A 50,178-nucleotide genomic window follows, 5' to 3' on the forward strand; every position below is an offset into this window, starting at 1 on the left:
GGTGTCTTGTTGTCGACGTTGTAAAGTTCCGTCACGGACTGGTTGCCGCGCCGGCTGGTGTCGAGCGCCCAGAACAGGGCAGCGGCAATGGCGATGCCCGCCACGCCGCCGGCTCCGATCAGAACTTTCCGCGAAAGACGGGTGACGCGCGGCGGCTCCGGGCGCAGGCGCAATTGCGCGGCAATGTCCGTTTGCGGTGATGGTGCCTGTCCGCTCATCGGTCGCCCCCAGAGGAAAACAGCGCCGTGCGCTTGGCCGCCGCCGGCCGCCCATCGGTGCGGACGATGCGGACACGCTTCTGCGTGTCCTTATCGCCAAGCCGAAGTTCCGCGGCTGCGAACAGGCGATCCACGACATAATAGTTCTGGCGGGCGCGGTAGTTGACCAGTTCGGAATTGCCCGATCCGCCGATGACGAAGAGCGGCGGCATTTCTCCCTGTCCGATGCCGGACGGAAACTCGATATAGACCTTGCTTCCATCGTCGAAGGCGCGCAGCGGCCGCCAGGGCGCTGCATCGCCCTCGATGCGGTAGCGGAAGTTGATCTTCGATATGTCCACGCCGGACGCGACCGCCTGCGTTTCCGCTGCTCTGGCATTCTGACGGCGCAGCGCAATGAGCTGGTCGGCCGGATATTGCCACGAGACGGACGCCATGTAGGTCTTTTCCGTGGATCGCAGTTCCAGGTGATAGGTGCGCAGGTTGGTGTTGATGACAAGGTTGGTCTGAAGATCCGGCCGTGTCGGCTTCACGAGGATATGGACCTGTTTCGTCGCGCCTGCGCCGCTCTCCGTGTCGCCGATGATCCAGCGCGCCGTGTCGCCGGCGGCGACCGGGCCGGAGCCGACAAGGGTTTCTCCGGGCTGAAGCGCGATATCCGTCACCTGACCGGGAGCGGCATAGACCTGATAGAGCGCGCCGAGCGAGAAGGGATAAACCTGCACGGCGTTGATGAAGCCGTCGCGAACCGGCTGCATTCTGGCCGCTTCATTCGCGGCGCTGATCCGCTGCTTTGGGTCCGTCGATTCCACCTTCGCTTTACCGCCATCGACCGGCTTCAACTGTCCAGGCAGCGGCAAGGTCTTCGGCACCTCGACCACCTTTACCGGCGCGACCGGATCGGCCCTGAGCATGGCGGGAGCCGCATCGTCATAGTCGATTTCCGGGGGAATGTATTTCTTGGCGCACCCTGCCAGCACGGTTGCCGATACCAGAGCAAGAACCATTCCGGATGCGTACCGCGACTTCATGCGTGATTCATTCGTCTTCATTGCCCCATTTCCTTCGACCAGTTGATTGCGTTGACATAGACACCGAGCGGATTGGCCCGGAGTTTTTCGGCGGTGCGCGCCTGCTGGATCACGACGGTCAGGATCGCCGTCCAGCGTTCGGTGCCGGAAAGCTGGCCGTTCTCGTAGGACCGCTCCACCCATGCGATGCGGAACGAATCCGGCGAGGCGCGAATGACGCTGGAAATCTCCACCGAGATTTGCGACTTGCCGACTTTCGTGAAGGGATCATTCGCCCGCGCATAATCGTTGAGCGCGATCGCGCCGCGGTCCGTGGCGAACTCATAGGCGCGAAGCCAGTTCTGCCGCACGATCACGGCGTCAGCCGGAATGCTGCGCACCTGCTCGATGAAACGGGCGAGATGCCATGCGATCTGCGGATCGGTCGGCCGATAATCGGCCACGGCAGGAGCCACGGCCTGCGCCTCGCCGAAACGGTCGATCTGTACCACCCACGGAACCACCGTGCCGCGTGTCGACTGCCAGACAAGGGCGGATGCGAAGCCACCGGCAAGAAAGAGAGAACCAAAGGCCATGAGCCGCCAGTTGCGCGCCTGCACGCGGGCGGAACCGATCCGCTCGTCCCATGCCTGTCCGGCGCACTGATAGGGCGTTTCGGGTTCGGGCGTGCGGGCATAGCGCACGGAAGGACGCTTGAAGAGTGTCATCATTTGTCATCCTGATTGAGAGAAACGGACATGGAGCCGCCGCCGTGATCGCCGGAGCGAACCGCATGGGCGGCGGTACTGACGCCGTGGTGAATGGTGCTGTTGCGCTGCATCCGCTGCGCCCAATCGGGCGCGGACGCAGATGCGGATTGCGGGGAAATGTCGGAACCGGAAACGGCCTTGGAAGATTGCGCACCGGCATAGAGCGGATCGTTGGCGGCCTTGCCGCCACCAGCACCGCCCGGATTGACGTCGTTCTTGCCGCCCGTCGCCCTCCATGCGGCGGCCTGTCCGGAACGGTAGCTGGAGCGCATGGACTCCCCGGCGCGAGAGGCAGCCTCTTTGCCGCGATTGACGATCATGCCGGCACTAGCCTTGGCGACACCCATCATGCCAGCCGCACCGCCGCCGGTTCCGGTCGATCCCACGGAAGCGTCACCCAGCCCGTAGGCGGTTTTGGCACCACCGGCCAAAGCAGCGCCGCCACGCGCCGCGCCACCGGCCGCACTGACGGCCATACCGGCCCCGGCTTTCGCCGCCATGAAGCCACCGGCAGCGATACCGGCGGCGGCAAGGCCGGTTCCGACCGCGGCACCCGCGCCAAGCTGCGGCGCACCGGAGACAAGGCCGGTGGCGATGCCCGTGCCGAAGATCGACAGGCCCATCAGCGCGAGCGCGCCGAGAACCAGCGAGAGGGCTTCGCTGATGGTGGGCTGTTCGGAGAAACCGGCGGTGAACTCGCTGAACAGACCGGAGCCGATCCCGACGATGACGGCGAGTACGAGGATCTTGACGCCCGACGCGACGATATTGCCGAGCACCTTTTCGGCAAGGAAGGCCGTCTTGTTGAACAGCGCGAACGGGATCAAGACGAAGCCCGCCAGTGTGGTGAGCTTGAATTCGATGAGCGTCACGAAAATCTGGATCGCCAGGATGAAAAAGGCGATCAGCACCACGACCCATGCCACCAGCAGTACGAAGATCTGAATGAAATTTTCGAAGAAGGAGATATAGCCGGTCAACTCTCCCACGGCGGTCAGGATCGGATCGCCGGCGTCGAGGCCGACCTGTGCAACCCGACCGGGCTGAAGAAGCTCGGAGCCGGACAGGCTGGAGCCGCCAGCTTTCAGGCCAAGCCCGGAAAAGCTCTCGAAAACGATCTTGGCGAGGTTGTTGAAATTGCCGATGATGAACGAGAAGAAGCCAATATAGAGGGTCTTCTTCACCAGCCGCTGGATAATGTCCTCATCGGCGCCCCATGCCCAGAACAGGCCGGCCAGAACAATATCGATGACGATCAGCGTGGACGTCAGAAACGCGATTTCCCCACTGAGAAGGCCGAAACCGCTATCGATATAAGATGTGAAAGTTTCAAGGAAACGATCGATGACGCCGACATTATTCATGCGCGGTCTCCCCGCTCGCCTTGGGCGGCGTCGGCCGATCCGGCTTGTCCATGCGGAAAAAGCGGCGGCGGCTCTCCGCCCATGCCTTGCGGCAAGCGACGTCTTCGAGCGCCGCCGTGCCAAGGTCGCGGCAACGGGCAAGCTGGCTTTTTGCGGCCGATAGAGGGGAAGGGTCGCCGCCCGGACGCTCGATGCCGGGGACGGCGGCATCGGGCCGGTCTTCATCGTCATGCAGAGCCGTGATTGCGGCGGTCAGCCCTGCACCGATTGCGAAGACGGCGATCATCCGGGCGGCGATCTTCAGGTCCATCGTTGCAAGCTCCTCAATCGTGGAACATGCGAACGCTGGACGAACTGTAGGCAGTCCCGGTCATGAAGCGGGAGAACTGCTCGCGCGCCTGTTCCTGCGCAGATGCCTGCCTTGCCTGTTCGAGCGCATCGGCGCGACCCTGCGCCGCCAGCATGGCGGTGAGGTCGGAAATCTGCTTGGCCTGCACGGCGAGAAGCTGGTTGCCGGCCTGCGTCGCCTGAAGCACACCGACAGACGATTGGCTGGCGGTAACAAGCTCGCTCGTCTGCTCCTGCGTGCCATCGATGTTTTCGACCGCGACGGCTCCGGCCTTCAGCGAGTGCTCGAAGGCCGATAACGATTGCTGCCAGCGCTGTTGCGCCGAAGACACCAGTTGCGAGGCGGTGCGGTCGCCTGAGGCAAAATCACGATAGGTCGCGTTGAACTGCGTTTCGATGTTCTGGACATTGTAGGCGAGCTGGTCCGCCTCGTTCAAAAGCGACTTCATCTCGGCGAAGTTGCCCTCGATCTTCGAGAGCAGGGACGTCGGCAAAGACGTGAGGTTCTTCGCCTGATTGATGAGCATCTGCGCCTCATTGGCGAGAGACGTCACCTGATTGTTGATCTGCTCCAGTGCGCGGGCGGCGGAAAGCAGGTTCTGACTGTAGTTCGTCGGGTCATAGACGATGCGCCATGCCAGCGCCAGAGACGGCGTGAACGGGATCAAGGCAAGCGGCAGGGTGACAGGAAGCAGGATGGCGGAAGCGTTGACGGCGCATGCAAGAACCCGGCTGCGCGGGGAACGGGCGATATTCCTCATGGAGCAATCTCCTCTTCGGATGACGGGGAAAGGGAGACCGGCCCGCCGTCCTTCGCGGTGGGCTGGTCAATGACATTGGTGAGATCGGGAATAAGATCGGCGGCCCAGCGAAGACTCCTGGCCTCCAGCCATGCTCCGAGAAAATACGGTTTCGCTCCGTCCTTCATGAGTTTGTCGATCAGCGCATGAGCCGGCTTGTCGGAGGACGCGCAAAGTGCGAGAGCGATATGGCCAAGGCCAAGCTCGAACAGCCGGTTTCCTCTGCGCGACTGGCAGTAATAGTCCCGCTTCGGCGTGGCCCTCGCGACAATCTCTATCTGTCTGTCATTGAGGCCGAATTGCCGATAGACAGCGGCGATCTGCGGTTCGATGGCCCGCTCGTTGGCGAGGAAGATGCGCGTCGGGCAGCTTTCGACAATAACCGGCGCTATCGGTGACGCCTCGATGTCGGCGAGCGACTGCGAGGAAAAGACCACCGAGACATTCTTCTTGCGAAGCGTCTTCAGCCATTCCTTGATTTTTTGCGCGAAACCACCGTCGTCCAGCGCCCGCCAGCCCTCGTCAATGATGAGAAGTGAAGGGCGGCCATCGAAACGGGATTCGATGCGGTGGAAGAGATAGGACAGTACGGCGGGAGCCGCCCCGGTTCCGATCAGCCCTTCAGTCTCGAAAGCCTGTACGGAAGCCTCGCCCAGCCATTCCATCTCCGCGTCGAGCAACCGGCCATAGGGACCGCCGATGCAGTACGGGCGAAGCGCCTGCTTCAAGGCATTGGCTTGCAGCAACGCGGCAAGCCCGGAAATCGTCCGTTCCACGACCGGCGCAGATGCGAGCGAGGTCAAGGCCGTCCAGAGATGTTCCTTGACGTCCGGCGTGATTTCCACGCCTTCGCGGACCAGAATATCCACCAGCCAGTCAGCGGCCCATGCCCGTTCCGGCGTGTCGTGAATGCCGGCGAGCGGCTGGAGCGACACGGTGTTCATCAGCGATGTGTCGTCGGAGAGCGAGCCGCCCAAATCCTGCCAGTCGCCGCCCAGGGCAAGCGTGGCGGCCCTTATGCTGCCGCCGAAGTCGAAGGCGAATACCTGGCTGCGCTCGTAACGGCGGAACTGCAGGGCCATCAGCGCCAACAGGACCGACTTGCCAGCACCTGTCGGTCCGACAACCATGGTATGGCCGACATCACCGACATGGAGCGAGAAGCGGAACGGCGTTGCGCCTTCCGTCTTGGCATAGAACAGCGGGGGCGCATCAAGATGCTCGTCTTTTTCCGGTCCTGCCCAGACGGCGGAGAGCGGCATCATGTGCGCGAGGTTCAAGGTCGAGATCGGCGGTTGCCGGACATTGGCATAGACATGGCCGGGAATGCCGCCCATCCATGCCTCGATCGCATTCACCGTCTCCACGATAGCCGTGAAGTCGTGGGATTGGATGACCTTTTCGGCCAGCCGGAGCTTTTCGTCGGCAATGCGCGGGTCTGCATCCCATACAGTGACGGTTGCGGTCACATAGGCTTCGCCCACCTGATCCGAACCGAGATCCTGCAAGGCCGCATCGGCGTCGGCCGCCTTATTGGCCGCGTCCGAATCCAGAAGAACGGATTGTTCGTTGGTCAGGACTTCCTTGAGGATGGCGGCGACGGACTTCCGCTTGGCGAACCATTGCCGACGGATTTTCGTCACCAGCCGCGTGGCGTCGGTCTTGTCGAGCATGATCGCCCGCGTGGACCAGCGATAGGGAAAGGCGATCCTGTTGAGATCGTCCAGTATCCCCGGAAAGGTCACGGTCGGAAAGCCGATCACAGTCAGGGTGCGAAGATGGAAATCGCCCAGCCTTGGCTCCAGCCCGCCGGCAAGCGGCTGATCGGCCAGCAGCGCATCGAGATACATCGGCGTTTCGGGAACGCGGACGCGATGGCGCTTGGTCGATATGGTGGAATGCAGATAGGTGAGCGTATCGGCATCATCGAGCCACGCCACTTCCGGCACGAAACCTTCGACCAGGTGCAACACCCTGTCGGTGCGGTCGATAAAACCTTTGAGCAATTCCCGCGGATCAACGCCGGAGCGTTCGCGGCCCTCGTAAAGCCAGCCTTCCATGCGCGAGGCTTCTTCGGCGGGCGGCAACCAGACGAAGGTGAGATAGTAGCTGCTCTCGTAGAGCAACCCGGATTCTTCAAACTGCTCCCGGCGCTCCACGTCCATGAGGGCCGATGCACTGTCGGCAAACATGCTTTCGGGATATTCAGTGGCCGGGTTGCGTTGCGCTTCGACAAAGATCGCCCAGCCGGAGCCGAGACGACGAAGCACGCCATTCAGCCTTGCCGTGGTGCCGACCAGTTCGGACGGCGTGGCGCTGTCGAGATCGGGACCACGGAACCGGGCGGTGCGCTGGAACGATCCGTCCTTGTTAAGAACGACGCCCGGTGCGATCAGCGCCGCCCAGGGCAGGAAGTCGGCAAGGTGTGAGGAACGCTTGCGATATTCGGAGAGATTGAGCATCGGCCGTCTCCTCACACACTGAGATGCGCCGGATAGCGCAGGTGACGGCGGCCGACGTCCACGAATTGCGCGTCACGCCGTGCCGCCCATACGGCGGCGAAATGGCCGATGGCCCAAATGACCAGTCCGGCGATCCAGAGGCGAAGGCCCAAGCCGACCGCCCCGGCCAATGTGCCGTTGACGATGGCGACGGCGCGGGGAGCGCCGCCGAGCAATATCTGCTCGGTCAGCGCCCGGTGAACAGGCGCAAAGAAGCCGTGAACATCTTCTTCCATTAAACGAGCGCTCCGCCGCCAAACGAGAAGAACGACAGGAAGAAGCTCGACGCCGCGAAGGCAATTGACAGGCCAAAGACGATCTGGATCAACTTGCGGAACCCACCGCCGGTATCGCCGAAGGCGAGCGCGAGGCCGGTGGCGATAATGATGATGACGGCGACGATCTTGGCAACCGGGCCTTCGATACTTTCCAGAATCTGTTGCAGCGGTTCCTCCCACGGCATCGAGGAGCCGGAGGCCCGGGCAGCAGGTGCCGCCGCCATCACCATGATCGTGGCAAGAGCCGTCGAGCTGGAAAGGCGTTTGCGCGTTTCGTGCAGAACCCCCGACCTGGGCGCGGCGGGCTGCACCGTATCGGCAAGCGGAACGGTATTAACCGGCGACGTCGGTTCGTCGGGCGCGGACGGCTCGGCGGGAACCTCGGACAGGATGAACGGAACGGACTTGGCGGGCATGACAGGCGAAACATGCGCATTCATTGGTCTTCTCCTTTCGGGAGTGGCTGACGGTCAGTGGAAAGTTGAGCGGACAAGGTGCGGTAATCGCCGGTGACGGGATCGATCCCGTCCACGAGGGCGATTTCGGAAAGGCGGCGGGCGGAGCCGCGGCCGGAGAGAACCGCGATGAGATCGATCGTGTCGGCGATCAGCGCACGCGGGACCGTGATAACGACCTCCTGCACGAGCTGTTCGAGTCGCCGAAGCGCGCCGATGGCCGTATTGGCGTGGATCGTACCGATCCCGCCGGGATGGCCGGTTCCCCATGCTTTCAGGAGATCGAGGGCTTCAGCGCCGCGCACCTCGCCAACCGGGATACGGTCGGGACGCAGGCGCAGCGACGACTTCACAAGATCGGAGAGCGAAGCCACTCCGTCCTTGGTCCGCATGGCGACCAGATTGGGCGCGGCGCATTGCAGTTCGCGGGTGTCTTCGATCAGCACCACGCGGTCGGCGGTCTTGGCGACTTCAGCCAGAAGCGCATTCGCCAACGTGGTCTTTCCGGTGCTGGTGCCACCCGCGACAAGGATGTTCTTGCGCTTTTCGACGGCGATGCGCAGCACGTCGGCTTGCGCCTGCGTCATGATCCCGGCAGCGATGTAATCCGACAGGGTGAACACGGCGACGGCGGGCTTGCGGATGGCGAAGGCGGCCGCCGTGACGACGGGCGGCAAAAGTCCCTCGAACCGCTCGCCCGTTTCCGGCAGTTCGGCAGATACGCGGGGATTGCTGGCATGGACTTCCGCGCCGACATGATGGGCGACCAGCCGAACGATGCGCTCGCCGTCTTCCGGCGACAGAACCTCGCCGGCATCGGCAAGACCTTCCTTCAGCCGGTCCACCCACAAGCGGCCATCCGGGTTCAGCATCACCTCGACGACGGCGGGATCTTCAAGATAGCGGACGATCGACGCCCCAAGCGCCGTGCGCAGCATCCGCACGCTGCGAGAGATCACGTCCCGGTCATGATGGTGATGATGTGCCACGATGGTCCCCGTTTCTCGCGGCGAGGTTTCTCGTGCCGCTGACGGGGATGATTAGAAGAGACAGGAAACTGCCTTTTGCAACAAGGGAAAGGTGCTAATCGCGCTCCGACCTACAAAGACAGGCGATTTTCGCTTTTGAACGATAGGCGTGACAATCGCACTCCAGCAAGGCTGCTTCGATCAGCAATCCACCTCCATGTTCCTCGACAAACGTAGAGAGCAAAGAAGTCGCATAGCGTAACTTACCTGTTACTCTGGACTTTTCTCGATTGCTTCGCCCCGATCTTCCGACACCTCTCGCAAGAAGGAGCTGCCCTTGGCTACACGCCGACCGAGCGCCTCGACAAAACCCTCGTAACGCTCCAGACCCTTGGCTCGGGCGGCGGCCTGTGAGGCTTCGGGAAGCGCCGGTGTCGAGATCAGCCAGAAGCGGACGAATAGCGCCATCGTCTCGACCGAAATACCAATGTCGCGCTCGCAGCGCTGTAGCTGGCGGGTCAACCGATCGAGGCGGCGGGTGATGGCCGCCTCCTGTCGCTCTGCCGTGTCGGGAGACAGGAAAGACGCGATGGCCGCTTCAGCGACGACCGATTTCGAGACCTTGTGCCGATCGGCATAGGCAATCACGGCGCGGAGGAGATCGGGTTCCAGGTATATGGAAAGCTGCTCTTTCACGGCGTTTTACAACTCCAGTCCATCGTTCGGATCGAGAGAAACCTGACGCGCCACGCCAAGCATCTGACGACGCAACGCGCGGGAGCGTATCCCCTCGTCGTCGGGATCGTCCTCCAGCAGTTCAAATTCATTGGCCGGCTCCTTGGACGGAGCGGTGTCGACGTCCTCATGCTCGGGCAATTCCGGCTCCTTGCGAATGCCGGAATTGGTCGTGTCGCTCTCATCCAGGGAAGCCAACAGCGCCGCACCCTCGGACGGCCCAGGCGGTTCGGGTGGCGCAGCGGCCACACGCCCGACCCAATCGTCGGAACCGCTACTGGCTCGCTGAGCCGGAGAAATCGCGGGCGGCGGAAGGATTCGCTCCGACATCCTCTTGTCCTCGAAATACCGCGCTTTCTTCGCCCTGATCGGAAACAGGCCGGACACGAGCACGATTTCGTCGGTCGGCGGAAGCTGCATGACTTCTCCGGGCGTCAGAAGCGCGCGGGCCGTCTCCTGCCGTGACACCATCAGATGCCCCAGCCAGGGCGAAAGCCGGTGGCCGGCATAGTTCTTCATCGCCCGCATTTCCGTGGCGGTGCCAAGAGCGTCGCTCAGCCGTTTGGCTGTCCGCTCGTCATTCGTGGAGAAGGCGACACGGATGTGGCAATTGTCGAGAATGCTGTTGTTCGCCCCATATGCCTTTTCCACTTGATTGAGGCTCTGGGTGATGAGGAATGCGCGGATTCCATAGCCTGCCATGAAGGCGAGAGCAGATTCGAAGAAGTCCAATCTTCCCAAGGCGGGAAACTCGTCGAGCATCATCAGCATGCGGTGGCGACGGTCCTTCGCGTGCAAATCCTCCGTCAATCTGCGCCCGATCTGGTTGAGCACCAAACGGATGAGCGGCTTGGTACGGCTGATATCGGATGGCGGCACGACGAGGTAGAGCGTGACCGGTTTGTCGGATGAGACAAGATCGGCAATGCGCCAGTCGCAGCAGGACGTGACCTTCGCTGCGACTGGATCGCGGTAAAGTCCGAGAAACGACATGGCCGTGCTCAAAACGCCTGACCGTTCGTTCTCGCTTTTGTTCAGCAGTTCCCGCGCCGCCGATGAGACGACGGGATGCGGGCCGGCCTCGCCAAGATGATTGGTCAGCATCATTGCGCGCAAGGTGGATTCGATCGGCCGCTTCGGATCGGAGAGGAACGAAGCGACGCCGGCCAGGGTCTTGTCCTGTTCCGCATAGAGAACATGCAGGATCGCACCAACCAGCAGCGAATGAGAAGTCTTCTCCCAATGCGAGCGACGCTCAAGCATCCCTTCGGGATCAACGAGAATATCGGCAATGTTCTGCACATCACGAACCTCCACGTCTCCCCGGCGCACTTCCAGCAGGGGATTGTAGGCTGCGGAAGCCGGATTGGTGGGATCGAACAGCAGGACACGACCGAAGCGGGAACGCCAGCCGGCTGTCAGTTCCCAATTCTCTCCCTTGATGTCGTGGACGATACAGCTTCCCGGCCATGTCAGCAGTGTCGGCACGACAAGGCCGACACCCTTGCCGGATCGCGTCGGAGCGAAACAAAGTATGTGTTCGACACCGCCGTGACGGAGATATTCGCCGCCATAGCGACCGAGAATCACGCCATCCGGACCAAACAACTCAGCGGAGCGGATTTCCTGTTCGTCCGCCCATCTGGCCGAACCGTAGGTGGCGAGATTCTTGGCCTCCCGCGCCCGCCATACGGACATGCCGATGGCAACGACAATGGCGATGAAACCGCCGGACGCCGCGATGATCCCGCCCGTCATGAAGACGTCCGGCGCATAGGCGTCGTAAAAGAACCACCACCAGATAATCGCCGGTGGTGGATAGACCGGCATATCGCCGAACTCGAACCACGGCTCGCCCAGTTGGGGTTGAAAGCCAAGTTGCCACGCGGTCCATTGCGTCGCGCTCCAGATGGAGGCGAACACAATGAACAGGACGGTCAGGATTGGACCCCAAAGGATCTTGGTAGCAGACAAGGTTTCTCCCGCGAACATTGGCGGGAGAAATAGAGGATGCCTGAGGGACACCCTTTCAAGGAGCTTTTATTGCACTTCGCGCTCCGACCTACAAAGACAGGCGATTTTCGCTTGTGACCTTACAGGTCGAGCCAATCCAGATGGCGGGCGCCGTGCAAGATTCGTTCGATCACCACAACGCCTGCTTGGCGTCCGGCGTAGAAAATCAGGTAGCGTCCATGAACAGCGAGACTCACGCCGCCGCAACCAGTTCCAACATAATTTGCTCAGCGTTAAACTGTAGCAAGCGAATACGGCGCGGATGTCACGAAGGGCGTTGCTATCGAAGACCTTCTTGCACGGCTGTAATTTCGCTGTGCAATTTCCAGAAATCCTCCCTTAGGCCATCAAAATCCTGGCGTGATATATGACCGTTGTCCCATAAGGTCCCGAGTTTGTAGCCTATGTATCGGCGGATAGTCTCCGCTTCACCTTGGTGAGCAGCCAGCCACTCCTCAATCCGCCGCGCGATCAGTTCCTGATCCTGCTTTATTTCCTCGGGACCGATGTAGGTTTTGACGACGAATTCCAATGATGCCTGAAGATTGACAGGTCGTCTGCCCCATCCACCTCGCCCGATCATCCGGCTCTCTCCATCGATTTTTTCGGTCGAGCGGCGGATAAAGCGGCCGAGGAGAAGTCCATTCATGAAGGGGATCGGAAATTCGGTGTCCGCCAGAGATTGCGGTGCTTCATGCAGCGCAAGCGTAGGGATGATGATGGTTTCAACGAGACGCTGGCCAATGGCACGGACCGCCGCTTCCCTGCTGCCGCAACGCTGCAGCAACCGCTGCGCGGCGTGTTCATAAAAACTGGTGAGCGTATCGTGCGCCCGCAACGCGATCTGTTTACGCGTGCCCCATGCCGAAAACATCGCGATCATCATCAGCCGGCTCGAGTTACCGTCAACCGGCTTCGGATTGATCCAGTAATGCAGCATTTCATAGGAGCCCGATTGCGGCCGTCCCCGTGTCGGCGGCAAAAGCTCCGTATCGCACCATAACGGACTGAAGGCGGCCCTTGCTTTTTTGTCCAAATCATCGGCTATCGCCTGCATTCCCAAGAGAGTCAGGCGGTTGTGCTTTTCAAAATGCGGAATGACACCATCATAGAAGGTTTTGAGAACATCCCCGGCATGTCGATTGAGCGCGTCGGTCAGCCCACGCGTTTCCGCACGGACAAGACCCCTGGACAAGCGTTCATCAACGACAACCAAAATCTTCCCTTTCCGTCACACGAGAGGCTCGGAAAGTTTAGCTTCTGTCGTCAGGAATACCAACAGGATAGAATTTTCACTTAGTTGCGCTGCTGTTCAAGTTGCAGGCTTCTGGCAACAGCATCGGAAAATCCGTTTAAATCAATGGAGAACACTTTAGGTGTTCCGTCGTGGCCTGATCCCGCCACCTGAAGCTGCTTGCCATTGCGAAGCTTTTCAAAGGCTGGTCCCGCAAACGTCACGGTGACAGCGCACCCTTTGTCGTTGCAGTCCCTGATTGGCAGGTTGATCGTCGCTGCTCCCCCATCAAGCGCGAGGCGGACACCTGTTTCAGGGCGAAGAGTGTTCGGCAGCATGTTGCCGCCCTTGCCGGCTCCTTGCGCCGAAGGGCGCAGCTCGATCAAAAGGACAGGCTTACCACTTTCCCGGCCAGCCTGAATTTGCCTCACCGCGCAGACCCTTTCGCCGTCACGCGGCAGGCAGGTGACAGACCACTTCCCATGTACCTCATCAATCCTGCCCGCAACTTTGGCCTGCGATCCGTCCGCCGGAGTCTGGGGCAGCGCCAGATCGGGAACGGACATGATGAAGAACAGCAGGATCAGCGGCAGTTTCTTGCATGCTCCGGACGTCATGATGATGGCTCCATCGATGGTTATTCAGCGCTGGCGTCGCCGGGACCGTGGTCTCCCTCGCGCGTCCCCGATAAGGGATCGCGAACCTGTCGTCGGCCAGGTCGCGGAGGGTATAACGGTCAAGGCTGGCGAGACGTGACTGCTCGGCCTGACAGAGAAGCAGATCAATTGGCCGTGAGGGGGGGCGATCCCTGCGCGCCGGCTGAAGTGTATCGACGATGTGTGCAAGCGAGAGCTTTTCCGCATCCATAGCCAGCGTCAAGCCGCCACCGCGACCGCGATGGCTTTTAAACCAGCCAAGTCGAGTCAGACGCCTGGTGACCTGAGCGACACTCGCCGTGCTGATGCCGCAGTTTTTCGCGATGGCATCGATGCAAAAGAGCCGTCCTTCGCCTGCATTCCATAGACAAGCGCAGCGATTGCGATATCGGTCTGACGGTTGAGCTTCATGGCTGTTCCTTTTTTAGTAAAACCACGTTCGCCATCGGTGCGGGTTGCGTGAGGATGAAGACAGCAGATCCGACGATGAGGATGCCCATTGGAATGGCGAGTCGTGGACCGGGAAAGGCAGTCACGCAAAAGATGATGAAACCACCCACCATTCCAATGACAGCGACTGCTTTGATCCTGGCAGATACCGCGCCTTCGTCTCGCCAGTTCCGCAATGTCTGGCCGAAGCGTGGATGATTGAGCAGCCGTGCCTCAAGCCGGGGCGACCACCGGCCGAAAAACCATGCCGCGAGGATCAGGAGAATCGTCGTCGGCATGATCGGAAGGATCGGAAGGAGCATGCCGACGAAACCGAGGATCAGCATGGTGATGCCGAGGGTGAGATAAATGGCGCGGATAGAATGCCGACGGGACGTCTCTATAAGGGTTCGTCTGGAAGCTCGCAGTTCAGCCATGGAGAGCCCTCCGTCGTCCGTCCATTTGCTCGCTCATCTCCCGATCAAGTGCAGCCCTCACCAGTTGCATCGTCCGTTCTGCGGAAGCCGCCATGACAAGCATATCCCCGGCAGATAAAGTCATGCTATTGATCGTCATGACAAGGCCCGCCCAGCGCTGCCGAATGAGGGGTGCCTCGCAAGAGAGGTGCTGCGCCCCAAAGGAACCGTCGAACCCGAGATGTTCAGCCTGTTTGCGGAAATAGGGAAACATCAGCCGTAAACCTTCTGCGACAAAGAGCGCACCGCACAAACCGAGCGGACTCAGGTCATCGCTCACAGAGACGCGCAGAATGTCCGGAGGCCTCAGGCCAAGGTCGCGCACGTCGTTCTCGACCTTGCGAATATGTCCAGTCGGTTCCAGGAACGGGAAAAGCGAAGACCGCAGCGGACTAAAGTATAACTCCTTCAGCTCGCAACCGATAGCGTATTGCGCTCCCAGAAAGCGTTCATAGCGCCGCCGGTTTGCGAAGGGTCTGGTTTCGAGGAAGCGGGTTCTCAATTCATTTTGCGCACTGTCACCGAGCATGGAAAGTCGGCGAAGGTGGTTTGCATGTATGCCTGCGGCGGAGTTGAACGATTGTAGCGTACTCATGACATTGCTCAGGTTAGCGTGCTTTCGCTCATCTTGATCAGTGCCCTAGTCGAGGCTCGCCGCAAGCCACACTGACATCTAATGACTGAAAACCTCGAAGGGATCGCCCTCATTCCGCTCCGAACAACCGGAGCGGTGGACACCGCTCCCGAGACTTTGCGACGAGCAGACTCATAAGGAATCCTTTGCCTCGATGGATAAATGGTAAAGAGGTCAGGTGACGGACTGCTGACCTCTTCCATTCGTTTAAATCATTCTCGCCCGGTCGATTTGCCTCAACCGCTCGATAGCATCGGCGAAACCATGCAATGGTATGGGAAAAACCAGCTTTTTGGCATTTGAAGCCATCTGCGCATACACGTTCAACCTTTCAGCCTGGCACAACAGCGCGATCATTTCGGCATCGATGCCGAGTTTCACAACGCAGCCGGTAGATCCCGCCGAAACGAATGTCATTTTGGCTGATATTTCGCCCGCATCGACCTGCAGCCGTACGCCTGTCTTCTGTTTAAGGCCCAGAGGCAAGGTGAGGGCTCCAAGCATACTTTCGTTACCGGAAAAACCGAGATCGATACCCACGCGGTTGGTCAGGGCACCAGTACGCTGGTATCGGGCCACATGTATCTTTCGGCCCTCGCGACCTACATAGGCCACCTTCCATTCGCCGAAAGCTTCGTCCGCACCATCAGAAATTGTCACCGGGAGAACGGCCGCCGTCTTTGCAAGAGGCGCTATTCCACCTATGCCGGGTAGCACGGGCTTTACAGCCGTGCTGGATAACAATGAGGATGTTTGCACTGTTTCTCGTGTCATCTGCGTTTCCTCGTGTGTTGCTGCATTTTTTCGCTTTGTCGATGGGCGGCAGCTCGCAACTATCCGGCAAGCGAGTTTGTGTCGCAAAGGGTCGAAGCCTTTCGACAGCTTTCTCCGCATAGGTATTCCGATGATGAATGGAGGCTCATGAAAACATCTCGCGGGCGATCGTGTGGACGTGCTCAAAAGCTGTCTCGGCCTCAACGATGGCCTTGCGCTCTTGCTCATCCGTAAGGGCAATGCTGTCGAGAGCGGCCGTAAACGTTCGCCAATGCAGGCCACGGCCTTCAGTTGCGCCGGCAAGGTGACGCGCTCCGAAGTTCTCGTTGAGTCCAAGCTGAGCGGCATATTTCAACAGGAAGGCTGCCCCTAGGTTGGAGCCCTCGATGACATAGAGCCAGCCAAGGGCTTCCGGCAGGTCGACCGTTTCGCCCTTTCGGAAGCGTGTCGCGTGACGTGCCGAGGGCAGCTCCAGACCGAGATCTGCGAAATCCTGCCCGATCATTTCGATTCTACGCCTGCCGCCCAGGTCAGGAAGGAGCAGATCAAGATCAGGATCGAAAAACAGACCGTCGAGATCATGGTGGAAGTGGAACTGCATCGCCAGGAAGCGGCCATAATGCTCGCGATCGGCAAATGGATTTGCCTTCATAATAAACTGGTCGAGGCGCTCATGCGCGTCATATGTCGCCGCCTTGAGGCGCTTAGTCCGGCTTGCCTCCCGTGTCAGGGTGTTCTCCATCGTATCGAATGTACTCATTCCGTTCTCAATTCCTGATCATTCTGGTCATGTTATTCATTCCTCGCGGAACGCGCGGTTGATCTGGTCCGAAAGCGGCTTCACGAGATAGGAGAGCGCAGTCCGCTCGCCGGTCTGGATCATTGCTTCGGCCGGCATCCCCGGCATCAGCCGCAAATCCTTCAGCTTCGCCAGTTCTTCGGGCGATACCGCCAGGCGCGCCAGATAATAGGAGAGGCCTGTCTTCTCGTCCGTGGTCAGGTCGGCGGCAATTCGATTGACGTAGCCGTTGAGTTCCGGTGTGGTGCGCAGATTGAAAGCCGACATGCGCAGCACGGCCCTGTGGCCGAGCTGGATCTGATCGATGTCCTTTGGTGCGATCTGCACCTCCAGCGCCAGATCATCTCCCTCCGGAACGATCAGCATGATCGGATCGGCGGGAGTCACTACGCCGCCTACGGTATGGACCGCGAGCTGATGGACGATGCCGGCCTGCGGGGCGATGATATCGATCCGCCGCAACTCGTCCTCGGCCGCTACCTTGCGCTCAACGTATTCCCCGAACTGCCCTTGAACTTCACGCAGTTCCCGACCGACTTCCGTCTTGAGGTCCTGGTCGACCTGAAGGATCTGCAAGCGGGTCTCGGTGATTCGGCCGGCCGCCTGTGCCTGATAGGCAATCTTCTCACCGCGCTCGCCGCCATAGGTGGCAAGCTGCGTTTTCAGGCTGTTCAATCGCTGATCCGAGACGATCCCCTGCTCCCGAAGGCCGCTAAGTGCCCCGATTTCCTTCTCAAGCACCTCGATGCCTTGCTGGTAGGCATCCTCCTGCGCCTTCAGTCCCTCGATCTCATGACGGTATTGGCTGATACGCTCGGTGAGCTGAGCCTTCTTCCCTTCGCGGGACTCCTTGCGAAACTCGAACAGCCGCGTTTCACTGTGGATCGCAGAAATCACATCGGAATTGTCGCGGCGCGCAAGCAACCAGTCGGGAAAGGAGATTGCCGGCAGATCGTCACGTTCCGCTTCCAACCGTGCGAGGCGCGCGGCAAGTTCATCTAGGCGTTTGGTAACGATCGCAAGGTTGGCGCGCGTCTGGGTCGCGTCGAGGCGCATGACGATATCGCCGGCCTTAACCTCCGCGCCTTCCCGGATCAGAATTTCACCAACCACGCCGCCGGTGGGGTGCTGGACTTTCTTCACGTAGGAATCGACCACGAAATGTCCGGAGGCGACGACTGCGCCGGAAAGGTTGGTGACTGCCGCCCAGGCTCCCGCGCCACCTACGAGGACAACACTTGCCAGCAGGCCCGCTATCAGGTGAAGGCGGATCGAGCGTGAAACATCGCTATTCTGGTCAATGCCGGACATTCGGATCATCCTCCGTACTGGCCTTGTCTTCGACATCGGTTTGGGTTCTTCCGGGCGTATTGGCCGATGGGTTGGCGATCACCCGGAGGGGAGTCATACCGAAGCCGGTTGCAGAAAAACCATTCTGCCGGGGTGTATTCGGGGTTGCCTTGAGAACTTTCGAAAGCACTTCATCGCGCGGACCGAAGGCTTTTTGCCGCCCGCCTTCCATCATCAATACGTGATCAACGACCCCGATGGCGCTTGGCCGATGAGCGACAACCACGGCGATGCCTTTTCGCTCTCGCACCGACGCAATCGCTTTCACAACCGCCGCTTCGCCTTCCGCATCAAGGTTGGCATTCGGCTCGTCGAGGACAACAAGAAACGGATCGCGGTAAAGGGCGCGCGCCAGCCCGATGCGCTGGCGCTGGCCCGCCGACAGAGCCGAGCCGGCCTCGCCGATCGGCGTTTCGTAGCCCTGCTCAAAGCGCAGGATTAATTCATGGGCACCTGCCGTCTTAGCTGCCGCGACGATCGCCTCCGGATCAGCATCGTCCTCAAAGCGAGCGATGTTTTCCGCGATCGTGCCGTCGAACAGTTCAACCCCTTGGGGCAGATAGCCGATGTGCTTGCCAAGCGTTTCCCTGTCCCACTGGTCAAGACTAGCGCCATCAATGCGGATTTTGCCGGAGGCAGGCGTCCACGCGCCGACAAGCACGCGCGAAAGCGTAGATTTACCCGACCCGGAAGGCCCGATGACACCAAGCGCGCTACCCGCCTGTATGGCGAAGGAAACGCCGGCGACGGTCGGTTTCTTCTCTCCCGGAGGTAAGATCGTCACGGCTTCGACGCGGAGTTCGCCTTGAGGCGCGGGCAATGTCATGACAGGAGCGGCTTCGGGGATTTTCGCCAGCAAATCGTTCAGACGCGTCCAGCTTTGGCGAGCCATGAGGAATGGCTTCCAGCTTGCAATAGCAATTTCGACGGGCGCGAGAGCGCGGCCCATCATGATCGAACTGGCGATCATGACGCCGGATGTCACCTCTTGCTGGATGACCAGATAAGCGCCGACGCCGAGGATGGCGGACTGCAACATCATCCGCAGCGACTTCGAGATACCACCAAGGCCGCCGGTGACATCCCCGGTCTTCCGGTTGGCGGCAAGATAATCGGCGTTGGCGCGGCGCCAGCGTTTCTCCAGCCGTTTGCCCAGTCCGAGCGCTTGCACGATTTCCGCGTTCCGGCGAGCTGATTCCAGCATGCCGTTGCGGGCCATATTGTGGGCAATCGTTTCCCTGATGGATTTTTGGGAAAGTGCGTTGGTCAAGAGCGTCAGCGAAACCAGCACAACCGCCCCCACAAGCGCCGTGATGCCGATCCAGAAATGAAACAGAAAGCAGATACCGAGATAAAGCGGCATCCAGGGCAGGTCAAAAAACGCCGTCGGGCCATTGCCAGACAGGAAGCCGCGAACGTTGTCGAGGTCGCGAAGCGGCTGCAACCCATCACCGGGCATCCGCGTTACAAGCGGCAGGCGCACGACAGCATCATGCACCCGACCGGAAAACTGGCCATCCAACCGCTCACCTATCCGTAGCAACACTCGACCGCGAATGATATCGAGCAGCGATTGGAATGCGTACAGTCCGACCGCAAGTACGGCAAGACCGACCAGCGTCGGAACGCTGCCGCTTGAGAGAACGCGATCATAGACCTGCAGCATGAAAAGCGGTGAGGTCAGCGCCAGTACATTGACCACGCCACTGATCAGCGCAATGCCCGCCACACTTCGCGTCAGGGGGAAGACAACCGCCGCAGCTTGACGCTGCGACGATGCCTGTCTGGAAGATCCAAACATCATTCTTCCCGAGTTACACAAACGCGAAATTATCAGCGCTCAAGGACGACGCGCTGACCCCGGTCAGCGTGATCGAACCATAAGAACCGAGATCGATAACAGCATTCGTCGTGCCCGTGATGCTGAGATCGGAATAGTCATCGTAACCGGTCACGCCGATGTAAATCGTCTCGTTCGCGGCATTGAAATCAGTGATCGTGTCATCGCCGATCGTCGTGAACGCCGTGTCAAGCAGTCCGAACCCGGCAAGATCGAAGACGAACTCATCGATTCCACCATTGCCGGTGAGAACGTCGTTTCCTTCGAACGAGTAGAGTGCATCGGCTCCGCTCGTGCCGATCTGCTCTGTTCCCACCTGCGCAAAGTAGTCGTAGAACCCAGGAAGCGACTGGCCGAAGAACGTTCCACCTTCGAGAAGGCCACCATGCGAAAGGGTGTAGATCGCATAGTTGAAGGTGGTGGTCGGCGCGACGCCGCCCAGATCGATCGAAAGGTCGACTGTTGTGAGGGCCGATCCGTTCGTTTCATCGTAGCTGTAGCCAGTCCCGAACTGAAGCAGGTCGATGTCACTTGTCGTGGTGTTGAGACCGCCCTGCGCGTAGTCGAGCGGGCTGCCTTCCAGAACGACACCATAACCGCTGGTGGTGCCGGCGCCCCAATTGGCGTGGGTGGTGTTGTTCGGGTCGTCAAACGCACCGTTGCCGTTATAGGAGAAACCGGCGCTCCATACCTCTTCGAGGTAGTAGAGAAGGTCGCTGCTGGTGGATGTCAAATTGAATACTGCAGTCATTTTTCATCTCCTTGGTTGCTTCACGTTGTCCGCAAGAGCGCGAACGTCTTTTCCTCTGGGATCTGCCCGTCGGAATCTCAGAATTTCACATTCAAAGACACAGTTGCCGTGCGTCCGGGACCGGGAAACTCCCGGTAGCCGAGTGCCGGGATGTAGGCGACGTCGGTTAGGTTATTGACGGCAACGCGCAATGTTGCGGTGTCATTGAATTTGTAGGAACCGTACACGTCGAAGAGGGTGTATTTTTCGGTCTTGTAGTTGCCGGCAAGGGAACCGTAGGCCGGACTACCCGCGCCAACATGTGTAATGCGTCCTCCGACAGTCAGTTTCTCATCGAAGAAGCGAACACCGCCGTCCACGCTAAGCTTCGTCTTCGGCGGCACGAAGAGTGCTGCCGGGCTCGCGTTATAGGTATCGCCATTGTAGGTGTAGGCTCTTGGGAATTCCGCATCCAGCCACGTGTATGAGCCACCTAAGTAGAACTCGCCGCGATCATAATTCGCTTCAAGTTCAACACCCTTCATGCGGGTAGTGCCGTCCAGGTTCACAAACGACGCGTATTCGCGATCTGTCTCGGGGCGATAAATGTTCTCGCCATAAGAAATATAATCCTCAATCTCGCGATAGAATGCGACGGCCTTCATCCTGAACGTATCTCCGCCGGAAAACACATCGTCGTGTGAGATGTTGACGCCGATCTCGTAGGTATTTCCGCTCTCGGGCTCCAGAAAAGGATTCGGCGCATACTGGATCGGGGTCGTGTTCGGATGCGCACCGCTGAACAGCGATTCCATTGTCGTCGGAGGTCGATAGCTCCGAGAGTATTTTGCGAAAGGTTGAAGCCAGTCGGTTGCCTTGACGGCGATCATCGCGGTCGGCAGCAACGCGCCTCCTGAGTGATCGACGTCAGTTTCCACGGGATAATAGGTGGTGACCGTGCCACCTGCGCTCCACGAGATGCACCGTGTACCGGCAGCATTCCACCGCAGGCATTCCCTCGGTGTCGTCGTCGTTTGAGCACCATAGAAGGACGTGGATCCGCGCAAATGATACCAGTCGTAGCGGAGACCACCCGACAACATCAACCAGTCGTCATGCTCTAGTGTGGCGTTGGTGAAGCCACTGACCATATCTCGCCTGCCACCGGCATTTGGGCCGGTATAGGTCAGCGAGTAATCAATGCCGTCCTGAACCAGGTCAGAGGTACTGGATTCTCCGTCATCGTGAAAAGCTTCGACACCATAATTGATGGAAAGTAACCCCGCTGCAGTATCGAACCGGCTGGTGTTCTCGATGCTAGCACCATACGTCGCGAGCTTGTAGTCGACTGGTACTTCGAACGCCGAGGAATAGGTGCGATTTCTCGTTTCGTCATTTTTCGTGTGATTGTACCAAAGTTTGGCTTTCAGATCGATCAGATCGCTGTCTGGGTCCCAATCGAAATTCGCCGTTACCGTATTGACCACGACGTCCTGGATGTCTTCGCCGGTTGTGGAATCGGCGACCGAACCCTGGCTGGATTGCGAATCCTGCCTCAACCAACTCAGTGAGAAATCTAGATCATCTGTCAGGCCGGCTTCCGCCTTGAGGAACGTGTTTCGGCTCTCTTGCCCTGTAAAGATCAGTGCACCGCCGTCGTTGACCACATCCGACAGTTCGACATCGCCGTTCTTGCCGATTTCATATGCACCAATGTTCTTGTGGCTGACACCACCAAGAATGGCGAAGTCCTCCGACAAGCGAACGGCTCCGACAGCCGACCCATCAAAATGAAATGCATTGGTGCCTGTTGTCGCATTGAGTTCCATACCCCAGTCTCGACCGGGCTGGATTAAGTCGTCTGCCGTCAACGTCCTGAAGTTGACAGAACCGCCCAATGCGCCCAAGCCGCCGACGCTTGCGGTTCCGCTCTTCTCTACGTCGATTTCACGTATAAACGCGGTATCGACATAGGTTCTCTGAGTCGTGCCGTGACCGTTTCGCTGAAAGTTCTGACGTGCACCGTCGATCATCGTCACGACGCGGTTTTGGTCTTGCAAACCACGAATGTTGATGCTCATTCCGGGGTTTTGTCCTTCGGAGCGGTTGACCAGAACACCGGCAACGTTATCCAATAGATCACGCGCGTTGCGCGTAGGCGAATTCTGTATCGCCTGACGGCTGACGACGCTGACGCTGGACGGTGTCTCGTAGACCCAATCGGGCGTTCCCTGATACCCGCTACCAGAGTGACGTCCGCTTTTCCCGGTAATTACGATCGGCGCTAACGTCGTGGCGTCATCCGCTCCAATTGCACCACTTGATTGTGAAGCGGACCCTATGACAGCGGAATCGCCGCTGATGAAGCGGTAGGAAACGCCCGTTCCGCTGAGCATCCGCCTGAGAGCTTCCTGCGGCGTGAACTGGCCAGAAACAGCATTCGTTCTGACTCCCACAGGTATTGAGCCGGAAGCCTGCGATACCTGAACCCCCGATTGACGATTAAACTCGGAAATACCGCTGCGGAGCGGCTGGGCAAGAATGTTGAATGTTCGAACCCCGGCCTGCGCCACGGACTGCTGTACGGGTGCCGTCTGAGCCGCAACATACTTCACCCCGGCCATCATCGCGAGCACGCTTGTGCTCAACAAAAGAACAGCCGCCCGCCTTTTCCCCTGCCAGTGTTTTTTTCTTTGAAATGCCCTGCATGCCATATTGCGTGTTGTCCCCATCGCAGCACCACAGTTTTTGGTGCCTTCAATAAGTTAAACACGCGACGGAAGTGGATTTTTCACGCTCACAGAAAAAAGTTGATAGTTTCAGGAAAGATTTATCAGTGGCCTGTCACGATCCGGGCAAAACCGGAGATTTTTCGCACGGTGCCGCCATGCGGAGCGACCAAAGCGACAAGCGCTTTGTCCGGATCGCTGAGGTTGAAGACGCCGGAAACCTTACGCTCGACGAGAACGCTGTCTGGTGCCGCAATCCAAGAGGGATGATAACGCCGGATCTGCTCAATGACAGAGCCGATCGTCGCATCTACGACAATCAGTCTCCCGCTCCGCCACGCCCCGATATCCGCCAGTGGCATCGTCTCCCGGATCAATGATCCGCTGCTTCGGTTTACCGACACAAGATCGCCCGGCGCAAGCGTCTCACTGATCTCTTTGCCGGCGACAGTGCCGGTGGCCTGAACAGAGCCATGCTCCAAGCCTACGTCCGTGCCTTCGTCACTAACGCGCACATCGAACGCTGTTCCCAGAACCTTTACATCGAGGTCGCTCGATATGACATGGAACGGCCGTGATGCATCATGGATAACATCAAAAAAAGCCTCGCCGGCCAGCAGCCGCACGTTCCTGGAGCCGGACGAGAAGTCGGCCGCTATCGCACTTGCAGGTCCCAAAATCACACTGCTTCCATCCTCCAGCTTGATCGTCCGTGTCTCGGCGACGTCGGTTCGGTAGTCCGCCTCATATCTGAGCATGACGGATGGAAAGGCGACGTAAGCGAGACAGAGGATCGCTGCGAGTCCGGCAAATGCTACAAACAGACGTCGCGGCCGGAGGAACCGACTCCTGGAGCGGCGCTCAGCAGGAGGGGTGAAACGTTGATCGACAGCCTGCGCTTCGCCCATCGCCGACCACATGCGACAGGCCTTGTCCCACGTACGACCGTGCTCGACCGACCGGAAGAGCCAGTTTTCGAATTCCTTTCGCAATTCTGGTGATTCCGGCGCTTCGTTCAGCCGGATCAACCAGTCGAACGCCTCCTGCCTGATGGCGCGGGCGTCGCCGTTTTCAACTTCGTTAGCCGTCATCGGAAGATTACTTCTGTTCCCTTATTCTCTGAAGGCACTTTTGAAGCCTTCTATTGTATTAAACACCCGAGGCGGGATGATTTTTCACAAATCGTGCCGCTCAACCAAAAAATCTTTCTTTACTCATCAAAGCCCATCTTTTCCCAGACGATTTCCATACCTTCTTTGAGCGCGCGGTGGGCAGTCGCAACGGAAATTTCGAGACGCGACGCTATCTCCTGAAGGGTCATACCATCGAAGCGATACAACTCGACCACCATGCGTATGATCGGGGAAAGCTCGCTTATCGCCTGGGCGGCGATTCTTGCCTTCTCGATCACGATCACTTGTCGTTCAGGCGGATCAACGGCCTGATATCTCGCCCACCACGGATAGTCCTGCTGGTCGATTTTTTGATGAACGATGTGGTGGCGATGGCGGTTGTGTGCCAGATTACGAACAATGGTGAACAGAAATGCTCTGGTAATCTGGTAATCGCGCTCCTGCCGGGAAAGGCAGATCGTAAAGGCTTCCTGCACGATATCTTCCGCTACATCACGGCTGCCGGTAAGTCTTGCGGCATAGTCGATCAACGACTTTCGCTGCGCGACATAGAGAGATTGCCAATCCTCATATTGCTGATGATCCATGAAACGGCCAACTGATACGACGCATCACCATCTTGCGAATTCCAGTCTTATGCGCGGAAGCGAAGAATGTGAATTTGGAGAAAACATACGACAGAAACTTAAAGTAGAGGCTATCTATCAAGTTTGTGACGGGAGATCACCTGTTTTGTTTTCCCTCTCATCTCTATGTTGAAACTTGAGCGAACATTTCTCAGAGCGGTGTTCTAGCTGGTTAATTTGACCGGAAACGCAACGGTCAGCACGCGCAATACGTGAGAACGAGCAGAACGCACCAATCACTGCCCGCCTCACGCAAGTGCCTAGGACATGCTCGACATTATCGGCCAGTCCACATTCCCGGTTCACAAACCGATCCCCCTCTTGCGCCCGAAAGACCAATCGACACCGCCGCCGTTTTGGGCAATGCCATTGATCTGACGGCCCAGATGCGGTTCGACCGAAGGCGTCCAGGGTACGAGCTGGAAATCCAGACCGTCATCGATCATGGCGAAGCGACCGGAAGCCAGTGTCAAACGCTGGCGATAGACGCCCGAAACATGCTCGCCTGCTTCGCTTCTCTGCCATGACAGGCCGCTATCGCTGGACAGGTTTCCGGCGACACGTTCGAGTTCCCTTCCGCGCAGGGTCGCAAGAAGGTTGCGCCGGAAGGCAACGCCTTCATAGTCACGGCTTGCCAGCCCTTCCTCAATGAGGAGGTCCGTGCGGGCCTCCAGCGCAGCCTTCACCTCGCCGCCGAAACCGCCATCGGCCAGTTCGGCGACGGCATTGCCGACAAGCTGGCGATCGAGCCACGTCGCACCATCGGAGTGTATCTGGCTTTCTATCGACAGGTCGGAGCGGACGGCCAGGGCCATGCGACGGCGACCGCTGCGATCCTCATAGGAACGCAGTTCGACAATCGAGCCGGGGGCGCTATCGCTGGCCGCGTCGAGATCGGGCAGGCGCACATGATGGGTGCGGCCGTCCACGCCGTCGATCACGGCATAGGCAGAACCGGCAAGCTCGTCGTCCAGCCCGCGCGCAACCAGCCGGCCGACAATCTTTTCGGTCGCCTCCCCGACCAAAACATAATCTGAGGCGGCGCGGTCGATCCCGCTTTCGGTCAGTCCGCGGTGGATACGCTTAATGATGTCGCCGCGCTCGCCCAGCTCACGCAAGGTAGCTTCCGCCTTGTCATCGATGATCCATTGGCCCTCGCCGGCCGGATGGGCGAGGCCGAGCTTTTCCAGCTTGCGGAGACGGCCGACCTTCAGCGCATGAAACTCGTCCGGCCGGAGATCCGGATCGGGCCGCAAATCAATGACACCGTTCTCCATGGAAGACTGCCGGACAAGCGCCCGATCGAGCTGCGTCCAGCGCTCGGTTTCGATCTGGCGTTCGACGGTCCTGCGAACATCAAGCTCGGTGCGGATTCCGAGTTCCTGGGTGAGAATGTCACCCGCACGGCTGCGCATTCCCTCTCGGATATAATCGCGGTCGATGACCAGATTTTCTCCGTCGTCGGCAACGCCGCGCACGAGGATATGCAGATGAGGATGCTCGGTGTTCCAGTGGTCAACCGCCACCCATTCAAGGCGAGAACAGAGATCCTTTTCCATCTCGGCCATAAGGTCACGGGCGAAGGTCTTGAGGTCGCCCAGTTCTATCGCGTCATCCGGCGACACGATGAAGCGGAAATGATGCCGGTCGTCGCCGCATCGCTCAGCGAAGTCGCGGCCGTTCGCGTCGTCATGATCAGCGTCGAACAGCCGGCCGGCCTCACCGTCCCTAGCTACGCCCTCGCGGCGGAGATAGGCGACATGACCGGCCAGGGAGCGGGCGCCTTTCGTGTTGCGCACGACGCGAGCCTTGATGACGACGCCACGAGAACGATTGTTAAGAAAGCGGTTGGCGGCAAGCGTCGCCGCCCTGCCCCGGCCCACACTTCGGCGCGGACCTTTGGATGCGGCCGCGCTGGCCGAGTGTCGCGGCGACGGTTCGCCGGCGCGATGGGACGCGGCGAGCACCTGCGAGATGAAAGGCTTGGCCCGCTGGCTGCTGCGGGAACGGATTCGCCCCGGACGGACCCGAAAATCATCGTCCTTGGCCATTTACGCCCTCAAACCCTGCAAGAATTGAGCAAAAACAGATAGTTGTGAGATGCAGAAGGGTGCCAGGCGGGCAACACCCTGCAAGTCGGGAAATAAGCAATTGAAATCACGATAAAATCCGCAACCCGACCGCCCGCACCCTGCCGCCTTTATCCTGCCTTCCCTTTCCCGCTGGCCTATCTGCCCCGCCCTGCCCTGAATCGTGGATCTCATGGACGTGCCTCCTGCCCCTGAGAGCTACGCACGAACAGGCCATCGGAAGGAGGCGCAAGCGCCGAAAGATCGGTGATCGTGCTGACATCGGGCGATTGATCAGAGGAAAGATCATCCGCCATCCGCTTGTCGCCGACAGGAACCGTCAAGCGTGCGACAAAGAGCGGCGCGACGGACCATTCTGAGCGCGCCGGACGATCCGCCATGCGATAAGCAACGGCAGCATGTTCGTCGATCAACGGCACGATCTTCGCCATGTAGGCGATCGTCTCGGTGGGCAATGGACCGCCAGTGACAAGATGCTTTTCGTAGCGGCCGGGACCGGCATTATAGGCGGCGAGGAAACCGGGCGAACCGTAGAGATCATGCAGTTCCGCGAGATAGGCGCTGCCGGCGAGAATGTTGTCGCGAGGATTATAAGGATCGTCGCCAAGGCCGTATTTGGCGCGCAGTTCCGTCCATGTGGCGGGCATGATCTGCATCAGGCCCATCGCGCCTTTCGGCGAGATGGCGTGCGGATCATGATCGCTCTCGGCGCGCATGACAGCGCGTATCCAGCGTTCGGGAATGGTGAAGCGCTTCGCCGCTTCCATGATATGCTCGGCCCACGGATCGGACGATGCGGTAGCCACGACAGAACGTGCCGCCGGTTGATCGTTCGTCAGGGGATCGGCCATTGCCACGCATGGTGGCATGACGATCATGGTTGCTGCGATCAGCAGCGCCATGAGCATCGGAACGGCGGCGTAAGGTCCGCCGTCCCGATTGCCTATCAGCCTGCCATCGTGCTCGCTTCGGCCAAGGGCAAGGCTTCGCCGCCGGCCAACATTTTCCGGACGGGCATCGTCGCAAGACGTGTCTGTTCTCCGGAAAACAGGCCGTCGCCCTTGACCGCCGCTGCGCGCGACGGCCGCCCGGTGGGCGATCGGGTCGAGGGGAGTGATCGGCGTTCGATCGATCAAGGGGAGTGAGCCTGAAGACTCGCGAGAAGGATGGCACCGCATGACAGTCACGCCTGTTCGTCGCGCCGCGTCTTGCGGGTCCAGTGAAGATTCCAGACGTCCTTCTTGGTATCGGACTCGAACATGCGGGCGCGGATCGGTTCGACAAAGGAAGGATCGTCTATGGTGACGGAGAGATACGCACCGGCGCGCTCGCCGGTTCGATCCCAAGCCGCTCCGACTTCGAGGCCATCGGCGAAGATGCGATGGTTCGGAGCGTTCTCGGCGTCCGTCTCATCGATGGGAAGGATGGTCACTTCGGCATCGAGGGTAAGCGTTCGGATGCGGCCGAAAAAGCCGTCAGTGTTGCGGGTGAAGGTGCCTATCTGGGTCATCGGAATTCCCTTTCGTTGCTGGAGAAAACAAGCCGTCACGGCTCGTCAGAAACCGGCTCTACGGCCGGAAAGAATTCGTCGATCGTCCAGAGCGGGATTGCCCTGCCGACGACGGTTGTGAGGGGAAGCGGCCCGAAATAGCGGCTGTCGAAGCTGTCGGGGCTGTTCCAGTTCATCAAGAAGGCTTCGCCGGCGCGGAGCGTCCGGCAACCTTGCCAGATGGGCAGCGGACGGCCTTGGCGGTCGCGCTCGCGGGCCTGCCCGTAGGTCATGTCGTAGGCAGTGATCTCTGCGCCGCTTCGGCAGACAGTAGTTCCGGAAAGCGCCAGCACGCGCTTCAGGAGCGGCAGTCCCTTCGGCAGATAGCGGCGCTCATCGAGAAAGCCGGCCAGATCGTCGGGCGGCATGACGGCGGCCAGATCGGTGACGTCGAGCTGGTCGCCCTCTGACACATCCAGCGGAACGATCCGGTAGAGACCGATCGGCACGCTGGCGGACGCATTCCAGATGACTCGAATGGCGGGCGGATTCCAGACAGGCACGGCGATCAGCACCGCACCGGCCAGCATTGCGAGGAGCGTCATACTGCGTCCGGTCATGGCTGAAAGTTCCGACGCAGAAGCCAGGCACGATGACGCTCACGGCTATAGGCGCTGAACGGCTGGTTGACGATGAGACGGTTGTTGACGTGCCGCCAGTAATCCGGCGCGGCGTCGGCGGGGTCGATGTCGAGCGCTTCTATCGTGTCGATAGTGTTCAGCACCTTCTCGACCTTCGGCCAGCCATGAGTGCGAAGAAGGATTTCGCCGCCGGGATTGACCAGAGGTACGGTCTGGTAGTTCTCGCCCGGTGCGACGGCGCGCAGAATGTCGATGCGGGAAACGACCGTGCCGTAATCGTTCGCTGCCCATCTGACGAAGGCGAAGATGGTGCCGGGATCGAAACTGACGACGCGGCGGTGACGGTCGATGCGCTGTTCCTCAGCGATCCGGCCGAAATGAATGCGCTGTTCGATGTGGTTCTCACGCCATGTCAGATTGACCAGCGTTCGATGAGAGGAAGGGCCTGCCTTCATCGGCCTATCCTCCCGGCAACAACCGCCGTAAGTGTACCTCTGACATCCTCTTCGCTCCGAAGCAGGACGGAAAAACGTTCCAGGATTAAAGGAACGTGAGTCCACGATTTGGGGACATTCAGTGGCCCTTCCACAACGGGATTTTTAGCTGGCTGCGTTAAGAAGAATCCGAAGGATTCTATGTTAGGAATGTTAGGGGCGCGGATTGCCCAAGGAATCCGGGTGGTTAAATCCGGTTTTGGTCCCTGATAGTACGGGTTTCCGGTCCCCGATAGTACGGGCTTTGCGGTCCCTGATAGTACGGGTCTGTCCACAGGCTGCTCACAATCTGATCGGACGGCGGCGCGACAGGCGCAGCGCGGCTTTCATTGGATCGGTTGGCGTCGGTTGAAAGGTCAGGCGGATACGTCCGTCCGGATCTGTGACAAGCGCCAGCCGGTAGCCGGGAAGCGGCTGGCGCTGGACGATGGCACGCAGATCGTAGGCGAAATGTTTGAGCGGCGAGAGTGAGCCGGACTTGAGATGCAGGTGTTCGAGATCGAAGCTCCACCCCCATGTCTGGCGGCCGCCATGCTTGCGCACGAGACGGTAAAGCCAGCGCTCGAGGCCGCCGGTCAGATCGAAATAGGCACGGTCGATGGTGAGGATCAGGGCGTCGTCGATGACGCCGGCATAGAACCAGTCCGCCAGGATGAGTTCGATGCCGAGCGGCCGACCGGCCGCGTCCAGATGTTCCTTCCATTCGGCGATCCACGAGAAGCGATGCCGCCTGCGCTCAACCGACTGGCGTATCGACGTGACGATAGTGGTGGATTGCAGCCGGTCGAGCGCCGCTTTCAACCGCCCGTAGTTCAGTCCGGAATCGGTACGGCCGATAAAGGAGAGGATTTCGTAAGGCGTGGCGGACATGAAGCGCGATGTTCGCAAACCCTTGTCGCGCGCCTCGACGATTTGCGAGGCCGCCCATATCAATATGTCCGCATCCCAGATCGTCGCCATTCCATGTTCGGCGGTGGCTTCGACGCGGATCGCAACGCCGCCCATGTGGAAATCGATCGGCGTCACGCGACGGGATTTGGCCAGCGAGAAGAATGGCCATGCCATGAGATCCTGCGCATCACGGGTGGCGATGTCGCCGCCGCTCGGCCGAAACAGTTCGAGTTGCTGCGAGTTGACCGGGGATTTCCGCATCCTTGCCGTTCCGGCCATGTCAGTTCTTGCCCGCATAGCGCGGGGCAAGAGCAGCGTGCCGCTTCGCAGGCCGAATGAAGTCGTCAATGGGATCGGTGGTGGACACGCGCGCGCCGATCTCGGTCCATGCGCGCAGGTCATCTATATCGTAGAGGATGCGGCCGCCGACCTTGCGGTATTTCGGGCCGGTGCCATAGGTGCGGTGCTTTTCCAGCGTCCGCTTGCAGATGCCCACGATAAAGGCGGCTTCCTTGGTAGTGAGGAATCGTTGCGGTGGGTTTTTCGGGTCAATGATCTTGTTGTCGGTCATGTGTCGGCTCCGTCTCGTTCCGATGCGGTCCCGACCTATCGGGACCTACAGAACGGACGGTGCCGGAACTGCCGACGCCAAAGGGATGTCAAAAAACAGGGGGTAGTGTTTTCCTACCCCCTGCCCGTCCTTTCGCTACCGGCGTTTGCCGCGCCGGTGCGGATAGAACAGGAGATCGTGATAGCCGCCGTGGTAGATCATGCGGTCGGCCTTGCGCAGCAATTCGCGAATGCGATGTTTCAGGGGATGGTCGCGCCAGTCTCTCGGCTCGATCGGTTCTTTCGCAAGCAACGCATTGGCGATTTCCCGATAGGACGCACCGGCCTTGCGACCATCGAATATCCGCAAGGTGAGAATGGCGAGTTGCCGACTGCGCGGCGGGAATGTGCCGTAATCGGGACCAGGCGGCCGGCCGTTCAACTGTCGCCAGAACCGTCCTGCCGCATGAAGCCGGGTTTCGAACGCCTCGTCCAGCGGCAGGACAACCGCATTGAAATGTCCTTCCCGGCGACCATTGACGACAACCAGCCGGTGCGGACGGTCTTGTCGCTCCCAGAGGACATAGAGATCATCGCCAACGGCGCGGCGGTCGGCTCCCGGCAGGCGCGAAACCGGGATAGGATCGTTCGGCCAAGGGATCTTGTTCGTCAGTGTGAGGTTGAGAACGCGGGGAAAGGCGTCGAAGGTCCAGAACGCAGTTTCCTTCACCCGATCGGTTCGGGGTGCGAAATCGAAGCCCCCACTTTGCCGCGAAAGCGTCGGTTACTTCTTCATCCGCGGAAAACGCCGCGTACTCGTTGCGGAAGCTCTCATTGCGATGCAAAAACTCGCAACCAAACCCTTCCGCATCGTGGTCGTTCATATAGGCATAGGCGGCGGCATTATTCCAATCATTCTCGGACATTCCGGACTCCTTACAACCATGGAACAAGAAAGAAGGCCGCAAGTATCGAAGAACAGGCCGCAGTGAGCCAGTCCGCAATATCGCAAACCGGCGATACGAGATTGGCAAACCTGTCGAGCAGGCGGGGTTCAGTGTGGTGCACCGCCCCGCAACAGATGCTTGTAGCCGCTTTTGGAGATCCATCGCGCCCGTGCCAGATGACTCTCCCATGACCGCCGCGCTTTTTCCGGCTCGGCTTCGGGGTCGATGTGCAGGACGATCCGGGCGACTTCCCGCCAGTCGGCATCATCTGTCGCCGCATCGAGCAGGCGCAGATAGGTAATAAGGTGAACTTCATCATAGCCGGTAAGGATATGCGAATCAGGCGCAATATCCGCAACGTCTGGGTCAAGTTCCGGTTTTTGCATCGTTGCTTCCCTGATTTACCGGCAGGAATAGGCATGGAAACGTCACGGTATTTCCAGCCTCCATGGCGAAAACGTCGATTACACAAATATCATAGCACACCCGATGACGAATAGGAACGATCGTTCCTAGAACATCAGTTTCCGCTCTGCTTCCCATCAGGCATGGATTTGAAAGAAGTCATGGCAGTAAACCTGCGTCGCATACGCCATGACAAGAACCTGACGCAAGAGCAACTGGCAGAGCGTACTAATGTGAGTATGCGCTATATCGGTTCGATTGAACGCGGAAAAGTTTCTGCGAGCGTAACCGTGCTTGGGCAGATTGCCGAGGCTCTTGGCATCGATCCGTGCGAACTGCTGCGGCGGAAGACGGTCGCTATCGATGAATGTCAAGAAGCTGATCGCAAGGCGGACGAGGGTTAAATCGTTCGACCTGAATATGGTCCGACGCGGGTAAGACAAGCTGTCAGGCAGCGCATTCGTTCCCGAAGTCTTATCACATGCCTGCACGTCTTGCCGCCGATGGCGCTCACGCTGCGGCCATCCGCGCCCCCGTTCTTTCAGAAAGCGAATCGTAACACGCGGCAGTCTGTGCAAGTATTGAGGTTTGGCGTAATAGTTATGCTTCAGGAATTTTCCGGAACGGACAGTCCTATGGCTATCGTATCTGAAAACATCACAATTCACCGTGACGGCGCAGGGCATGCCAACGAGGTCAAACCTTTGATCGAAGCGCTACAGGATGTCGCGAAATCCCGTTCCACGCGCGATTTTTATCGTGCGGTGGAAGCCGGCGGCGTGCGCTGCTTCCTGCGCGTGCCGCTGACAAGTGACGTACAGGCCGTCGACTCCGCAGCACTCGGCCGCGTCATGCGCAAGGTTTTGCGGAAAGCCGTGGAAGCTGCCGGTTCCGGAGATCAGATTGTTGTCGATTTCCTGCCCGATCCGGATGGCGGTCTTCGCATCGCGGCCGGACCGGCCACAGAAATGGGCGATTGGAGCCTGCCCCGCTGAAAGTGTTTCAGTAAGGCTGGCTATTTCGAAGGGCACACTCTGCTCGATCCGGCATGGATGATATTCGGGATGATGGCATCGTCTGTGGATGGTTTTTGCGAGCCGGGCGCAGCCCGGCGAGCAGAGGCCGTGTCCATGAGACGCGGCCGCGCCGCCGATACGGGCCACGTATCGGCGGCAATTTCGGGAAACCTGAACGCCTGCAAGGCGGAAAACCGTAGAGCCGGTATCCCGGCTCCACGGCGGCACTATCAACCCGCCTTGATACGCTGCATGCCTTCCGCCAGCGTCCACAGCGCCCGGTTGAGGGTCACGTTCTGTTCGATGCCATTGATGGCGCGGGTCTGGCTACGCCGAATGCGGCCTTCGGCATTGCGCCTGCTGCCGTGCAGCCCGCCTTTCGTGAGGTGTTCTTGCAGGGTGTTGAATGTTCTCCAGAGGCTGCTGCCTGCATCCTCGCGGCGGCGTGGTTCGATGATCTGCTCTGGGCGCAATGGGCTTTCCTCCTCTCCATAGCGCGCGACAAGGCTCGCCTCGGCCAGAACGCGGCGCTCGTCCTGCGAAAGCTGCGTTTCCTTCATTGTCTCGGTGGCGTCGATGAGGCGCGGGAAGTCTTCCGCCACGGTATAGACGCCTTCGATAATGTCATGCTGGATATTGCCCTTGTGCGGGACGCGGACTTCCTCGAAGCACTCTCCGGCAATCATGCTGTTGGTGCAAACAAAGCGGATCATGCCTGAGAAAAGCTGAAACGCCGAGGTCCCGTCATGGGAATTGACGATGACGACTTCCGCCGCCTCCGGCTTGCCGATGCCGCCGTCGCGGCGCAAACGCAGCATGTGCTTGGCGTGGCCGTGGCGGTCATCGTTGCGCGGAACGGCCTGCACGGCGAAGAACGGAAACCATCCTTCCCGGCGCAACCCCTCCACGATCTCGATGGTAGGGACATAAACATAACGCTCCGAGCGGCTGTCATGCGCTTCGCGAGCGAATATGGACGGAACGTGCCGATACAGCGCCTCGTTGTCGAGGGCTTCGCGCCCGCTGATCTGATGGCTGTTGCGACCGAACCGTGTGGCGAGATGATAATTCATGATCCTTGCTCCTTTTCTTTCCCTTAAACGCCGAAGGCATGTCCCTCGACATGCCTTCCGGGGGCGCGAGAGCGCGCGGGGATGGAGGGGACAAGCGCCGGCGAGCATGGCCGGCCTGCCAAGGTGAGCGGGATGGGTTGAGATGACCGAAAGCATGAGGATCGTCGGCCGTCCTGCGAACCGGCGGGCCTGCCAGTGCGCAGGCGGCGCTTGAGGGGAGAAGGGGAAAAGTTTCCCTTGGCTTCCCCTTATGATCGGCAAGGCTCGGCCGCAGCCGATCGTGACAGACCGGAGCGAAGCTCGCCGTGTTCCTTGACGGTAGCGGGCATGAGCATGGTTAAGCCTCGCTTTCGCGAGGCTTAACCAGTGGCCCTGTTTCAGTTGGCGGCGCGGCGGCGCGACCAGATCAGCGCCAGTTCCTCGTTGTCCGTCTCGACCAGGCTTGCGTAGATCGGGGCGGGGAATGAGGGATCGTCCAGCTTCACCGAGAGGTAGGAATTGCCCTGCGTGGACTGCTTCCTCCATGCTGCTCCGAACTCGGTGCCAGCAGCGACGACGCGGAAGTCGGGACCGTTTTCGGTTTCGCCCTCGGTGGGGACAAACTTCACCGCCTTGACGTTGAGGTTGAGGGTCTTGACCGAACCGGCATAGCCTGCGCCGTCCTGCGTCCGGGAAAATGTGCCAATCGTAGCCATCACTTGTTTTCCTTCTGCTAATCGGACCGCGCCTATCGCGATCCCGATGATGGTCGATTGACCGGGGACGATCGGCCTGCACCCACCGGGGTCCCCATTGCGCCTGCGCAATGGGGTGGTCCTTAGGGCCGGAATGAAATGGAGGGCGGCCGGCGGCAGCTTTTTTGTTTCGCGGTGCAAAGCCGAAGGCGGCGGAAAAAAGCTGGTGGTGGGCGTTGCGGGATTGAGATCGAGGCGACGCTCGCGTCGCCGGTCTTCGGTCAGACCAGATCAATCGGGTTTGCGGTAGGTGCGGTCTGGTCGGCGGAAAGACAGGAAAGCAAGTGACGGCTGCGATTGGTCGGGGCATTTTCATGGACGCAGGACGTCGCAGGCTATGCCGGCTTCCATACGCGCAGCTCCCTCAACGTCAAGGCGGTGAAGTTTCTTCACGAACGCTGTGAGGCGAAAAAGAAAACGGGCCGAACTTTCGCCATCGCTGTTTGCTGGAGACGCCCGATTGGAGCGGCATGGAAGGAGCCTGCCTATCCGGCGCGGGCAATCCCTGCCTCTCGGTGAAGCTGGACAATTGCTTGTTCTGCGCTTCGGGCGCCTCCATGCAGGCATGGCCGAGGCGGACAACGAGGAACTGGCGCTGATCTGGTTCATGTTGCTGTGCCATAAACTGAACAGGCCATCTGCCTGGTCTCGTGGGAGCGCAGGCTTCTCCGGGAGAAGTGCCCGCCGCCGCCATCCCTTCTTGCGTCAGGGATGAACGCCCGAAGGGTGAAGACCGCTTCAGCGGGCTTCAGCGCAGCCGACAGCCCGGCCCGCAGGGCGACGCCCATATCATTCCTGCCGGGGAGACACCGAGCCCAATCTATGATTTCGATGATCTCGTATTTCTTGACGAATGCACCCACCCCGCCATTGAGCAATGGCAAGTACCGTCTTAGGAAAGCAGCACCTCCCTCTCCTCTCGTGACCGCGCCATTCGCTGACGGGCTTCTGCGAGGATTTCAGGACGGACGCGGGCTGGTAATCCTGCATCGAAAGGTGGCGCTGGCGCGTATTCCAACGAGAGCTGGATTATTTCAGCTTCGTTCCGCCCCATCAATTCCGCCACGACCGAAAGCCCGAAATCGATCCCGGACGTAACACCGCCAGCGGTTATCAGGTTGCCGTCACGAACGACCCGCTTTTCCACCGCAATCGCTCCGAACCGCTGCAGAAGATCCATCGCGTTCCAGTGTGTGGCCGCCCGCTTGCCATCGAGCAACCCGGCTTGGCCGAGCACCAGTGAGCCGGTGCAGACCGAAGTGACGAAGCGCGCTGTTTTCGCCTGAGCGCGGACAAAGTCCAGCGTTTCCTCGTCTGTCAAAAGCGGGTTCACGCCACCCCCGCCCGGAACACAGATAAGATCATATTCTGGCGCGTCTTCGTAGGTCGCGTTGGGCGTGAGCCACAGTCCGGTCGAAGCGCGAACCGGCTCGGCGGACTTCCAGACAAGATCCACCTGCGTATTCCGAGCAGAAGCGAATACTTCGTAAGGGCCTGTCAGATCGAGTTGCTGAACACCCGGAAAGCAAAGGATACCGAAGCGAAAGGACATCATTTTCTCCTGTCTTGACGCAGCAATCATGGCAGTAAATGGTATGGCCTGAATGCCAATAGTCCCTCATTTCAGGCCAATTCCCGATGTTACGTAAGATCGAGATTCTAGTTTTTCCCGATGCGCAAGTTCTCGATGCAACGGGTCCTGCGCAGGTGTTCGCCTCCGCAAACCAGTTGTCCCGTGCATCGACAAAAGGACCGCTCTACGAGATTGCCCTGGTTGCGGAAGAAGCTGAGGTGACCTGTAATTCCGGAATAACGCTACGTTGCCAAACCTTGTCGGCGCGCAACCCGGGACCAGATACGGCTATCGTTGCCGGTGGCAGTGGCGTAAACGCCGCGTGCAGCAGGCCGGCGCTGATCGAATGGGTTCAGGACCGCGCAACCAATGTTCGGCGTCTGGCGTCGGTTTGTAGCGGAGCGTTCCTGCTGGCGCAGGCCGGATTGCTCAATGGTCGCCGCGCCGTCACCCACTGGCATCGATGCGATGAATTCGCCAAACGTTTTCCAGACGTGCGCCTCGAACGCGACCCGATCTTTCTGCGGGATGACCCAATATGGACCTCGGCCGGCGTCACGGCTGGAATAGACCTGGCATTGGCGATGGTGGAAGAAGATCATGGCCGCGTCCTTGCTCTTGCCGTCGCGCGCGAGCTCGTGGTTTTTCTCAAGCGGCCCGGCGGTCAGTCTCAGTTCAGTGCGCCGCTCATGCTTCAATCCGTTGATGACAGGTTTTCGGAGCTTCATGCATGGATCTCAGCAAACTTGTCACGTCAGTTGACGTTGGAAACGTTGGCAGACCAGACAGGAATGAGCCTGCGCTCTTTTGTTCGCCATTATCGTCAGCGCACAGGACGCACACCAGCCGAGGCGGTCGAGACGATCCGTCTGGAGAGAGCACAGGGATTGCTGGAAACCGGCGCTGCGATATCGACAACCGCCCGAAAGTGCGGATTTGGCTCGCCGGAAACGATGCGGCGCGCGTTCCTCCGCAAACTGGGCGTGGGGCCGAAAGAGTGGCAGGACAGGTTCCGAAGCTGATTGCGGTTAATCAAATCTCATCGTTCGACGAAGATAAGGCTTTTCCAAAAGTTTGTAGGACAGCCATGCAATGTCATAGTCGGATGTCCGGCATAGCGGCACTTGCCATAATCTTGTGAAGATGCTGTCTCAAGCACACCCCGATTATAGACTGAGTCTGGAATACCCATATGAGCGAGCAGACATTTATCGACACTTCACACGGACGTATCGCGGTCAGCGATGTCGCGGGAGATGGCACACCACTTTTGATGCTGCACTGCAATTCCGGCTGCAAGGAAATGTTCGTGTTCCAGCAGCAGGCGCTTGCCGGAACACGCCGGCTGGTGTCACTCGACCTGCCCGGGCATGGTGCCTCATCCGATGCACTCGACCCCTCCCGCACCTATTGCTTTGGCGGCTATGCGGAAGTGATCGCGGAAGTCCTCACAAAACTCGGCATCGATAAGGTCGCTATTCTCGGCCATTCGCTCGGAGGGCATATTGCACTAGACCTCGTGGCGAAACTGGACGATGTCTCAGGGGTGATGATCTTCGGAACGCCACCTATTCCGCCGGGACCTGAAGGAGCGCAACTTGGCTTCCTGCCGAATCCAGAAATGGCTTACACCGGCAATTCCACCCTGACGGACGAGCAGATCGAAGGTGTGGTCACCATGGCCCTAGGACCGAGTGCTGAACGCGATGTGTTCTACACATCCGCCGTACGCCGCACAGATGGGCGTGCGCGCCAATACATGGTGGATGCCGTAATTGCGGGAACGCAGATCGATCAACGGGAACTGGTCGCGACTTCCAACGTCCCGCTAGCGATTGTCAATGGTGCCGACGATCCAGTGATAAACCTTGATTACATCGACTCGCTGAAATACCGCAATCTATGGACACACCGCCCGTTGCGTCTCGCTGATGCCGGTCACGGTCCTCACTGGCAGCAGCATTCTATTTTCAACGAAATGCTGCGCAGTTTCCTCAACTCGCTCGACTGACCAATCGGCGGCGACGGCCATACTCGCATGGGCTAACATGCTGTCTCGAATCACGAGGAGGATAATTATGACCATCAGTACAAACGATCTGGCAGACAGTCTTGCCGCGGCACATCAGCTGACCAAAACTCAGGCCAAGGCAATTGTCGAAGACGTCCTGAAAGGCATTTCGCAGGCTGCCGCCAAAGGAGAAGAGGTTTCGCTTAACGGTTTCGGTAAATTCAAGGTTCAGGACAAGCCTGCGCGCGACGGCCGCAATCCCTCGACCGGCGAGACGATCAAGATCGCCGCATCCAAAAAACTCGTATTCCAGCCCGCCAAGGCGCTGAAAGAAGCCATCAACGGCTGACGGTCAGGATTACTGGGCGGTGCCGCGTCAATGGCGCGGCACTTGTAATGCCAAGATTGCGGATACTGCAAACTCTTCTTGCCGGAATGTCCGAAGGAAACTGCGTGTCAATTTACGGCCCTTCACGCAAGCGCGCCAGCGCCGACAGGCCGACGAATGCGCCGCCGATGAGCGAGAAGATTTTCCGCCAGACTTCGGACGGAACCGCCTCGCGGGCGAAACCATGCACAAGGGCGAAGCCTGCAATAGCGGCCGGAACCGCGAATATCAGGGCAATGGCGAGACGCAATCCCGGCGAGCGCAGCGTGGCATAGAGATAGGCAAGGAAGCCGTAGGAGGCCGCGCCCGCGAACAGGCCGACGATGCCAGCGCCGATATAACCGGCTCCAGTGGCGAAGGCGAAGCGGGTTGTCATGACGGCGAAGAAAAACGGTACGGCATAGGTCGCCAGCATATAAGCGAGTGCGCACATGGCGATGACCATCACGACAGACAATGTAATCAGCACGATCATTTTCGGTCTCCCCGCGTCTCTGTACAATAGGCCGCTCCGGCGCATCGCGGTCCGACGCGCCGGAACAGTGTTTCAGATAACAATCCTTCCGGCGTGGTTTGCGATGTCGGCATATCGGCTGAGGCGATATTCGGGCCTGAAATACAGGTCGCGCTCAACCGGCAGGCCAAGCCCGCCACGCACTTCCTCGATCTCGGACAGCATGACATACCAAGTTCGGGACTGCCAAAGCCAAGGTCACACAAGCCGAACAGCCGCAAATCGCCGTCAGGTTCCTCGTATCCTTCGGTAATGAGCCATGTCGCGGAACCGTTCGGCGTGAACAGCTTCACGACAGGGCGCGGGTCGAAATTTTCTCTTTCCTCGCTGGCTCGGCCATTGGCGATCAGCACGGCGCGCAAATTATCGGGGATCAGGCTTTCGGTTCGGGGAAATCGCCGTGTCATGACGCCATTTCCTCCGGTGCGGCCCATCGCGCTGCATCCTCGTTAAGCTGGCAACGGTCACGGAAGGCGGCGATAGCAGCTTCCTGCCGTTCCAGCTTGCAGGTGAGCGCGTCGATTTCGCCACGCGGCTGGAAGCGGAGTTGCGCGGCGTTTTCCTGATAATCGCGTTCGTCGGCGCGGGTCCATGTCGATTTCATGCGGCCATACTGGCGGGTTTTAAGGCTGGTGGTGACGGTCATGCGCTCGGCGCGCTTCTCGATCTGTCGCCTGATGATTTCGATGTGTCGGCGGGTTTTATCCCGCGTTCTGATCATGCGGGCCAGCATTGCCCGCTGCTCGGCATAGATGTTCATTGTCGTGGTCCCTGCGATCCGTCGAGGTTCCCGGCTGCGTCGAAATCGGCGCGGCCGGAACGATCCTCGGAGCAATGGGGAAAGAGGCCGGAACCGCGTGGGCGGCTCCGGCCATGCGGTTCACTCGGCGGCTTCGTAGAAGGCCGCGCCGTCTTCGACGTCTTCCATATCCGGGGCGATTTCCTCCGGCTCCGGCGCATCAGGGTCCGGCACGTCAACCAAGGTGGGCGCTTCCTCCGGCTCGGCAAACTCTGCCTCGTCGATTGCCACGATTTCCTCCGCGTCGGGACCGAAAGGCTCCGATGCTTCCGGTTCCGGCATGGCAGGCTCCGCTGCATCCGCCGCAATGTCTTCCGGCTCTATGGTTTCGGGGGCGTCCGCAACGGTTTCGGCTTCCGCCTCTGCCTCGGCCTGCTGCGGCTCGTCCAGCCATGCTGGCGGCTCGGTGCGCAGAAGCGGCGGCAGCCATCCGCTTCCGGCAAGAAGCTGCTCGGCCTTTTCCGCCATTTCCTGCTTCTTCTTGTCCTTGATGCGCTCGGCGGCTCCGTATCCTACCCCCACCACGACAGCCTCAAGGATATGCGCCTTGGTCACACGGCCAAGATAGGAACGCACGGTGGGCGTCCAATGCTGGCTCATGTCCAGCTCAAGCGCCGTCGCCAGTTTGTCGGCGGTCGCATGGGCGCGGCGCTTGTTCTGCTCCCACGGCAACTTGAGGGCATTCACCGCGAGCGAAGCGCAATGCGCGAATAGCGCCATGACGCTTACGGGGTCGAGACCGGCGATGAAATCCCAAAGGTCCGCCACGTTATGCGGCATGTCGGAAGCCCATCCGGCGTGACGATCCGCCAGCATCTTCGCCGCCGCCATGTCCTCGATCCCGTCCGCATGTCCGCCAAGCTGAATGCTGGTTGGGCGGATTTCGAGGGCGTGAGCATTGGCGTCACGATAGAAAATCTGCGCGGCAAGCGCGTGGGTGACGGCGATCAAGGCTATTTCCGGCTGCTCACCAAGCGCAAGGCGAAGGCCAAGCGTCCGGTGAGCGGTCAGGTCGCGGGTGAGAATGTCGGAAATCGGCTGGCCCGCGTCTCCTTCCGGTTCGTCATCGACGCCGCTATCCGGGTCCGGGCTGCAACCATCCTCGATGATTTCGCCGTCCGCATTAACGCGAACGCCATCAATGACGGTTTCGGCGCTCGCGTTCTCGTCTTCCTGCGGTTCCGGCTCCGGCGCCTCGTCTTCGGCGCGGATAAAGCCGCGTTCGATACGGGCGATGCCGTCATGGTTCAACGTGACGAACACGCCGCCTCGCGCAATCTCGTCCGTCTCGTATCCCTCCCGCGTGGCGTCGATGCGCTCCATTTCCTCTTCAAGTTCCGCAAAACGCTGATCCACATCGGCGGGCAAGTCTTCTTCCGTATTCTCCCATTCTGCCGTCAGGCGATCAAATTCTTCCCTAGCGCCGGCATAGGCGGCCTCATCTTCTTCCGACAATTCGACCGCATGCGGATAGAAACGGCTCATGCCGTGGGCATGGGGGAAGTCGATAGAGGCTTCCGTCCATTTCCAACCTTCCGCCCGAATGGCGGCGGCGATGCCTTCCAGCTTTTCGAGAACAAGCCGGTCAAGCAATGCGGGATCATCGTAATAGCCGCCGCGATCTTCGGTAAACAGGTCACGGATGATGGCGCCACCCGCTTGAGTGTAGGCTTCCGCGCCGACGAAGACAGCGCGCCGCTCCGTGGCCGGTACATTGCTCGCGGTCAGGTCGCGGCGGATGATCCGTGCTTCCCTGTTATAGTGCAGGTTCTCGAAAACTTCCTCCTGCCGCGCGTGGTCGTCGGTGATGGCGAACGCCTGCAACTGCTCAAGGTTCAAACCGCCTTCGCGATAAACTTGCATCATCTTCGGGCTGACCGCGCCGAGCTTGAGGCGCTGCCTCACCACATGCTCACTCACGCCGAAGCGGACGGCGATATCCGCCGCGCTCCATCCGCGATCCTGCGAAAGTTGGAGGAAAGCTTCGACCATATCGGCATTCGAGAGGTCCGAACGCGTCACGTTTTCGTCAAGGCTGATCTCGAACGGGTCGTTCGCCATGTCTATGACGCAACGGATCGGCTCGGTCTTCCTGATTTCCTTGCGCTTCGCCCGCAACATCTGCGCCAGCCTGCGGCCTTCGCCGATAGTGACGAAATAGAAACCGGTCGGCTTGCCGTCCACGTCAAGTTCCGGCTCCACCACGAGGTTCTGCAGGATACCCTTGGCGGCGATGCTTGCCGCATAGGTCTCCACTGTTTCCTCGCTATGAGGGGTCTTCCTCGCGTTTCGGGGTGATCGCTTGAGCTTGTTGAGGGGAATGAAGATTTCCGTGCCGGTCGCGGCTTCCGCTACGGGTTCCGCCGTCACAACGGTTTCCGGCTCCGGTGCGGGCAATGCCGCCACCAAATCCGCCACCACTTCCCCAACGCTGCGGATTTCCGCATCCGCCGCCGCATTCTCGACCGTCGCAACAGTGACGGCCTTCGTCTTCTTCGCTGTCCTTGCCATTGTTCCAATCCTTTTCTCCGTTAATGCCGGAGGCATGTCCCCGACATGCCTCCCGGGGGGGCGCGAGCCCGCGGGGATGGGAGGGGGCAAGTGCCGGCGAGCATGGCCGGGCTGCGCGGCCAAGCGGGACGGATCGGAAGAAATGAAGCTGATGGTGATTGTGCGCCGTCCTGAGAAGCGGGCGGCCCTGCCATGCGCAGGCGGTGCTTGAGGGGAGAAAGGGGTTAAGACCCCTTGGCTTCCCCTCACGATCGGCAAGGCTTCAGCCGCAGCCGATCAGGACAAGGCGCGCGAAGCGCTCCTTACTCTGTCGAGACGGACGGAGCCGGCTGGCTTCCGCCTTCGGACGCTGTTGAAACCATCCTTTTTGTAGGTCGGAGTATCCTCTTTGCCGCACAGCGCGGCCGACGCTATTTTCTTTCACGCTGGGACGAGTCTCGATGGTTCTGCCAACACTCCGGTACGAGCCAGGGACCCCATGAAACCACAGCGCGAAAGCATCAGGATCGACGTCCTTCCTCCGTCCGACACGTCAGAAGAGGAAGCGGTTCGGATGCGGATAGCCGATGAGGCAGTCATGGCCCTCGCCCGACTGATCGGCCGGCAAATGGCACGCGAGCAGTTTCAAAAGAAAATGGCGTTGGAGCGGCGCTCGAATAATGCCAGAAAGCGGACCATAGAGTCGTGAGCGATTGCTTATCCTAATCCCGGTACAGGTATAGCTTGCCGGGATATTTTTACATCAGCATTGATCCCGCATCGGGATCGTGATAGGGTTGCTTCATGAGGATCATTGCCCGTCGCACCTTGCGGGAATTCATCGAAAGCCTCGCAGGACATAAGGATCAATCCGCCGTCAAAGCGGCGCTCGATGCCTGGTTCGATGAAGTCAGCAAGGCGGAGTGGGCAAATTCCGCCGATGTGAAGAAGCTCTATGCCACGGCCAGCATCGTCAGCGCAGAGCGGATCGTATTCAACATCAAGGGTAATGATTATCGCCTTGTCGTGTCGGTCGACTTCGAGAAAACTATCGTCTGGATCAAATGGATCGGCACCCACAAGGCATATGACAAGATCGATGTAACGGAGGTGAAGTATGGCGACTGATCTCAAGCCCATCCGCACCGAAGCGGATTACGAGGCCGCCCTTGAAGAGGTCGAACGCCTTTGGGGTGCAAAGAGCGGTACGCCGGACGGTGATCGGCTTGATGTGCTGGCGACGCTGATCGAGGTTTATGAAGCGAAGCATTATCCGATGGACCCGCCGGACCCGATCGAAGCGATCAAGTTCCGGATGGAGCAGCAGGGATTGAGCCGCAAGGATCTCGAACCGATTTTCGGTACACGGAACCGCACATCGGAAATCCTCAATCGCAGACGCGGCCTGTCGATCGAGATGATCCGCCAGTTACATGATCGCCTTGGAATATCGGCCGAAGTGTTGATCCGGCCAAGCCGCCTGGAAAAGGCAGCTTGACGCGAAAGGACAGCGAATGACCCGCGTTGCGATCTACGCCCGCTATTCCTCAGACAATCAGAATGAAGCCTCGATCGAGGATCAATTCCGTATTTGCCGTGATCAGGCGAAACGAGAGGGCTGGAAGGTCGTCGGCTGCTATAAGGATGCGGCGATTTCCGGTTCCACCGTGATCCTGCGGCCCGGCATCCAGATGCTCCTGCAGGACGCGCAAGCCGGCCAGTTCGACATGGTGCTGGCCGAAGCGCTGGACCGCATCAGCCGCGACCAGGCCGATACCGCCAACCTGTTCAAGCATCTCAAATTTGCCGGCGTGCCGATCGTCACGTTGGCGGAAGGCGAGATTTCCGAACTGCATGTCGGCCTCAAGGGGACGATGAACGCTCTCTTCCTCAAGGATCTGGCCGACAAGACGCGGCGCGGCCTGCGCGGCCGGGTCGAGGATGGCAAGTCAGGTGGCGGTCTGTGCTACGGTTACAGGGTCGTGAAGCAATTGAATGGCAAGGGCGAACTCGTTCGCGGCGACCGGGAGATCGATGAACGACAGGCCGAGGTGGTTCGACGCATCCTCCGCGACTTTGCCGCCGGGATCGGGCCGCGGGCGATTGCCAGAACGCTGAATGAGGAAGGCATTCCCGGTCCCGATGGCAAGCTGTGGAACGATACGACGATCCGGGGCCACGCCAGCCGCGGAACTGGCATCCTCAATAACGAGCTTTATATCGGCAAGCTGATCTGGAACCGGCTCCGCTACGTCAAGAACCCATCGACAGGCAAACGTGTTTCACGCCAGAACCCGGAAAGCGAATGGATCGTCACCGAGGTTCCACACCTGCGCATTGTCGATGACGAACTCTGGCAAGCCGTTCGGACACGGCAGGGTGAGATTTCGGAAAAATATGTGAATGTGACGGAGGCGGTGCGCGAGCATCATAAAAAGAACCGCCTGAACGGCACGCGCCGGCCAAAGTCGCTGCTTTCGGGCCTGATCTATTGCGGCTGCTGCGGCGGCCCCTACTCCCTGCGCGGGGCGGACCGCTTCGCCTGCTCGAACCATATCAGCAACGGCTCTTGCACGAACAGCCGCACGATCCCGCGCGAGGAACTAGAGGACCGTGTGCTTGCGGGCCTCAAGGACCGGATGATGGCGCCGGAGGTGGCGGCCGGGGCGATGCGGGCCTATGCCGAAGAGATGAACCGACGGAACCGGGAACGGCGCTCCAGTGCCGATACATGGAAAGCGGAACTCGCCAAAGTCGAGAAGGACATTCGCGGCATTATCGAAGCCATCAAGGCCGGCATGTTCCAGCCAAGCATGAAAGCGGAGATGGATGCTCTGGAAGCTCGGAAAGCAGACTTGACGACACTCCTGACCGACGTTCCTGAAGACATTCCGGACCTTCTGCCGAGCGCCTCGGCAATCTATGCAAAGAAGGTCGCAAAACTGACGGAAGCGCTGAACGAGCCGGAAGAACGTACGCAGGCTGCCGAGGCTTTGCGGATGCTGATCGAGAAGATCGTTCTGACGCCGGGACCGAACCGGGGCGAGATCGATGCGCTTTTGTATGGGGAATTGGGGACGATCCTGAACTGGGTAGAGCGTCAGGTCGTTGGGAATGCTGCAAAAAAGAAAACTCCCGGAGCTAGACTCACGGGAGTGTCGTTATCAGTGGTTGCGGGGGCAGGATTTGAACCTGCGGCCTTCAGGTTATGAGCCTGACGAGCTACCGGGCTGCTCCACCCCGCGTTATATATTGTTATGCGTTAACGGAATAAGGGTCGCTTGAGCGACCCTTTATGTTTTCGGCGGGGCCGATGTTTGTGAGAGAAGATGATTGATTTGAGTATGAACATTGCGCTTAGCAGACCTGGCAGCGACCTACTCTCCCGCGTCTTAAGACGAAGTACCATTGGCGCAGGGGCGTTTCACGGCCGTGTTCGGAATGGGAACGGGTGCGGCCGCCCCGCCATGACCACCAGGTCAGCTAAGGGCAATGTTGATGCTTTGCATCAACATTGTTCCCTTTTCTTTGGCAAACCCATCTTCTTCGCTTGCGCTCAGAAGGGTGCCAAAGCGTTGATACGGAACCGTATTGATGCTTTGCATAATTGAGAAGCTGGTGGGCGTTGCCCGTTTTCTTATTGTGTGAACACGTCTTTTTTGTTTCCGTGGCCGTGACGAGCTCCGCTCGCAAGGCCAAGGGCCGTCGCACCTGATGGTGCGGGCCGTCCGCAGCGAAGGCTCAAAGAGCCGACAGCGTCAGGACAAAACAGATGGCATCATCAAAGCCGAAGGCTTTGATGAGCATGGTCAATGAGAACGATTAAGCCAATCGAGCTATTAGTAACGGTAAGCTTCGCAGGTTACCCTGCTTCCACACCCGTCCTATCAACGTGGTCGTCTTCCACGGCTCTGATAGGGAATACTCGTTTTCAGGTTGGTTTCCCGCTTAGATGCCTTCAGCGGTTATCCATTCCATATATAGCTACCCTGCTATGCCGTTGGCACGACAACAGGTCCACCAGAGATATGTCCATCCCGGTCCTCTCGTACTAGGGACAGATCCTGTCAATATTCCTACACCCACGGCAGATAGGGACCGAACTGTCTCACGACGTTCTGAACCCAGCTCACGTACCGCTTTAATTGGCGAACAGCCAAACCCTTGGGACCTGCTCCAGCCCCAGGATGCGATGAGCCGACATCGAGGTGCCAAACAACCCCGTCGATATGGACTCTTGGGGGTCATCAGCCTGTTATCCCCGGCGTACCTTTTATCCGTTGAGCGATGGCCCTTCCACGCGGGACCACCGGATCACTATGACCGACTTTCGTCTCTGCTCGACTTGTCAGTCTCGCAGTCAGGCGGGCTTATGCCATTGCACTCGACGACCGATTTCCGACCGGTCTGAGCCCACCATCGCGCGCCTCCGTTACTCTTTCGGAGGCGACCGCCCCAGTCAAACTACCCACCATACACTGTCCCGGATCCGGATAACGGACCGCGGTTAGACATCCATGACGATAAGGGTGGTATTTCAAGGATGGCTCCACTCGAACTGGCGTCCAAGCTTCAAAGCCTACCACCTATCCTACACATGCCGACACGAATGCCAGTGTAAAGCTATAGTAAAGGTGCACGGGGTCTTTCCGTCTGACCGCAGGAACCCCGCATCTTCACGGGGAATTCAATTTCACTGAGTCTATGTTGGAGACAGCGGGGAAGTCGTTACGCCATTCGTGCAGGTCGGAACTTACCCGACAAGGAATTTCGCTACCTTAGGACCGTTATAGTTACGGCCGCCGTTTACTGGGGCTTCAATTCAAAGCTTGCACCTCTCCTTTTAACCTTCCAGCACCGGGCAGGCGTCAGACCCTATACGTCGTCTTGCGACTTCGCAGAGCCCTGTGTTTTTGATAAACAGTCGCTACCCCCTGGTCTGTGCCACCCCTCTCCACTTGCGTAAAAAGGGGTCACGCTTCTTCCGAAGTTACGCGTGCAATTTGCCGAGTTCCTTCAACATAGTTCTCTCAAGCGCCTTGGTATACTCTACCTGACCACCTGTGTCGGTTTCGGGTACGGTCTATACGGTGGAGCTATTTCCTGGAACCACTCCACTGCACAATCAATCCAGTAAGACTGTACAATTTGTGTGATCCGTCACTACCACCAGGCCCACGAATATTAACGTGGTTCCCATCGACTACGCATTTCTGCCTCGCCTTAGGGGCCGGCTAACCCTGCTCAGATTAACTTTAAGCAGGAACCCTTGGTCTTTCGGCGAGGGGGTCTCTCACCCCCTTTATCGTTACTCATGTCAACATTCGCACTTCCGATACCTCCAGGATGTCTCACGACTGTCCCTTCACAGGCTTACGGAACGCTCCGCTACCACGTGCATTACTGCACATCCTCAGCTTCGGTGCATGGCTTTAGCCCCGTTACATTTTCGGCGCAAAGACCCTTATTTAGACCAGTGAGCTGTTACGCTTTCTTTAAATGATGGCTGCTTCTAAGCCAACATCCTGGTTGTTTTGGGATCCTCACATCCTTTCCCACTTAGCCATGACTTGGGGACCTTAGCTGGAGGTCAGGGTTGTTGCCCTCTTCACGACGGACGTTAGCACCCGCCGTGTGTCTGCCGATTAGTACTCTCAGGTATTCGGAGTTTGGTTAGGATCAGTAAGACGGTGAGTCCCCATAGCCCATCCAGTGCTCTACCCCCTGAGGTATTCGATCGACGCACTACCTAAATAGTTTTCGCGGAGAACCAGCTATTTCCGAGTTTGATTGGCCTTTCACCCCTAACCACAAGTCATCCCAATCTATTGCAACAGATGCGGGTTCGGTCCTCCAGTTGGTGTTACCCAACCTTCAACCTGCTCATGGCTAGATCACTCGGTTTCGGGTCTAATGCAACTAACTCAATCGCGCTATTAACACTCGCTTTCGCTGCGCCTACACCTACCGGCTTAAGCTTGCTAGTTACACTAAGTCGTTGACCCATTATACAAAAGGTACGCAGTCAGGCTTTCGCCCTCCTACTGTTTGTAGGCATCCGGTTTCAGGTTCTATTTCACTCCCCTTGTCGGGGTGCTTTTCACCTTTCCCTCACGGTACTTGTTCGCTATCGGTCATGCACGAGTACTTAGGCTTGGAGAGTGGTCTCCCCATGTTCGAACAGGATTTCACGTGTCCCGCCCTACTCTAGGACAATGAGTGTTCTACGCGTACGGGGCTGTCACCCACTATGGCCAAGCTTTCCAACTTGTTCCGCTTTATTCCTCATTGCCACTGGCCTGGTCCGCGTTCGCTCGCCACTACTTGCGGAGTCTCGGTTGATGTCCTTTCCTTCGGGTACTTAGATGTTTCAGTTCCCCGAGTTCGCTTCTTACCCCTATGTATTCAGGATAAGATACCTTATTAACAATGCTTGGAAACCTGACACGTCCCAACCCCTTCAGAGACCGCAGAACCCACGCTGCATCAGCAGCGACGGCCCTTGGCCTTGCGAAGCCAAACGGCTTCGAGCCTTTTCCCTCGATCACTCGAAGTCAAAAGGCTGGTCAAGACAGTTCAGATTTCCCAAGCATTTAAGGTGGGTTTCCCCATTCGGAAATCCATGGATCAAAGCTTATTCGCAGCTCCCCACGGCTTATCGCAGCGTATCACGTCCTTCATCGCCTGTGCATGCCAAGGCATCCACCAAATGCCCTTATTCCACTTAATCGTTCTCATTGCCAATGCTCATCATCTCGCTGTCGCCTCCAAAGGAAACGAGCAACAGGCCGGGTTACCTTTTACAACCCAACCAAACCAATGATGCCATCGACGTGTTCGATAGATCTGCTTTATTGGAGCTACGCCGAGCAGCTCACTTGCAGTCTATCTTAAGACCAGCTTCTCGAGATCAAATCCGGTACCGCGCGGTCAGGCAACGGTAATCCGATCGTTTGTCAGACAACACCGAAGTGTCGAACAACGCACGATCCAGAGTGACAAGCTTCCTTCCTACCTCCAATCCTTCACCAAAATCAGGTCGGCTAGACCATCCTAGGGATCATCAGGAAAGGGCTCGGACATCGCAAGGTTTCCCTCACAATACCTGGAAGCCTCCAGATCAATCTTCTCTTCACAATGTACCAGAACAGACAGAACTCAATCGAGCGCTGTAAACTTTATTTTTTCTTCAGAAGACAAAATT

The 50,178-nt window shown here is 59.0% G+C and carries 50 protein-coding genes, 1 tRNA gene, 2 rRNA genes and 3 pseudogenes (1 of these 56 only partly in view); 10 read left to right on the plus strand and 46 right to left on the minus strand.

Annotated features, from left to right (window positions below):
• From IEI95_RS26020 to IEI95_RS26180, 35 genes and pseudogenes are all read right to left on the minus strand, one after another.
• Nucleotides 1-218 carry the 5' end (the start) of a TraB/TrbI/VirB10 family type IV secretion system protein gene (locus tag IEI95_RS26020; RefSeq protein ID WP_156538689.1) on the minus strand. 1,015 nt of this gene lie to the left of the window's left edge, so 218 of the gene's 1,233 nt are visible here — the first part of the coding sequence; it begins with the start codon at nucleotides 216-218; its stop codon lies beyond the left edge, outside the window.
• Nucleotides 215-1,249, minus strand: a complete 1,035-nt coding sequence (gene trbG / locus IEI95_RS26025; RefSeq protein ID WP_194417368.1) for a P-type conjugative transfer protein TrbG — start codon at nucleotides 1,247-1,249, stop codon at nucleotides 215-217. The genes IEI95_RS26020 and trbG overlap by 4 nt, the downstream gene beginning before the upstream one ends.
• Nucleotides 1,250-1,266: 17 nt before the next feature.
• Entirely contained in the window at nucleotides 1,267-1,956 is a 690-nt protein-coding gene (gene trbF / locus IEI95_RS26030; protein WP_156538710.1) for a conjugal transfer protein TrbF, read from the minus strand.
• Nucleotides 1,956-3,362, minus strand: coding sequence for a P-type conjugative transfer protein TrbL (trbL, locus tag IEI95_RS26035; protein ID WP_156538691.1), 1,407 nt, complete (start codon nucleotides 3,360-3,362; stop codon nucleotides 1,956-1,958). Before trbL ends, trbF begins: the two co-directional genes overlap by 1 nt.
• Nucleotides 3,355-3,672, minus strand: coding sequence for a putative entry exclusion protein TrbK-alt (trbK-alt, locus tag IEI95_RS26040; RefSeq protein WP_156538692.1), 318 nt, complete (start codon nucleotides 3,670-3,672; stop codon nucleotides 3,355-3,357). The genes trbL and trbK-alt overlap by 8 nt, the downstream gene beginning before the upstream one ends.
• Before the next feature lie 13 nt (nucleotides 3,673-3,685).
• A complete protein-coding gene (trbJ, locus tag IEI95_RS26045) occupies nucleotides 3,686-4,471 on the minus strand; it encodes a P-type conjugative transfer protein TrbJ (RefSeq protein ID WP_194417186.1) in 786 nt (261 codons plus the stop codon).
• Entirely contained in the window at nucleotides 4,468-6,972 is a 2,505-nt protein-coding gene (gene trbE, locus IEI95_RS26050; protein ID WP_156538694.1) for a conjugal transfer protein TrbE, read from the minus strand. Before trbE ends, trbJ begins: the two co-directional genes overlap by 4 nt.
• Nucleotides 6,973-6,983: 11 nt before the next feature.
• Nucleotides 6,984-7,247, minus strand: coding sequence for a VirB3 family type IV secretion system protein (locus IEI95_RS26055; protein ID WP_156538695.1), 264 nt, complete (start codon nucleotides 7,245-7,247; stop codon nucleotides 6,984-6,986).
• A complete protein-coding gene (locus tag IEI95_RS26060) occupies nucleotides 7,247-7,519 on the minus strand; it encodes a TrbC/VirB2 family type IV secretion system protein (RefSeq protein WP_234894867.1) in 273 nt (90 codons plus the stop codon). The genes IEI95_RS26055 and IEI95_RS26060 overlap by 1 nt, the downstream gene beginning before the upstream one ends.
• A 206-nt stretch (nucleotides 7,520-7,725) precedes the next feature.
• Complete coding sequence (gene trbB, locus IEI95_RS26065) at nucleotides 7,726-8,682, minus strand: P-type conjugative transfer ATPase TrbB (protein ID WP_156538712.1); 957 nt, start codon at nucleotides 8,680-8,682, stop codon at nucleotides 7,726-7,728.
• 300 nt (nucleotides 8,683-8,982) lie between these two features.
• Nucleotides 8,983-9,408, minus strand: coding sequence for a CopG family transcriptional regulator (locus tag IEI95_RS26070; RefSeq protein ID WP_194417187.1), 426 nt, complete (start codon nucleotides 9,406-9,408; stop codon nucleotides 8,983-8,985).
• A gap of 6 nt (nucleotides 9,409-9,414) precedes the next feature.
• Nucleotides 9,415-11,421 (minus strand): conjugal transfer protein TraG, encoded by a 2,007-nt coding sequence (locus tag IEI95_RS26075; protein ID WP_156538696.1) that lies wholly within the window; start codon nucleotides 11,419-11,421, stop codon nucleotides 9,415-9,417.
• A 319-nt stretch (nucleotides 11,422-11,740) separates the two neighbouring features.
• Entirely contained in the window at nucleotides 11,741-12,676 is a 936-nt protein-coding gene (locus tag IEI95_RS26080; protein ID WP_156538697.1) for a hypothetical protein, read from the minus strand.
• An 80-nt stretch (nucleotides 12,677-12,756) separates the two neighbouring features.
• Nucleotides 12,757-13,311 carry an invasion associated locus B family protein gene (locus tag IEI95_RS26085; protein WP_156538698.1) on the minus strand — a complete coding sequence of 185 codons (555 nt, stop codon included), beginning with the start codon at nucleotides 13,309-13,311 and terminating at the stop codon, nucleotides 12,757-12,759.
• Between the two features lie 103 nt (nucleotides 13,312-13,414).
• Nucleotides 13,415-13,699, minus strand: a pseudogene (locus IEI95_RS29835) (Rrf2 family transcriptional regulator); the annotation flags it as partial.
• Nucleotides 13,700-13,757: 58 nt separating this feature from the next.
• Nucleotides 13,758-14,216 carry a YbaN family protein gene (locus IEI95_RS26090; RefSeq protein WP_156538699.1) on the minus strand — a complete coding sequence of 153 codons (459 nt, stop codon included), beginning with the start codon at nucleotides 14,214-14,216 and terminating at the stop codon, nucleotides 13,758-13,760.
• Entirely contained in the window at nucleotides 14,209-14,784 is a 576-nt protein-coding gene (locus tag IEI95_RS26095; RefSeq protein ID WP_194417188.1) for a hypothetical protein, read from the minus strand. Before IEI95_RS26095 ends, IEI95_RS26090 begins: the two co-directional genes overlap by 8 nt.
• 312 nt (nucleotides 14,785-15,096) lie before the next feature.
• Nucleotides 15,097-15,663 carry an invasion associated locus B family protein gene (locus tag IEI95_RS26100; protein ID WP_194417189.1) on the minus strand — a complete coding sequence of 189 codons (567 nt, stop codon included), beginning with the start codon at nucleotides 15,661-15,663 and terminating at the stop codon, nucleotides 15,097-15,099.
• Between the two features lie 145 nt (nucleotides 15,664-15,808).
• Nucleotides 15,809-16,423: a biliverdin-producing heme oxygenase gene (locus tag IEI95_RS26105; protein WP_156538702.1), complete on the minus strand. Its 615-nt coding sequence runs from the start codon at nucleotides 16,421-16,423 to the stop codon at nucleotides 15,809-15,811.
• Nucleotides 16,424-16,459: 36 nt separating this feature from the next.
• Nucleotides 16,460-17,773 (minus strand): HlyD family type I secretion periplasmic adaptor subunit, encoded by a 1,314-nt coding sequence (locus IEI95_RS26110; protein WP_156538703.1) that lies wholly within the window; start codon nucleotides 17,771-17,773, stop codon nucleotides 16,460-16,462.
• Nucleotides 17,760-19,613 carry a type I secretion system permease/ATPase gene (locus tag IEI95_RS26115; RefSeq protein ID WP_156538704.1) on the minus strand — a complete coding sequence of 618 codons (1,854 nt, stop codon included), beginning with the start codon at nucleotides 19,611-19,613 and terminating at the stop codon, nucleotides 17,760-17,762. Before IEI95_RS26115 ends, IEI95_RS26110 begins: the two co-directional genes overlap by 14 nt.
• A 13-nt stretch (nucleotides 19,614-19,626) precedes the next feature.
• The gene (locus tag IEI95_RS26120; RefSeq protein WP_156538705.1) at nucleotides 19,627-20,403 is read right to left on the minus strand and encodes a hemolysin; all 777 of its coding nucleotides are present in this window, start codon (nucleotides 20,401-20,403) and stop codon (nucleotides 19,627-19,629) included.
• A gap of 77 nt (nucleotides 20,404-20,480) precedes the next feature.
• Nucleotides 20,481-23,114 (minus strand): TonB-dependent receptor, encoded by a 2,634-nt coding sequence (locus IEI95_RS26125; protein ID WP_234934268.1) that lies wholly within the window; start codon nucleotides 23,112-23,114, stop codon nucleotides 20,481-20,483.
• Nucleotides 23,115-23,215: 101 nt separating this feature from the next.
• Nucleotides 23,216-24,202, minus strand: coding sequence for a FecR family protein (locus IEI95_RS26130; protein ID WP_156538707.1), 987 nt, complete (start codon nucleotides 24,200-24,202; stop codon nucleotides 23,216-23,218).
• Between the two features lie 119 nt (nucleotides 24,203-24,321).
• Entirely contained in the window at nucleotides 24,322-24,831 is a 510-nt protein-coding gene (locus IEI95_RS26135; protein ID WP_156538708.1) for a sigma-70 family RNA polymerase sigma factor, read from the minus strand.
• A 341-nt stretch (nucleotides 24,832-25,172) separates the two neighbouring features.
• The gene (locus IEI95_RS26140) at nucleotides 25,173-26,921 is read right to left on the minus strand and encodes a VirD2 family relaxase/mobilization nuclease (protein ID WP_156538709.1); all 1,749 of its coding nucleotides are present in this window, start codon (nucleotides 26,919-26,921) and stop codon (nucleotides 25,173-25,175) included.
• Between the two features lie 209 nt (nucleotides 26,922-27,130).
• Nucleotides 27,131-28,096 carry a lytic transglycosylase domain-containing protein gene (locus tag IEI95_RS26145; RefSeq protein ID WP_197435807.1) on the minus strand — a complete coding sequence of 322 codons (966 nt, stop codon included), beginning with the start codon at nucleotides 28,094-28,096 and terminating at the stop codon, nucleotides 27,131-27,133.
• A gap of 47 nt (nucleotides 28,097-28,143) precedes the next feature.
• Nucleotides 28,144-28,470 carry a DUF736 domain-containing protein gene (locus tag IEI95_RS26150; protein WP_194417190.1) on the minus strand — a complete coding sequence of 109 codons (327 nt, stop codon included), beginning with the start codon at nucleotides 28,468-28,470 and terminating at the stop codon, nucleotides 28,144-28,146.
• A gap of 35 nt (nucleotides 28,471-28,505) precedes the next feature.
• The gene (locus tag IEI95_RS26155; RefSeq protein WP_194417191.1) at nucleotides 28,506-29,069 is read right to left on the minus strand and encodes a S26 family signal peptidase; all 564 of its coding nucleotides are present in this window, start codon (nucleotides 29,067-29,069) and stop codon (nucleotides 28,506-28,508) included.
• Complete coding sequence (locus tag IEI95_RS26160) at nucleotides 29,066-29,545, minus strand: DUF2840 domain-containing protein (RefSeq protein ID WP_194417192.1); 480 nt, start codon at nucleotides 29,543-29,545, stop codon at nucleotides 29,066-29,068. Before IEI95_RS26160 ends, IEI95_RS26155 begins: the two co-directional genes overlap by 4 nt.
• A gap of 321 nt (nucleotides 29,546-29,866) precedes the next feature.
• Nucleotides 29,867-30,736: a replication initiator protein A gene (locus tag IEI95_RS26165; protein ID WP_156592289.1), complete on the minus strand. Its 870-nt coding sequence runs from the start codon at nucleotides 30,734-30,736 to the stop codon at nucleotides 29,867-29,869.
• 19 nt (nucleotides 30,737-30,755) lie between these two features.
• The gene (locus tag IEI95_RS26170; protein ID WP_156592288.1) at nucleotides 30,756-31,046 is read right to left on the minus strand and encodes a helix-turn-helix transcriptional regulator; all 291 of its coding nucleotides are present in this window, start codon (nucleotides 31,044-31,046) and stop codon (nucleotides 30,756-30,758) included.
• A 135-nt stretch (nucleotides 31,047-31,181) separates the two neighbouring features.
• A complete protein-coding gene (locus tag IEI95_RS26175) occupies nucleotides 31,182-31,754 on the minus strand; it encodes a DUF2285 domain-containing protein (protein ID WP_194417193.1) in 573 nt (190 codons plus the stop codon).
• A gap of 28 nt (nucleotides 31,755-31,782) precedes the next feature.
• Nucleotides 31,783-32,160, minus strand: a pseudogene (locus tag IEI95_RS29840) (transcriptional regulator domain-containing protein); the annotation flags it as partial.
• On the minus strand, nucleotides 32,079-32,357 hold the full coding sequence (locus IEI95_RS26180) for a DNA -binding domain-containing protein (protein ID WP_194417194.1): 279 nt from the start codon (nucleotides 32,355-32,357) through the stop codon (nucleotides 32,079-32,081). The pseudogene IEI95_RS29840 and the gene IEI95_RS26180, both read right to left, overlap by 82 nt.
• Before the next feature lie 162 nt (nucleotides 32,358-32,519).
• On the opposite strand from IEI95_RS26180, the gene relB reads away from it, so the two are divergent.
• Both relB and IEI95_RS26190 read left to right on the plus strand, forming a co-directional pair.
• Complete coding sequence (relB, locus tag IEI95_RS26185; RefSeq protein ID WP_156592285.1) at nucleotides 32,520-32,780, plus strand: type II toxin-antitoxin system RelB family anti-toxin; 261 nt, start codon at nucleotides 32,520-32,522, stop codon at nucleotides 32,778-32,780.
• Nucleotides 32,781-33,011: 231 nt separating this feature from the next.
• Nucleotides 33,012-33,371 carry a hypothetical protein gene (locus IEI95_RS26190; protein WP_194417195.1) on the plus strand — a complete coding sequence of 120 codons (360 nt, stop codon included), beginning with the start codon at nucleotides 33,012-33,014 and terminating at the stop codon, nucleotides 33,369-33,371.
• A 251-nt stretch (nucleotides 33,372-33,622) separates the two neighbouring features.
• On the opposite strand, the gene IEI95_RS26195 is transcribed toward IEI95_RS26190, so the two are convergent.
• The 3 genes from IEI95_RS26195 to IEI95_RS26205 form a co-directional block, all read right to left on the minus strand.
• Nucleotides 33,623-34,465, minus strand: coding sequence for a DUF932 domain-containing protein (locus IEI95_RS26195; RefSeq protein WP_194417196.1), 843 nt, complete (start codon nucleotides 34,463-34,465; stop codon nucleotides 33,623-33,625).
• Between the two features lie 377 nt (nucleotides 34,466-34,842).
• Nucleotides 34,843-35,160: a DUF736 domain-containing protein gene (locus IEI95_RS26200; RefSeq protein ID WP_194417197.1), complete on the minus strand. Its 318-nt coding sequence runs from the start codon at nucleotides 35,158-35,160 to the stop codon at nucleotides 34,843-34,845.
• Nucleotides 35,161-36,091: 931 nt separating this feature from the next.
• Nucleotides 36,092-36,751 carry a DJ-1/PfpI family protein gene (locus tag IEI95_RS26205; protein WP_156538749.1) on the minus strand — a complete coding sequence of 220 codons (660 nt, stop codon included), beginning with the start codon at nucleotides 36,749-36,751 and terminating at the stop codon, nucleotides 36,092-36,094.
• A gap of 86 nt (nucleotides 36,752-36,837) precedes the next feature.
• Here IEI95_RS26205 and IEI95_RS26210 point away from each other — a divergent pair, with 86 nt between their 5' ends.
• From IEI95_RS26210 to IEI95_RS26220, 3 genes are all read left to right on the plus strand, one after another.
• Complete coding sequence (locus IEI95_RS26210) at nucleotides 36,838-37,794, plus strand: GlxA family transcriptional regulator (RefSeq protein WP_156538748.1); 957 nt, start codon at nucleotides 36,838-36,840, stop codon at nucleotides 37,792-37,794.
• A 170-nt stretch (nucleotides 37,795-37,964) separates the two neighbouring features.
• Nucleotides 37,965-38,783 carry an alpha/beta fold hydrolase gene (locus tag IEI95_RS26215; protein ID WP_156538747.1) on the plus strand — a complete coding sequence of 273 codons (819 nt, stop codon included), beginning with the start codon at nucleotides 37,965-37,967 and terminating at the stop codon, nucleotides 38,781-38,783.
• A 67-nt stretch (nucleotides 38,784-38,850) separates the two neighbouring features.
• Entirely contained in the window at nucleotides 38,851-39,132 is a 282-nt protein-coding gene (locus IEI95_RS26220; protein ID WP_156538746.1) for an HU family DNA-binding protein, read from the plus strand.
• A 112-nt stretch (nucleotides 39,133-39,244) separates the two neighbouring features.
• Here the strand turns inward: IEI95_RS26220 and IEI95_RS26225 are convergent, their stop codons facing one another.
• The 4 genes from IEI95_RS26225 to IEI95_RS26240 form a co-directional block, all read right to left on the minus strand.
• Nucleotides 39,245-39,646 carry a hypothetical protein gene (locus tag IEI95_RS26225; protein ID WP_156538745.1) on the minus strand — a complete coding sequence of 134 codons (402 nt, stop codon included), beginning with the start codon at nucleotides 39,644-39,646 and terminating at the stop codon, nucleotides 39,245-39,247.
• Nucleotides 39,643-40,092, minus strand: coding sequence for a DUF2958 domain-containing protein (locus IEI95_RS26230; protein WP_475392904.1), 450 nt, complete (start codon nucleotides 40,090-40,092; stop codon nucleotides 39,643-39,645). The genes IEI95_RS26225 and IEI95_RS26230 overlap by 4 nt, the downstream gene beginning before the upstream one ends.
• A complete protein-coding gene (locus tag IEI95_RS26235) occupies nucleotides 40,089-40,445 on the minus strand; it encodes a hypothetical protein (protein ID WP_156538744.1) in 357 nt (118 codons plus the stop codon). The genes IEI95_RS26230 and IEI95_RS26235 overlap by 4 nt, the downstream gene beginning before the upstream one ends.
• Before the next feature lie 120 nt (nucleotides 40,446-40,565).
• Entirely contained in the window at nucleotides 40,566-42,995 is a 2,430-nt protein-coding gene (locus IEI95_RS26240) for a ParB N-terminal domain-containing protein (RefSeq protein ID WP_194417198.1), read from the minus strand.
• Between the two features lie 478 nt (nucleotides 42,996-43,473).
• Between IEI95_RS26240 and IEI95_RS26245 the strand changes: the two genes are divergently transcribed.
• From IEI95_RS26245 to IEI95_RS29535, 4 genes and pseudogenes are all read left to right on the plus strand, one after another.
• Entirely contained in the window at nucleotides 43,474-43,683 is a 210-nt protein-coding gene (locus IEI95_RS26245; RefSeq protein ID WP_194417199.1) for a hypothetical protein, read from the plus strand.
• A 95-nt stretch (nucleotides 43,684-43,778) separates the two neighbouring features.
• Nucleotides 43,779-44,102 (plus strand): type II toxin-antitoxin system HigB family toxin, encoded by a 324-nt coding sequence (locus IEI95_RS26250; protein ID WP_156538741.1) that lies wholly within the window; start codon nucleotides 43,779-43,781, stop codon nucleotides 44,100-44,102.
• On the plus strand, nucleotides 44,092-44,472 hold the full coding sequence (locus IEI95_RS26255) for a transcriptional regulator (RefSeq protein WP_156538740.1): 381 nt from the start codon (nucleotides 44,092-44,094) through the stop codon (nucleotides 44,470-44,472). Before IEI95_RS26250 ends, IEI95_RS26255 begins: the two co-directional genes overlap by 11 nt.
• A gap of 16 nt (nucleotides 44,473-44,488) precedes the next feature.
• Nucleotides 44,489-44,863, plus strand: a pseudogene (locus IEI95_RS29535) (recombinase family protein); the annotation flags it as partial.
• Nucleotides 44,864-44,923: 60 nt separating this feature from the next.
• On the opposite strand, the gene IEI95_RS29540 reads toward IEI95_RS29535, so the two are convergent.
• Entirely contained in the window at nucleotides 44,924-45,154 is a 231-nt protein-coding gene (locus IEI95_RS29540; protein WP_234934269.1) for a hypothetical protein, read from the minus strand.
• Here IEI95_RS29540 and IEI95_RS26260 point away from each other — a divergent pair.
• Nucleotides 45,062-46,186: a recombinase family protein gene (locus tag IEI95_RS26260; RefSeq protein ID WP_234934294.1), complete on the plus strand. Its 1,125-nt coding sequence runs from the start codon at nucleotides 45,062-45,064 to the stop codon at nucleotides 46,184-46,186. The genes IEI95_RS29540 and IEI95_RS26260 overlap by 93 nt on opposite strands.
• Here the strand turns inward: IEI95_RS26260 and IEI95_RS26265 are convergent.
• The 3 genes from IEI95_RS26265 to IEI95_RS26275 all read right to left on the minus strand — a co-directional run bounded on the left by IEI95_RS26265 (nucleotide 46,143) and on the right by IEI95_RS26275 (nucleotide 49,704).
• A tRNA-Met gene (locus tag IEI95_RS26265) sits at nucleotides 46,143-46,219 on the minus strand. The genes IEI95_RS26260 and IEI95_RS26265 overlap by 44 nt on opposite strands.
• A 119-nt stretch (nucleotides 46,220-46,338) precedes the next feature.
• Nucleotides 46,339-46,453 (minus strand): 5S ribosomal RNA (rrf, locus tag IEI95_RS26270).
• Nucleotides 46,454-46,792: 339 nt separating this feature from the next.
• Nucleotides 46,793-49,704 (minus strand): 23S ribosomal RNA (locus IEI95_RS26275).
• Nucleotides 49,705-50,178 lie beyond the last annotated feature (474 nt).

It is taken from the genome of Agrobacterium vitis, assembly GCF_014926405.1.
GTDB classification, from domain to species: domain Bacteria; phylum Pseudomonadota; class Alphaproteobacteria; order Rhizobiales; family Rhizobiaceae; genus Allorhizobium; species Allorhizobium vitis_H.

What these genes read in the sequence shown, in the direction of transcription:
- IEI95_RS26115 (WP_156538704.1), bottom strand. Translation starts at nt 19,613, where the DNA reads ATGTTTGGATCTTCCAGACAGGCATCGTCGCAGCGTCAAGCTGCGGCG.
- IEI95_RS26085 (WP_156538698.1), bottom strand. Translation starts at nt 13,311, where the DNA reads ATGACGTCCGGAGCATGCAAGAAACTGCCGCTGATCCTGCTGTTCTTC.
- IEI95_RS26200 (WP_194417197.1), bottom strand. Translation starts at nt 35,160, where the DNA reads ATGGCTACGATTGGCACATTTTCCCGGACGCAGGACGGCGCAGGCTAT.
- IEI95_RS26055 (WP_156538695.1), bottom strand. Translation starts at nt 7,247, where the DNA reads ATGGAAGAAGATGTTCACGGCTTCTTTGCGCCTGTTCACCGGGCGCTG.
- trbE (WP_156538694.1), bottom strand. Translation starts at nt 6,972, where the DNA reads ATGCTCAATCTCTCCGAATATCGCAAGCGTTCCTCACACCTTGCCGAC.
- IEI95_RS26090 (WP_156538699.1), bottom strand. Translation starts at nt 14,216, where the DNA reads ATGGCTGAACTGCGAGCTTCCAGACGAACCCTTATAGAGACGTCCCGT.
- IEI95_RS26105 (WP_156538702.1), bottom strand. Translation starts at nt 16,423, where the DNA reads ATGAGTACATTCGATACGATGGAGAACACCCTGACACGGGAGGCAAGC.
- IEI95_RS26195 (WP_194417196.1), bottom strand. Translation starts at nt 34,465, where the DNA reads ATGAATTATCATCTCGCCACACGGTTCGGTCGCAACAGCCATCAGATC.
- IEI95_RS26060 (WP_234894867.1), bottom strand. Translation starts at nt 7,519, where the DNA reads ATGGTGATGGCGGCGGCACCTGCTGCCCGGGCCTCCGGCTCCTCGATG.
- IEI95_RS26255 (WP_156538740.1), top strand. Translation starts at nt 44,092, where the DNA reads ATGGCGACTGATCTCAAGCCCATCCGCACCGAAGCGGATTACGAGGCC.
- trbJ (WP_194417186.1), bottom strand. Translation starts at nt 4,471, where the DNA reads ATGAGGAATATCGCCCGTTCCCCGCGCAGCCGGGTTCTTGCATGCGCC.
- IEI95_RS26095 (WP_194417188.1), bottom strand. Translation starts at nt 14,784, where the DNA reads ATGCTCGGTGACAGTGCGCAAAATGAATTGAGAACCCGCTTCCTCGAA.
- IEI95_RS26235 (WP_156538744.1), bottom strand. Translation starts at nt 40,445, where the DNA reads ATGAACATCTATGCCGAGCAGCGGGCAATGCTGGCCCGCATGATCAGA.
- IEI95_RS26170 (WP_156592288.1), bottom strand. Translation starts at nt 31,046, where the DNA reads ATGACCGACAACAAGATCATTGACCCGAAAAACCCACCGCAACGATTC.
- relB (WP_156592285.1), top strand. Translation starts at nt 32,520, where the DNA reads ATGGATTTGAAAGAAGTCATGGCAGTAAACCTGCGTCGCATACGCCAT.
- IEI95_RS26150 (WP_194417190.1), bottom strand. Translation starts at nt 28,470, where the DNA reads ATGACCCAGATAGGCACCTTCACCCGCAACACTGACGGCTTTTTCGGC.
- IEI95_RS26110 (WP_156538703.1), bottom strand. Translation starts at nt 17,773, where the DNA reads ATGTCCGGCATTGACCAGAATAGCGATGTTTCACGCTCGATCCGCCTT.
- IEI95_RS26215 (WP_156538747.1), top strand. Translation starts at nt 37,965, where the DNA reads ATGAGCGAGCAGACATTTATCGACACTTCACACGGACGTATCGCGGTC.
- IEI95_RS26205 (WP_156538749.1), bottom strand. Translation starts at nt 36,751, where the DNA reads ATGTCCTTTCGCTTCGGTATCCTTTGCTTTCCGGGTGTTCAGCAACTC.
- IEI95_RS26100 (WP_194417189.1), bottom strand. Translation starts at nt 15,663, where the DNA reads ATGACACGAGAAACAGTGCAAACATCCTCATTGTTATCCAGCACGGCT.
- trbK-alt (WP_156538692.1), bottom strand. Translation starts at nt 3,672, where the DNA reads ATGGACCTGAAGATCGCCGCCCGGATGATCGCCGTCTTCGCAATCGGT.
- IEI95_RS26220 (WP_156538746.1), top strand. Translation starts at nt 38,851, where the DNA reads ATGACCATCAGTACAAACGATCTGGCAGACAGTCTTGCCGCGGCACAT.
- IEI95_RS26165 (WP_156592289.1), bottom strand. Translation starts at nt 30,736, where the DNA reads ATGCGGAAATCCCCGGTCAACTCGCAGCAACTCGAACTGTTTCGGCCG.
- IEI95_RS26135 (WP_156538708.1), bottom strand. Translation starts at nt 24,831, where the DNA reads ATGGATCATCAGCAATATGAGGATTGGCAATCTCTCTATGTCGCGCAG.
- trbG (WP_194417368.1), bottom strand. Translation starts at nt 1,249, where the DNA reads ATGAAGTCGCGGTACGCATCCGGAATGGTTCTTGCTCTGGTATCGGCA.
- trbL (WP_156538691.1), bottom strand. Translation starts at nt 3,362, where the DNA reads ATGAATAATGTCGGCGTCATCGATCGTTTCCTTGAAACTTTCACATCT.
- IEI95_RS26160 (WP_194417192.1), bottom strand. Translation starts at nt 29,545, where the DNA reads ATGAAGGCAGGCCCTTCCTCTCATCGAACGCTGGTCAATCTGACATGG.
- IEI95_RS26190 (WP_194417195.1), top strand. Translation starts at nt 33,012, where the DNA reads ATGGCTATCGTATCTGAAAACATCACAATTCACCGTGACGGCGCAGGG.
- IEI95_RS26130 (WP_156538707.1), bottom strand. Translation starts at nt 24,202, where the DNA reads ATGACGGCTAACGAAGTTGAAAACGGCGACGCCCGCGCCATCAGGCAG.
- IEI95_RS26155 (WP_194417191.1), bottom strand. Translation starts at nt 29,069, where the DNA reads ATGACCGGACGCAGTATGACGCTCCTCGCAATGCTGGCCGGTGCGGTG.
- IEI95_RS26140 (WP_156538709.1), bottom strand. Translation starts at nt 26,921, where the DNA reads ATGGCCAAGGACGATGATTTTCGGGTCCGTCCGGGGCGAATCCGTTCC.
- IEI95_RS26180 (WP_194417194.1), bottom strand. Translation starts at nt 32,357, where the DNA reads ATGCAAAAACCGGAACTTGACCCAGACGTTGCGGATATTGCGCCTGAT.
- IEI95_RS26125 (WP_234934268.1), bottom strand. Translation starts at nt 23,114, where the DNA reads ATGGGGACAACACGCAATATGGCATGCAGGGCATTTCAAAGAAAAAAA.
- IEI95_RS26225 (WP_156538745.1), bottom strand. Translation starts at nt 39,646, where the DNA reads ATGATCGTGCTGATTACATTGTCTGTCGTGATGGTCATCGCCATGTGC.
- trbF (WP_156538710.1), bottom strand. Translation starts at nt 1,956, where the DNA reads ATGACACTCTTCAAGCGTCCTTCCGTGCGCTATGCCCGCACGCCCGAA.
- IEI95_RS26210 (WP_156538748.1), top strand. Translation starts at nt 36,838, where the DNA reads ATGTTACGTAAGATCGAGATTCTAGTTTTTCCCGATGCGCAAGTTCTC.
- IEI95_RS26250 (WP_156538741.1), top strand. Translation starts at nt 43,779, where the DNA reads ATGAGGATCATTGCCCGTCGCACCTTGCGGGAATTCATCGAAAGCCTC.
- IEI95_RS26230 (WP_475392904.1), bottom strand. Translation starts at nt 40,092, where the DNA reads ATGACACGGCGATTTCCCCGAACCGAAAGCCTGATCCCCGATAATTTG.
- IEI95_RS26240 (WP_194417198.1), bottom strand. Translation starts at nt 42,995, where the DNA reads ATGGCAAGGACAGCGAAGAAGACGAAGGCCGTCACTGTTGCGACGGTC.
- trbB (WP_156538712.1), bottom strand. Translation starts at nt 8,682, where the DNA reads ATGCTGCGCACGGCGCTTGGGGCGTCGATCGTCCGCTATCTTGAAGAT.
- IEI95_RS26245 (WP_194417199.1), top strand. Translation starts at nt 43,474, where the DNA reads ATGAAACCACAGCGCGAAAGCATCAGGATCGACGTCCTTCCTCCGTCC.
- IEI95_RS26120 (WP_156538705.1), bottom strand. Translation starts at nt 20,403, where the DNA reads ATGACTGCAGTATTCAATTTGACATCCACCAGCAGCGACCTTCTCTAC.